Consider the following 55440-nt stretch of genomic DNA (forward strand, 5'->3'; position numbering starts at 1 on the left):
AGGATCAGCAGCAGATTGAGCGGCGCGACGATGATCGCGATGACCGCGGTGGCGCGGAAGTTCTCGTAGCCCTTGGCGATGCCGATGTTGAGCATGTACGACGCGCGCAGCGCGGTCGTCACCAGCAGGATCAGCAACAACAGCCCGTGGTTGAAACCGGGCATCAGCCGTTGCCCCTGCAGCAGGAACAGCGCGGTGCCGCCCAGCAGCACGACCGCGAGGAAGCCGGCCTGCACGCGCCACGCCCATCCCAGCAGCGAGCGGATCTGCGCATCGCGATCGGAACCACGAAGCTCGGCCACGAACTTGATGACCGCGCTGGCGACGCCGGAGTTGGTGATCACCACCCCGGTGGCCACCAGCCAGATCACCAGGCTGTAGGCGCCGAAGTCCGCCGGACCCAGGTGCCGCGCGATGATGATCGACGTCAGCATCCCGAGGAAGTACTCGGTGTAGATGCCGACCGACGAGAACAGCGTGTTGCGGATGACCCGGCCGCGCGTGCTCATGACGCCGCCATCACGAACAGCACCTTGACCACCAGCCACAGCGCGATCGCGCTGCCCAGCGAAGCCACGCACCACTTGAACCAGTCGCGTCGCACGCTGAAGACCGGAAGGCCCGCCCAGCGCTCCTGCGCGCCGCCGTACCAGCCGGTCACCAGTCCCAGCAGGATGTAGAGCAGGATCACGTAGCTGCGGCTGAGGAAGAACGCGCATGCGAAGAAGCCGACCATCGCGATCAGCAGGGTCATCGCCATGCGGCGCTCCTCCTCCCACGCCTGCTGGTGGTCGGGGTCCTCCATGACCGCCGGCAGGCGCAGCACCATCACCGGCATGAGCACGCAGTAGCCGACCATCGCCAGCCAGACCGTGTAGCCGATCAGGCCGGTCTCGGCCAGCACCAGCACGAACGAGTTGTGCGCGGTGAGGAAGGTGTGCTCGGTGAAGTTGCCGACGCCGACCCCGAACACCGGGTTGGCCAGGAACATCTGGATGCCGTCGTACCAGGTCTCGATGCGGCCGTAGGCGGACGACTCGCCGGCGTCGAGTTCCTGCATGCGCGTGGGCAGGGCCATCAGCACTGCCATGCCCGCGGCACCGAGCGTGCCGGCGACCACCAGCCCGCGCCGCAGCCACAGCCACACGCCCGCCATCGCCATCACCGCGAGGAACGAGCCGCGCGAATCGGTGAGGTACACGCCGTAGAGCAGGGCGACCGCCACCGACCACCAGAACAGGCGCCGCAGCCCCATCGCTCCGCCGCGCCCACCCATCAGCAGGGCCATCGGGATCGCGATGATGAACAGCATCGCCAGGTCGTTGGGATCGCTGAAGATGCCCACGTACTGGATGCGACCGTCCTGCACGGTCGGCATGCCGGTCCAGCCCTGGCCGAGCTTGACCTGCTCGATGCCGTGGATGGTCAGCACCAGCGCGCACAGCGCGATGACCCACATCATCCGCAGCATGTTCCTGGGCGAGTGGCCGGCCTGGGCGATCAGCACCAGCGCGATCAGCGCGGGCAGGAAGTGCAAGAAACGCGAGATCGCGCCGCCGGCCCAGCCGTTCACGACCATCGAGAACATGCCGATGACGATGAACACGACCAGCAACAGGTAGGTCGGCTGCCGGAACGGCCGGCGTTCCGAGCTGAGGGCCCAGCCGCCGAGCGCGCCGAGCATCGCGATCGGCAGGATCGGGATCCCCATGTCGACCAGTGCGGGGTATTCCTGAGGGCGGATCAGCACCAGCGCCAGCCAGACGAGCAGGAACAGCATCACGATGGGTACACCCGCAGCTTGGTGGCGTGCGAGAACAGTTCCGGCGCGGCGAGGATGCCCTGGAACCAGCTCTGGTCGACGTCCGCTTCCACCGCTACGCGCAGCAGGCCGTAGCGGTTCGCGTCATCCGGCACGCTGACCCCGTTGATGTAGCTGAAGCCGATCCGGAATCCCTGCGCACGGACCGCGTCGATCACCCGGGCGTCGTATGCGTCGGGACCGCCCACCGGATAGGACACCGCGATCGCCGGCGCCCCGAGCTCGGCCGTCAGGCGCGCCTGGCACTCGGAGACTTCGGCCAGCAACGCCTCGTCCGGCAGCTTGGCCAGCATCCGGTGGTGCACGCCGTGCCCGCCGATCTCCATGCCGCCGTCGCGCATTTCGCGCAGCTGGTCCCAGGTCATCGGCCGGCAGTCGACGTGCCCCGCCGCCCGCGGACGGCCGCAGCGGGCCTGCAGCTCGTCGATCACGCCCTGCTGGCCGGCGTCGTCGAGGTACTTGAGCCGGTCGAGCACGGTACCGGTGAGTGCGTGCCGTGCGTCGCGGTCCGCCGGCAGCGGAACGTCGATCGCCAGTTCCGGCAGGCGCAGGCGCGCGTCGCTCATGGTCACCACCAGGTGCGCCACCCAGTCGTAGGCATAGGGCATGCCGCTGTCGATGTGGCCGGTGGCCACGAAGAACGTCGCCGGCACGCCGAGCTCGCGCAGGATCGGGAAGGCCACCGCGTGGTTGTCGTCGTAGCCGTCGTCGAACGTGACCAGCACGGCATCGCGCGGCAGGGCCGGGCCGCCGTCGAGCGCGGCCACCACCTCGCGGCAGGAGACCGGGTGGAAGCGGTCGCGCAGGTGCCGCATCTGGCTGTGGAAGCGGGCGGGCGACGCGCTGACCAGGGCGCGATCGAACGCGAACTCCCGCGCGACGTCGCGTACCCGGTGATAGGCCAGTACCCGCAGATCCCGCCGGAACAGCCCGCGGACCGTCCGCAGGAGCGGCAGCATGCCCCAGGCGGACGCATATTCGGCCAGGCGCTGGCGCCGGCTGACGACGGCCGGTCGCGGCCCGTACGCTGCAACGATGGCGGGATCAAGCGACATGGATCGGCGGGCGGCCGCCCGTGTGCACGGACGATGGTCCGCGCCGCGAGCGGTGCGCCTGGTTCCCCCTGGTGGCAAATACGACAGACACTTTCCCGGTCATCGCGTGCGCGACGGCTTCCCCACCGGCAGTGCCCGACCCCTGCATGCAAGCATAGGCGTTCGCGGAGGGGGTTGTCATCGCGTCGCGATGCATGCGCAGCTGCTGGCCGGCGTGGGCCCGGTTTCGCGTACGCTGTCTCGAATCGATCGCCTGTTGAACCGCCGGATGTCCGACCAGACCGACTTCATCGCCCTGTACAGCGAACTGGGTATCGAGCCGGACTGCTCGCTGGACGGCCTGCGGATGGCCTATCGGCGTCGCGTCGCCGATCTGCATCCGGACCGCGGCGGCGGTTCGGGCGAGGACGAACTCAAGACCCTGAACCTGCAGTACGCCGCCGCGCTCGAATTCCACCGCCACTACGGCCGCCTGCCCGGTGCGCCCGCGGCGCCCGCGCGCCGCCAGCCGGGCGCACCGCAGCGCGCCGGGGAACCCATCGCCGAGGTGGAGGAGGGGGAGCAGGCGCCGCAGGCGCGCCGTTCCTCGCGGATCGTCGTGTATGGCATCTTGTTGCTGTCGGCGCTGCTGGTGTGGTGGCTTTCGCGCACCGACGGTCCGTCGCCCGGATCCAGTGGTGGTGTTGCCGGAAACGAACGTGGAACGGCGCGATCCGCGGCCATTGCGCTGCGCCAGGGCATGCATGCGCAGGACGTGGTCGCGATGCTCGGCGAACCGGTCAGCCGCGAGCTCGGCGGCACGCACTGGGTGTACGGCTCGTCGTGGGTGCGCTTCGAATGCTCGCAGGTGATCGACTGGTACAGTTCGCCGCTGCAGCCCTTGCGCGCCTCGCGCTCGCGTCCCGGCGAGGAGGGGGCCGCGGTGCTGGCCCGCGCCGATGCCCGCCGCTGCCCTCCGGTGGCGGCGTCGTCCGGGCGAACCTGGTAGGCCATGGACCGCCTCAACGCGAAACTCAGGAAAGCCGTCCGCCGCACGTGGATGAAGTACGCCATGCGCGGCGTGGGCGGCGCCGACGACTACGGGCGGCTGGACCTGGCCTACCGGCTGGGCGATCCCTGGAACATGGAGTCTGGACTCGAGCAGGCGCGCTTCGCCGCCACCAACGCGCTGGTGGCGCGCACCTTCGGTCGGGTGGGCAGCCTGCTGGAAGTCGGCTGCGGCGAGGGCCACCAGACGCTGTCCCTGCAGCAGCTCGCCGACGAGGTGTACGGCATCGACGTCAGCCCCACGGCGATCGAGCGCGCCCGCCAGCGCGTGCCCGGGGCGCAGTTCGCCGCCACCGACATCGGGCACCAGCCCTGGGGCGACCAGCGGGCGCGTTTCGACCTGGTGGTGGCCTGCGAGGTGCTGTACTACATCAAGGACATCCCGGCGACGCTGTCGCGCATGAGCCACCTCGGCAGTGCCTGCCTGGTCACCTTCTTCGTGCCCGCCCTGGTGCGCGTGGGGCCGCACCTGGAGGGCATCCCGGGGCTGCAGAAGGACTGGCTGCACCACGCGGGCGAGACCTGGCTGGCGTGCTGGTGGCGCAATCCATGAGTCATCGGCCGGAGCGCGCGCCCGTCGCGCGCAGGGGGAACTGAAGAATGTGCGGGCTGGCGGGATATCTGGGCCACCCGGCCGCGGATGGCGGCGGGCTCGACGTGCTGCAGCGGATGATCCACACCCTCGCGCACCGCGGGCCGGACGGCTACGGCTTCCATGTCGAGCCGGGCGTGGGCCTGGCGCACGCGCGCCTGTCGATCATCGACCTGGCCACCGGCGACCAGCCGATCCACAACCCCGCGCGCACCGTGTGGACGGTCTTCAACGGCGAGATCTTCAACTTCGTGGAGTTGCGCGCCCGGCTCGAGGCGCAGGGGCACGTGTTCTACACCCGCTCGGACACCGAAGTCATCGTCCACCTCTACGACCGCTACGGCGACCGCTTCGTCGAACACCTCAACGGGCAGTTCGCGATCGCGCTGTGGGACGGCGCGCGCCGACGGCTGGTGCTGGCGCGCGATCGCGCCGGGATCCGCCCGCTGTACTGGACCCGCGCGCGTGGGGCGCTGTGGTTCGCCTCGGAAACCAAGGCGCTGTTCGCGGCCCTGCCCGAGCGCGCGCGGCTGTCGGTGACCGGCGTGATGCAGGCCTTCACCTACTGGGCGCCGCTCGATCCCGACACGGCATGGGAGGACGTGCACAGCCTGCCCCCCGGACATGTGCTGGCCGTCGAGGACGACGGCAGGCAGACGCTGACGCGCTACTGGGACTGGACGTTCCCGGTCGCGTCGCAGTCGCGTTCCACGCGTTTCGCCAGCATCGAGCAGGCGGCCGGCGAACTGCGCGAACGGCTGGTGGACGCGGTGCGCCTGCAACTGCGTGCCGACGTGCCGGTGGGCGCCTACCTCAGCGGCGGACTGGACTCCTCGGGCATCGTCGCCCTGATCCGGGGCTTCACCGACACCCCGGTGCGGACGTTCTCGGTCGCCTTCGACCAGCCCGAGTTCGACGAAAGCGAACACCAGATGGCGATGGTGCGGCACCTGGGTACGGACCATTCCACCCTGCGCATCTCGCCGCGCGAGATCGGCCGCGCGTTCCCGCGCCTGGTCGCCCACGCCGAAACCCCGGTGCTGCGCACCGCCGCGGTGCCGCTGATGCTGCTGGCCGATTCGGTGCGCGCGCACGGCTACACCGTGGTGCTGACCGGGGAGGGCGCCGACGAGGTGTTCGGCGGCTACGACCTGTTCAAGGAAGCCAAGGTCCGGCGCTTCTGGGCGCGGCAGCCGGGTTCGGCCTGGCGACCGACGCTGCTGTCCAGGCTCTACGGCTACCTGGAGAACTCGCCGGCGGCCAACCCGGCGTTCGCCGCCTCGTTCTTCGGACAGGGCAGGGAACACATCGACCGTGCGGTATTCGCCCACGTACCTCGCTGGACCACCTCGCAGCGCGCGCTCGCCTTCCTCGCGCCGGAGCTGCGCGTGCAGGCCGCGCAGTGGGATGCGCTCGCGTTCGCCGAATCGCGTCTGCCTGCGGACATCCTCGACTGGGCGCCGCTGGCGCGCGACCAGTACGTGGAGGCCAAGACCCTGCTGGCGGGCTACCTGCTGGCCACCCAGGGCGACCGGGTGGCCATGGCCGGTTCGATCGAGGGCCGCTACCCCTATCTCGACCACACGCTGATCGAATGGGCCAACACCCTGCCGCCATCGTGGAAGATCCGCGGCCTGACCGAGAAACACATCCTCCGCCTCGCGCTGCGCGACCTGCTGCCGGCCGACATCGCGCAGCGCACCAAGCAACCCTACCGTGCGCCCGACAGCGCCAGCTTCTTCGAAGGCGGGCAGCCGCTTGATTACGTGGGCGACCTGTTCGCGGCCGACAACCTGCGCGCTTGCGGGATGTTCGATGTCGACGCGACGACGCGGCTGTTCGCCAAGGCGCGTGCCGGCCGGGCGATCGGGTTCGCCGACAACCAGGCTTTCGTGGGCGTGCTGTCGACGCTGTTGCTGTTGCGCAACCGCGCCTGCGCCACGCCCGCGCCGGTCGCAAGTCCAATTGCCACGGGCGCGACTTGAGTCGCGACCGCCCGTCTTCGTAGGAGCGGCTTCAGCCGCGACCGGCTCGCCGCAGCGGGGACAAGCGCCTGCCCGGTCGCGCCTGAAGGCGCTCCTACAAGAGGCATGGGCGTGCCGGCTGTCCGGTTCCCGCCTTCGTAGGAGCGGCTTCAGCCGCGACCGGTTCGCCGCAACCCAGACTACCGTGCCGCGATCGTCACCCCGATGGTGTCCACCGCCGGGCGAGTCGCACACCACGGCGCGCCCACGGGTTCACGCCTACGGTACGGGTTTGAAGCCGGGACCTGCGACAGGCTCGAGTCGCAGGAGTCTGCCGTCGGTGCTGTCGGTGAGCAGATACACGAGGCCATCGGGTCCGACGCGCACGTCGCGGATCCGATCGCGACCCTGCAGCAGGCGTTCCTCGTGGACGACGCGATCGTCGTCGAGTTCCAGCCGGATCAGCGCCTGTCCCGCCAGCGCACCGACCAGCAGGTGGCCGCGCCATGCGGGGAACGCGTCTCCGGCGTAGAACGCCATGCCGCTGACCGCCGGCGACCTCGGCCAGTAGTGCAGCGGCGCTTGCGTGCCTTCGGCCTCGCTGCCGAGCGCGCCGGGCACCGGCTGCCCCGAGTAGTCCAGCCCGTGGGTGGCCAGCGGCCAGCCGTAGTTGCGCCCGGCCTGCGGCAGGTTGATCTCGTCGCCGCCCATCGGGCCGTGCTCGTGGCTCCACAGCACACCCGTGTCCGGATGCAGGGCCAGCCCCTGGATGTTGCGGTGGCCGTAGCTCCAGATCTCCGGCCGCGCGCCGTCGCGGCCGGTGAAAGGATTGTCCGCGGGGATGCTGCCGTCGGGATGCAGCCGCACCAGCTTGCCCTGCAGGTGGTCGAGCAACTGCGCCTTGTCTGCGGCGCGGTTGTCGCCCGCGCTGGCGAACAGCATTCCCTGCGCGTCGAACGCGATCCGCGAGCCGACGTGCGTGCCGTGCGACAGCTTCGGCTCCTGGCGGAACACCACTTCCACGTCCTCCAGCCCGCGCTCGCCCAGCCGCCCGCGCGCCACCGCGGTGCCGGCCTTGTTGCCGCGCCAGTTCGGTTCGCCGTAGGACAGGTAGACCAGCCGGTCGTCGCCGAAGGTGGGCGAGGTCACCACGTCGAGCAACCCGCTCTGGCCCTGCGCGAAGACCAGCGGCACACCGTCCAGCGCGGCCGAGATCGTGCCATCGGTGTCGATCCGGCGCAGTCGCCCGGGACGTTCGGTCACCAGCATCGAGCCGTCCGGCAGGAACGCCAGCGACCAGGGATGGACGAAACCCTCGGCCAGCACGCGTACCGCGTACGCGCCGTGCTCGCCCTGCAGGACCTCGACCGGCGCGTCCGTCACGCTGCGCGGAATGGAGACGATGTCCGCCCCGCTGTCCGGATCACGTTCTATTCCACAGGCCGACAGCGCGATCGCGACGCACACGCATCCAGCCAGCATGGCATTCTGGACGCCCGCGAAAACGAAAAGGCGCGAAGCGCGCGAGTCGGTGGTCACCATCATCTTCCTACCCTGGGGCATCGGAGCGACATGAGCCGGCGACAGCAGATCAGGCAGTTCATCCTCGGCAATTTCCTGTTTACCGACGACGAGTCCGCCATTGCCGATGATACGTCGCTGATCCGGCAGGGAATCGTCGATTCCACCGGAATCCTCGAACTGATCGGCTTCATCGAGGAGACCTGGCCGGTCAACGTGCCGGCCGAGGACATGACCCCGGCCAATTTCGACAGCCTCGCATCGATCGACCGCTATCTCGACGGCCGGCTGGCGGCCTGACCGGGCCGGCACGATGGAGACCCTGGTCGCGCGGCTGGAACGCACCGCCGCGGCGATGCCGGACCGCACCGCGCTGCAGCAGGGCGCAGACCGCCTCGACTACCGCGGCCTGCGCGATGCGGCGCTGGACTTCGCGCGCATGCTGCGCGCGCGCGGCATCGTGCCGGGCGACCGGGTCGCGGTGACGTTGCCCAACTGCATCGAGGCGGTGGTGGCCTGGTACGGCTGCTGGCGGGCCGGCGCGATCGTGGTGCCGCTCAACGCGCAGGTGCGCGAACGCGACTACTATCCATGGCTGCTGCACAGCGGTGCGCGGCTGCTGGTGCAGGATGCGGCGCATGAAGACGGCGTGCGCGCCGCTGCCGCCGCCGGGGTTCCGGTGCTGTCCGCCGACCGTTGCCTTGCCGGTGCCGGCGGCGCGCACGAGCTGCCGCGCGAGACGGCCGCGACCGCCGCGGCCCTGCCGCTGCCCGACCCCGACGCGCTGGCGGCGATCCTCTACACCTCCGGGACCACCGGCGCGCCCAAGGGCGTGGCTCTGAGCCACCGCAACCTGGCCGCCAACACTGGGTCCATCCTCGATTATCTCGGGCTGGGCGCCGACGACAGCACCGTCAGCACCCTGCCGTTCTACTACGCCTACGGCGCCTCAGTGCTTCACACCCACCTGGCGGTCGGCGCGCGGATCGTGCTCGAGGACAACCTGGTGTTCCCGCACCTGGTCACCGAGGCGCTGGCGCGCGAGCGGGCGACCGGCTTCTCCGGCGTGCCGTCGACGTTCGCGCTGCTGCTCGACCGCGGCCAGCTCGACCGCCACGACCTGTCGTCGCTGCGCTATCTCACCCAGGCCGGCGGCGCGATGGCGCCGGCGCTGACCCGTCGCGTACGCGCCGCGTTCCCGCAGGCGCGGCTGTTCGTGATGTACGGCCAGACCGAAGCCAGTGCGCGGCTGACCTGCCTTCCGCCCGAACGGCTCGACGACAAGCTCGGCTCGGTCGGCATGCCGATCGCCGGCGTCGAGATCCAGGTCCGGCGCGAGGACGGCAGCGCCGCGCCCGCCGGCGAACCGGGCGAGGTCTGGGCCCGCGGCGACAACGTCATGAGCGGTTACTGGAACGCGCCGGAGGCCAGCGCCGCCACTGTGGTGGACGGCTGGCTGCGCACCGGCGATCTCGGCCATCGCGATGCGGACGGATACCTGTGGCTCGCGGGCCGTCGCAGCGACATGATCAAGACCGGCGCCCACCGCGTGCACCCGGCGGACGTGGAGGAGGTGATCGCCGAGCTTCCCGGCGTGCGCGAGGTGGCGGTGGCCGGGGCCGACGATCCGCTGCTTGGCCAGGTGGTGGCCGCGTTCCTCGTGACCGAAGGCGATGCCCCGACCGAGATGGCGGTCAAGGCCCATTGCCGGCAACGGCTGCCAGGCTACAAGATTCCGAAGCAGGTCGCCTTCGTAGCGGAGCTGCCGAAAACCGCGTCGGGCAAGATCCGCCGCGCCGCATTGACCAGGGGAACCGATGACCACGCTTGATCCCTCCGTGCTGGACCTCGACTACGCCGCCGAAGCCGACCGCATCGCGAAGCGGCTTCGCGAGATCGTCGCGCGCGACCTGCACCGGCGCGGCCTCGTCGTCGCGATCTCCGGCGGCATCGACTCCACCACCTGCGCCGCGCTGGCGGTGCGCGCGCTGGGGCCCGAACGCGTGTTCTGCCTGATCCTGCCCGAGCGCGACTCCAGCGACGACAGCGCGGCGCGCGCCAACATCCTCGCGCAGCACCTGGGCGTGCGCGTGCACACCCACGACATCGCCCCGGCGCTGGCGGCGATCGGCTGCTACGAGGCGCGCGACAACGCCGTGCGCGCCGTGCTGCCCGGCTACGGCGAGGGCTGGAAATTCAAGATCGTCATCGCCGGCGGCGCGCAGGGCCTGATCAACCGCTTCCGCATCGTCGCCGAGGATCCGGCCGGCGCGTGCCACGAGCAGGACCTGCCGCTGCAGGCCTACCTCACCATCGTCGCGGCCACCAACTTCAAGCAGCGCATCCGCAAGACGCTCGAATACTTCCATGCCGACCGGCTCAACTACGCCGTGACCGGAACGCCCAACCGGCTGGAGTACGACCAGGGCTTCTTCGTCAAGAACGGCGACGGCGCGGCCGACGTCAAGCCGATCGCGCACCTGTACAAGAGCCAGGTCTACGCCATGGCCAGGCACCTGGGCGTGCCCGAGCGCGTGACCTCGGCCACGCCGACCACCGACACCTATTCGCTGGCGCAGGGCCAGGACGAGTTCTACTTCGCCCTGCCGTACGCGCAGATGGACCTGGCGCTGTGGGCGCTCAACCACCACCGACCCGCGAGCGAACTGGCCGAAGCGCTGGGCGTCACCGAGGCGCAGGCGCAGGCGGTCTACGACGATATCGCTGCCAAGCGCCGCACCACCGCCTACCTGCACCGCCCGCCGGTGCTGGTCGAGCCGGTGCCCGAACCGCACGGGCACTGAACGATGGGCGCCAACCCGGCCTACACCGTCCACGAAGCCGACGTGGAGCGAGACCGCGAGCTGATCCTCGGCCTGTGGCGCGGCAACCTCGGCGACGAGGCGCGGATGGCGCGCAAGTACGACTGGTTCTACCGCGAGTGTCCGTACGGCGCGCCGCTGACCCTGCTGCTGCGCCACGAGGAAAGCGGCGCATGGGTGGGCGTGGCCAGCGCCGGTCCCCGGCGGATGATGCTGGGCGGGCGCCTGGTGCAGGCGGGCGTGCTGGTGGACCTGGCGGTGCTGCCCGCGCACCGCTCGCTGTTCCCGGCCTTGTCGCTGCAGATGGCGCTGATGGACGCGGGCGCGAAGCGCTTCGAACTGCTGTACGGATTTCCCAATCCCAAGGCCGCGGCCGTGTTCAAGCGCGTCGGCTACATCCCGTTGTGCAAGCTTGTGCGCCATGCGCGCGTGCTGCGCCACGGCGGCTACGTGCGGCGTCGGCTGCCTGCGCTGCTGGCCGGTCCGGCCGGTTGGGCGCTGGATGCGTTCGACCGGCTGCGCCTGCGCCTGCGCGGCGTGGGCACCCGCGGGCAGTGGCAGGACCGGGCGGATTCGACGCTGTCCGATCTCTGGTCGCCTGCGTCGGCCGGCGCGGGGCCGGTGTCGATCCGCGACCTGACCTTCCTGCAGTGGCGCTTCGACCAGTCGCCGCTGGTGGACGTGCGCTACCTGCTGGTGCGCGGCGGCGGCGGTACGCCGCTGGCCTGGTTCGCCTGCGAGTCGCGGGAGAACGTGCTGTACGTGCACGACTTCTGGTCGCGGCGTGGGGTGGAGGGACCGTCCCGCGCGGAAGTGGCGACGCTGTTGCGCTGCGCCCGCGCAGGGGGGCACACCGCGATGTCGATCGAGCTCGGCGCCGCCGCAGCAGGAAGCGGCTGGCTCGACAACGGATTCGTCGCACGCGAGCCGCGCCCGGTGTTCTGGCGCCCGTGCGGCGCCACCCTGGAAGCGGTGGCCCCAGCCGACCTGTGGCTGACCGCCGCCGACGAGGACGAATGACCACGCGCGCATCACGCGCGCGGGCAACGCGGAGGCGGCTCCCCGCAAGGGCGCCTGGAGGATCCATGGACACGAAGCTGGCGGCCGTACTCCTGTTCTGCGCGCTGTTGCCCGGCTGCGCCGAATCGGCCTCGCCACCCGGGACGGATCCAGCGGCTCGAGCGCTTGGCGGCATCCAGGTCGAGCAGGTGCTCGCGCAGGGCCTTACCGCCCCGACCGCCATCGCCAGCCCCCGCGACGGCAGTGGCCGCATGTTCGTGCTCGAACGCGAAGGCCGCATCCGCGTGCTCGATCGCGACGGCAAGCTCCTGCCCGAGCCCTACTACACGCGCGAGGTCGCGACCGGCGACGTGGAGCAGGGCCTGCTGGGCCTGGCCTTCGACCCCGCCTTCCGCGACAACGGCCGGCTCTACATCGCCTACAGCGGCGCCGCGCAGGGCGAACGCCACGGCCTGGTGCTGCGTCGCCTGTGGGCCGGCGACCCGGCCGCCAACCGCTTCGACGGCAAGGACGAGCAGGTGATGCGCGTGGAAGGCCTGGTCGCCAACCACAACGGCGGCCACATCGCCTTCGGCCCCGACGGCATGCTGTACTGGAGCGTCGGCGCCGGCACCGGCGAGCCTCGCGACCACGCCCATGCCCCGGCCACCGACAACCTGCTCGGCAAGATCCTGCGCATCGACGTGCGTGACGGCGCCAGCGGTGCGAAGAACACATGTGCGCAAAAGGGCCGTGCCGCCTACGCCATCCCCGCCGACAACCCCTACGCCGGCCAGCGCGGCGGGTGCGGCGAGATCTGGCTGCATGGTCTGCGCAACCCCTGGCGCTTCGGCATCGACCACGCCGATGGCGCGGTATGGATCGGCGATGTCGGCAAGGACCGCGAGGAAGTCAGCGTGTGGCGCACCGGCGCTCCGCGCGACCTCGGCTTCCCGGGCTGCCAGGGCAGCCACGACTATCCGTCCACCGGCGCCACCGATTGCCCTGCCCGGACCGGTACCACCGGTCCGGTGTTCGAGTACGCGGGTCGCGAACGCGGCCGCTGCGCCGTCACCGGCGGTATCGTCTATCGCGGCGCCAACGTCGCGCTGAGGGGTGCCTACGTCTTCTCCGATTCCTGCTCCAGCGAACTGCTGGTCGGCCGCCTGTCCAGCACCGGCACACTCGAAGTCGCCTCACTCCCCAGCGGCGTCGCGCCTGGCTACGGCACCATCGCCTCGTTCGGCGAGGACGAGGACAACGAGCTGTGGTTCGTCAACCATCTGAATGGTGGGGTTTATCGGGTGAGGTGACGGGCTGCTCGGGATCGGCACGGGAACAGTCAGTCCTGCAGGCCGGGCGTCGGCTCCGCGACAGTGTCGTCCGATGGCATCGCTCCTGGTTGCCCGCTCCGGGCCATCGCGTCGAATACGCCATCGCGACGCACCCAGGCGTGGTACTGCGCCGCAGCCAGGTGCGTCAGTACCAGGGCGAACAACGCATAGCCGAGTACGCCGTGCGCGCCGCGCAACCAGGCGTAAAGCGTGGGGTCGTGCGGGACGAGTGCGGGCAGCCGCAGTGCGCCGACCATCTGCACCGGATAACCGCCTGCCGACAGCATCGACCAGCCGAGCAGCGGCATCGCGAACATCAGCGCGTACAGCAGCCAGTGCGAGGTTTTCGCGGCGAGGACCTGCGGGCGCGGCAGGTCCGCAGGCAGGGGCGGGGGTGGGCTTCGCCAGCGATGGTACAGCCGCACCAGCGCCAACAGCAGGATGGCGATGCCGAGTGGCCGGTGCAGATCGATCAGCATCGGCCGCAGCGCCAGCGATGCGACCATGCCCACGCCGATGAAGAGCATGGTCACGATCAGCGCGGCCATGCCCCAGTGCAACAACCGCGCAAGCGTATCGAAATGGCCGTGGCGATTCATCGGGCAACCTCCTGCGCGGTGACGTCGCTCGCCGGCGGCGCCTGGTCGCGGGCGGTCTCGCGTTCGCGACGGTTGAAGGAAACCGAGTATGTCGCCGCGCGCGCCGCCAGGATCGGATCGCTGGACAGGGCGATGCCGTCAGGCACCACGGTCGGGTCGTAGTTCACGTCCCGGCATCGACCGGTGGCCTGCGGCTGGCTGCTTTCCAGCACGAGCACGCCGGCAATGTGGCGCCGACGGTTCCCGGGCCAGGCCTGCGCGGGATCATCGATCGGATCGCCGGGCGCAGCTTCGACGATGACCAGGTTCCAGCGGAGCGGACCCTGCCGCAGCCGTGCCTGCAGATCCTCACGCAGGTAGTCGGGATCGGCCTGCCGGCGTTCGGCTTCGCTGAGCGGTTCGAACGGGGCCTGCGGCTCCATCGACCATCGTACGAAGCGTTCGCGACCCGCGGCGTCGACGAAACGGAATGCGTTGACGCCGTTGTATGCCGTATTGGCCCAACTGCTGGACGACGGCGCGGACTTCGCCCAGGCCTGGAACCGTTCCACTTCCGGATGTTCGGCAAGGAACGCCGCCATCTTCGCCGGATCCGGCTTGCCCGTCGCCGGATCCGGACGCGGCGCAACCAGTTGCTTGTGGAATCCGGCCGGCGTGGACACGGGGAAGAAGGGGAAGCTGTTCATCGCCATCCGCCACTCCTGTCCGTTTTCGGTCTTCAGCAGCAGCGCCAGGCTGCGCACGCGCGCCTGCGCGTCCGGCGCGTAAGGATCGGCGCCGCCGATCGACAGTCGGCCCTGCACCGCCGTGCGCGGCTGGCTGAAAACCTGCGCGCGCGAAAGCGCCGCAGCCTGCGTGGAAGGATCGAAATAGCCCGCCACGCAGACGCCCTTGCTGTGCGCCCGGCGGAAGCCCGCGTACGGCTTGCCGCCCTCGATGGCGTCCACCAGCCGTGGTGCCGTCAGGCGATCCCTTCCGATCCAGCCGGCCGCCCAGGCGAAGGCCGTGGCCAGCAGCAGGACGATGAGCGCGATGGCGGCCAACGCGGGCCACGGCGTCGGTGGCTTCGGGGGCATCAGCGGATCGGGAGGAAGGACGGGCACGGGCAGCTCCGGCATCGTTGGGATGGCGTAGGACGCACGGCGGCGGCATTTATTCCACGTCTCGGCGATATCTGCCCGTTGCAGCGACGGCAATGCGGAATAATCCGCCCTGCCCATGCGTCCCATGCACGACACCGACCCTGCGCTCCCCGATGCCTGCCCCGTCGCCCGCTCTGGATGATGAAACCCTGCGTGAGCTGATCCCGCGGCTGCGCAGGTTCGCGCGGTCCCTGGCCGCGGATGCTGCCGTGGCCGACGACCTGGTCCAGGCCACGCTGGAGCGCGCACTGACCCGGGGCGCGAGCCGTCGCGACGAGGACGCCGTGCAACCCTGGTTGTTTTCGGTGCTGTACCGCCAGTTCATCGACGACCATCGGCGTGCGGCGCGCTGGAAGCGCATCGCATCGCTGTTCGCGACCGAAGACGAGCCGCGGCCGCCGACGCCGGACCAGGTCTTCGATGCACGCACGTCGCTGGCGGCATTCTCCCGACTGCCGACGCAACAGCGTGCATTGCTGATGCTGGTCAGCGTGGAAGGCCTGGGTTACCGCGAAGCGGCCGATGTGCTGGGCATCCCGATCGGCACGGTGATGTCGCGCCTGTCGCGCGCCCGACAGGCGTTGCGTGCGATGGACGAGGAAGAAATGCCTGCCGCCCCGGTATTGAGGGTCCTGCGATGAACATCGATGCGATGCACCACCGGCCAGACGACAGTGAACTGCATGCCTATGTGGACGGCCGGCTGGATCCTGCCCGGCATGCCGATGTCGAAGCCTGGCTCGCCGCGCACCCGCAGCATGCCGCCCGGGTGGCGGACTGGAAACGCGATGCCGAGCGCCTACGCGCGCTCCATGCACATCCGGAACACTGGGCTTCCAACATCGCACTGGACCCCGCGCACGTGCGCAATCGTCTGCGCTCGCGGCGACGTGCGCGCTTGGGCATCGCCGCAGCGCTGCTGCTGGCTTTCGGCATGGGCAGTGGTGCGGGATGGCAGGCGCGCGAATCGCGGCCGGTACAGGCTTCATTACCGATGGCCGACGCCCTGGCCGCGTACCGCCAGTTCGTGAATGCCGATGCGCCACCCATGGAGTTCGATGCCAGCCGCAGCGACGACCTGCAGCGCTGGCTGCGGCGCCATTTCGGCGAAGCGGGGCGGGTCCCCGACCTGAGCGCGGCGGGTTACCGGCTGATGGGGGGGCGCCTGCTCTCCACCGAACAGGGGGTGGCGGCGATGCTGGTCTACCAGGAAGGCTCGGGCGCGCGCGTGGGTTTCTACCTGCGTCCGCGCGGCTTGTTGCGCGGCGATGGCCAGCGCCGCGACGGCGATCTGCTGGCGCGATACTGGTCGAAACGGGATACCAGCTTCGCACTGGTCAGCGCTACGGAAGACGCGGCAGCGTTGAAGCTGCCAGGCCTTTTTCTGGACGGCCGGTAGGAATCACGGGACCGCATGTGACGAGGCGGCCAACGATCCAAAGGGGACATTGCAAGAGAGTATCGTGGTGCGAACGGCTTAGCGTGTCGTGCTCCGCCCGGGAGCAATTCCATGGTCGAGATCGCGATCGAGCAGGCAATCGATGAAGGCGCGTAGCGCCGGCAGCATGTATCGGCGGCTGGAGTAGTAGAGGTACAGGCCAGGCACGGTCGGTGACCACTCGGCGAGGACGCGCTCGAGTCGTCCGTCCTGCAGCGCCTCGGCGATGCCGTCGTCATTGTAGGCGTACAGGATGCCCAGTCCCTGGAGCGCGGCAGGCACGACGATGTCCTGATGATTGGAGATCACGGTGCCGTCACCGAAGAACTCGACCCCATTCCCCTTCTTCCTGAACTCCCACCCCGCGACCTTCCCACTCCCGGGGAAGCGCCAGTTGATGCAGGCGTGATGGCTGAGTTCGGCAGGGGTCCTGGGCTCGCCGTGTTCGGCCAGATACTCGGGTGAGGCCACGGCCAACAGTTCGATGTCCGGCGTCAACCGTACCGCGACCATGTCCTTCTGCAAACGGCCCCCCACCCGGATGCCGGCATCGAACCCTTCGCCCGCGATGTCGCTCAGCCCGTCATCGATCACGATGTCGAGAACGACATCGGGATGCGCCCTGGCGAAACGCCCCAATCTCGGTGCGATCACTTTCTTCGCCGCCATGCTGAGCGTGTTGATCCGCAGGGTTCCCGCCGCACGTGCGCTTGTCCCGACGGCCTGTGCAACGGCTTCGTCCATGTCGCGGAGCATCGGCGCCATGCGCTCGTGCAGCCGCCGTCCCGGTTCGGTCGGCGAAACGCTACGCGTCGTGCGGTTCAACAGGCGAACGCCGAGCCGGGATTCCAGCTGGCGAATGATCTGGCTGAGCGCGGACCGGGAGAGTCCCAGGTGATCGGCAGCCCTGGAGAAGCTGGCCCGGTCGACGACGGCCACGAAGGCCTTGAGTTCGGCGAATTCAGTACCGCGCATTGTGCACTGATCTCTACATAGCCTGATCGGATAATAGGTCATTCTCTTATCTGTGAGAACGGCTCACCCTTGCTCTGCGGACCCAACCGGAGCATTGCCATGAAAGACCTCAATCTGCCCGAGCCGATCGCGGCCTATTTCGCTGCGGACAGCCAGGACGCCCAGGCCGTCGCCCGCTGCTTCACACGGGACGCGCGCGTCCTGGACGAAGGCAAGACCCATTCGGGCCTCGCCGCGATCGAAGCGTGGAAGACCGACTCATCCGCCCGGTACACCTATACCGCCAAGCCGCACACGCTTGAAAAGCAGGGTCGTACGTACGTCGTGACGGCCTGCGTCGCCGGCAATTTTCCCGGCAGCCCGGTGGACCTGCGATACGGCTTCACCCTGGAGCGCGGCAAGATCGCCACGCTGGAGATCGCGTCATGAGCTTCGACCTGCAACTGACGGGCAAGCGCGTCGTGGTGACCGGCGGCACGCGCGGCGTGGGCGCAGCCGTCGTCGAACTGCTGTCCCGGCTCGATGCACGTATCGTGGCGACAGCACGCTCACGGCCGGATCGACCCGTTGCCGATGTGCGCTACCTGGCCGCTGACCTACTGGCACCAGGCCTGCACGGCGAAGATGGGACGGGACGAAATGTCCGTCGTGAACGCAGACCTGCAGGTCTACGGCATCGACAGGCTGCGGATTGCCGATGCGTCGATCATGCCCGACGTCCCGAGCGGGAATACGATGGCGCCCTGTGTCGTCATCGGGGAGCGGGCGACGGAGATTATCAGGAAGGCGCACGGAATCTGACTGGGCATTCCGAAGCGTCCGCACCTGGCCGCCATGCGTCCCTTCTCAACGATCGGATACGCGGTCGACGAGCCACTCGACGATCGCATCGAATCTCTCTTGATCGAGGGCATGTCCGCGGTCGACGCGGAGCTCGGTGATGAAGTCGCCGGCGACCTTGGCCACGACCTGGTCCGCATCCCTCGAGTACTTGTCCTGGGCACCCGATACGACCATCGTCGGCCGAGGTCCTATGGCCGACAGCACATCGTGCGTGTCGATCCGGCGAGCGAGTCCGGGGACGGTCTCGAAGAGGGTGATCCCCGTGCGCTCCCGTCTGCGTGTCTCGAAGCTGCACACGGCACCGCTCACGCATGCGAACCTGCATCGGGCATCGAGCGCGGCGTGATAGAGCGTGGTGTAGCCGCCGTACGAGTGACCCGCCACGCCTGCGCGCCGCTCGTCTATGCCCGTGGCCTGGAGGAGAACGCTCAGGGCTCGCTGGGCGTCGTCGAGGCACTTCCTCATCAGCAGATCACCATCCAGCAACCGGTAGCTCATGGCGTTGTAATGCTGAAGCCAATCGTAGTAATCCGGCTCTACGCCCTGAACCGCGCCCCGTCGATCCTCGAACGTGATGGAGTCCGGGGCCAGGACCGACAGGCCCCTACGGGCGAGCGCCGGCCCGAAGGCCTGGAACGGGTCGCCCACATCGCCGGCGACCTCGCTCTTGCCGAAGTGGAACTCGCCATTGTGCTGGTGGAAGACGACCACTCCGCCGAGCGGATCGCGCGCCCTCGGCGTGAACAGGAAAGCCGGTATGAGATCGCCTTCGAGTCCCCGGTATTCGATCCTTTCGCGGACGTATCCGTCGGCTTCTCCGGCGTCGCCTCGCTCGAACGCCACCGGCACGGGGTCCGCAAGACCAAGGCGCTCGCGAAGCGTCTCAATGAGGTCGGTCATCATCGGCGGATGATAGCTCCCCGTCCGGGCGGCTCGTTGGCGGCCTGATGGAAAGCCCAGGGACTCTCGACTCGGCCGGTTCCGTTTCGCTGCGAGTCGCGTCGTGCATCGGGACGTCTGGTTCGGGAGCGGACTTCGGGTGTCAGGCGCTCAATCGCTTCGCCGGCGCCCGGAACAGGTACAAGCCTAGCCAATCGGGCCGGAAGCGTCCTTTGCCGTCTACGATCCCGTCCTGTTCGAACCCCAGGCGTCCCAGCAGCCAGGAAGGCCGCGCTGCCACGGGATTCATCACCGGGTTGCTGGTGAAGGCGAGTTCGTAGCCGGCGGCCCGGGTGCGTTCCAGCACCTTCTCGTCGTAGCGGCCGTGGGGGTACGACATGGTCGGCGGCGGCGCTGCGTCGAGATGGCCGCCGACAATGGCGCGGGCCGTGGCCAGTTCGGCCTCGAGGTCCTCGGCACAGGTCATCGGCGTATGGGTCTTGCCGTGGACGCCGATCGAGATGCCGCCTTCGGCCAATTCGCGAAGTTCGCCGCGGGTGACCATCTGGCGCACGCCGTCGTCCATGGCGGCGGCCAGGGGGGCAAGCACCGCGCTGCGCTGGGCGGTGTCGAGCGCCTCGAGCGCAGCGATGATCTTGCGCAGGCCGGCGAGCGTGTCGGGTGGTGCCGGCTCGAGCGGATGCCCGGCCTCGGCCAGTACCTGGGCAAGCGCCGGCACGCGCAGGGCGTTGCGGCGGTAGGCGGCGATCAGCCGTTCCTGGAAGAAGGGCTCGTCGCGGTCCACCACGTCGGCGACGGTGAACAGCAGTGCCGGCAGGCCGGCGGCGCGCAGGCGGGGCAGGGCGTGGGCGTGATTGTCGGCCCAGCCGTCGTCGAAAGTGATCAGCAGCGGGCGGTCGGGCAGTGGCGCGCCGTGGCGGCGGGCGGCCAGCACCTGGTCCACGGACACCACGTTGTAGTGGCGGCGGAAAAAGTCCAGGCAGCGTTCGAACAGGCCGGCTTCCAGGGTGTAGTCCGGGTCGCAGGCGGCCCAGCGCGGGTCGTCCTGCGTGAGTACGCGGTGGAACATGATCACCGTGAGCGCGCGGCGGTTGCGCAGGCGGTGGTACAGACCCAGCAGTCCGCTGCGATAGAGTGCGCGCTTGACCAGATCCCCTGCCATGCCCGACATGCGTCCTGAAACCTCCGTCATCATACCCACGTGGAACCGGCGCGACCTGGTCGTGCGGGCGATCGATTCGGTGTTGGCGCAGACGCGCGAGGTACAGGAGATCATCGTCGTCGACGACGGCTCCACCGACGACACAGGCGAGGTGCTTGCCCAACGCTACGGTAAACGCATCACGTACGCGGCGCAGGCCAACGCCGGGGTGTCGGCGGCGCGCAACCGCGGGCTGGCGATGGCGAGCGGTCGCTACCTGGCGCTGCTGGACAGCGACGACGTGTGGCTGCCGGAGAAGACCGCGCGGCAGGTCGGGTTCCTCGAAGCGCACCCGGACATCGGCCTGGTGTTGTGCGACGTGATGCGGATGGCACCGGACGGTTCGCTGATCGACGTGTTCGACCGGCGCCGGCAGATTCCCGAAGACGGCCCGGCGTTGCGCTGGGTGTTGCGCGATCCGGCGCTGGCGCCGCTGTCGGTGCTGATGCGGCGCGAGGTGTACGAGGATGTGGGCGGCTTCGACGAATCGCTGCGCACGGCCGAAGACCTGGATTTCCACCTGCGGGTGGCGGCTCGCTGGGGGATCGGCGTGGTGTCCGGCCCGCTGGCGCGGGCGCTGCGCGGGCACGACGGGCTGTCGGCGCTGGCCTCGACCGAGGACGACTACCTCGCGGTGATGGAGCGCGCGGCCGAGGCGGCGAAAGGCACTGTGCCGGAGGATGCGCGGCGGCAGGCGCTGGCCACGGCATACGTCAAGAATGCCGAGAGCTGTGTGTGGCGCGGACGGTATGGGCAGGCCTGGGAGCTGGGGCGGAAGGCCTGGGCGCTGGAGCCGGAGGGGGAACTGCGGCGACGGTTGCTGCGGTTGCCGATGATGGCGGGGAAGCGGGCGGTGCGGGCGATGTTGCCGCGGGCCGGTGAGGGGCGGTAGGCGGGGCGCATCGGGTTTTCCGGCTCGTCATGGGAGATTTCTCGCTGCGCTCGAAATGACAGGAGGCGACCCGCGTCAGGCGTCCTCACCGGGCAGTTCGCGGCCTTCGGCTTCGGCCTGCAGGGCGGCGCGGCGGATCTTGCCGGTGTTGGTCTTGGGCAGGGCGGCGCGGAACTCGATCAGGCGCGGGACCATGAAGTCCTCCAGCCGCGCGGCGCAGTGGGCGATGACGTCGCGCGGCGCGATCTGCATGCCGTCCGCGACCACCAGCAGCGCCTTGAGCGCGCGGCCCAGCACCTCGTCCGGCACGCCCACCACGGCCGCCTCGCGCACGCCGGGCAGGGCGTAGAGCACGTTCTCCACTTCCTTGGGGCTGACCTTCTCCCCGCGCGACTTGATGATGTCGTCCTTGCGGCCGACGAAGTACAGGAAGCCCTCGGCGTCCATGCGGAACAGGTCGCCGGTGTGCAGTACCTTTTCCCACGGGTAGCGGCCGGGCTTGAGCGCCTTGTCGGTGGCTTCGGGATTGCGCCAGTAGCCCTGCATCACATGGCCGCCGCGCACGACCAGTTCGCCCACCGTGTCCGGCGGCAGCGGCTGTCCGTCGTCGCCGGCCACCCAGACCTCGGTGTCGGGGATGGCGATGCCGACGCTGTCGGGGCGACGGTCGAGCTGCTCCGGCGGCAACCAGGTGCAGCGCTTGGACTCGGTCATGCCGTACATCGAATACACCCGCGCCCGCGGGAAGAGCTCGCGCAGCCGCGCGATGTGCGCCGGCGGCAGCGCCGCGGCGGTGTTGGTGAGGAAGCGCACCGAGGCCGCCCATTCGGGTTTGACGTTGCGCAGCTGCACGATCAGCGCGGCCATCGTCGGCACCAGCGGGAAGCCGGTGACGCGCTCGCTTTCCAGCAGCGGCAGGATCTTCTGCGGAAACGCGAAGGATTTCTCCAGCACCAGGGTCGCGCCCAGCTTCACGCACATCAGCAGCTGGTACAGGCCGTAGTCGAAGGCCAGGGGCAGCACGCTCAGCACCACGTCGTCCTGGGCCATGCGCAGGTAGGTGGTGATCGAGCCCGCGGCGTGCTCGATGTTCCGGTGCGTCATCATGACGCCCTTGGGCTCGCCAGTGGAGCCCGAGGTGTACACCAGCATCGCCAGGTCGATGTCGATGCCGCGCGGTGCTTCGGACAACGACGAGGGCAGGGCGATGAACGCGTCCCAGCCCGCCTCGTTGGCGGCCGCGTCGTCGGCGGCATCGACCACCACCACGCGCCGCACCGAGGGCGACCGCGCCAGCGCCGCGCGCGCCACCGGCAGCAGGCTGGCCTGGGTGATCAGCACCGCGGCCTCGCAGTCGCCGAGCACGTAGGCCAGCTTGTCGGTCTTGGTGGTGGGATTGATCACGCTGAAGACGCCGCCGGCGCGCAGCGTGCCGAAGATCCCGGCGGCGGTCTCGACGCGGTTGTCGAGGAACAGCACGCAGCGCTCGCCGTTGCCGAAACCGCCGGCGACCAGCGCCGAGGCGAAACGTTCGGCGGCGTCGGCCAGTTGCGCGTAGGAGACGCGGCGGCCGGCGCAGACCAGGGCGGTGTGCTGCGGGCGCTCGCCGGCGCGGGCGCGCAGGTGTGTCTCGTAACGCATCAGCCCGCCGCGGCGGCGGCGTCGAGCTTGGCGCCGACGTAGGCGACCAGGTTGGCGACGCTGTCGAGGTTCTCGGGCAATACCTCGTCGTCCTCGACCAGGAAGCCGAACTCCTGCTCCAGCCAGGTCACCAGCGTCAGCACGCCGATCGAATCGATGACGCCGCTCTCCAGCAGGCTCTCCGCGGCAGGCAACTGCTCGGGAACCTGGAAGGTGTCGTGGATGAACGCGCGGATGCGGGACTCGATGTGGTCCATGCTGGTCGGGATGCTCCGGGTGGGCGCGCGTTGCGTTTCCCTGCGCGTTCGGGTGCCCGGCGGCGCGCGGGCGGGATATCTTGCCAGACGAGCCCCCGGCCATGCAGGGCGCGAGGCCGCCGCGGCGTGGTAGAAGGCCGCGGGATCAGGCGACCTGGACGGCGTGCAGGGCGGCGAGGGGCGCGTCGACAGGCAGCGGCGCCGGCCGCGCGGCCGGTGACGGGCCCAGGTCCTCGCGTCCGGGAACCGGTGTGAGCGTGCCGATGCGACGCGCCGGGTTGCCGGCCACGATCGTGTACGGCGCTACGCGGCCGGATACGACCGAATGGGCGGCGACGATGCTGCCCTCGCCGATCTCCGTTCCCGGCAGCACCAGCACCTGGGTGCCGATCCAGACGTTGTCGTGGACGATGATCGGCTTGACGTCCGCCGGATCCGGCGGCGCGCCGGCCCGGCGCAGGGCGGGATCGGAGTGGTGGCCGCCGGCATCGCGGAACGACACCGAGCGGGCCACCTGCACGTGCGAGCCGAGCCGGATCTCGCGGCCGACGACGAAACTGACGTCGTGGGCGATGTCGCTGTGGTCGCCGATCGCCAGCCGCGGCCGTTCGACGAAGCGCGCGGCGAAGGTGATGTTGAGTTTGCCGCTGATGTGCACGTAATCGCCCAGCACCAGTTCGCCGCGACCGTGCACCCAGGGCACGTAGATGCCGGTGGTCACGCCGCGGCCGAAGCGGGTGCAGTACGCCTTGAGGAAGGGTTCGGCGACCAGAATCCGGCGCAGGAAGAACACCGCCGCGCGCAGCGCCAGGAAGATCGCCAGGTAGGGCCGGACGACGAGCCTCGGTGCCGGCAGGGTGAAGTGCCGCAACCGGGTGCGGATGCCGCGGAGGGTCCTGGCGGCCGGATGCGACGAACTGGCGGCCCAGTGCCTGATGGCAGCGGACCTGAGATTGGACAGTTGCATTTGGTGTATCCCCCTGAGGCTCCGAGAATAACCGGTATCCTCTCGCCGGGGAACATGCCAGCGTTCAGCGCACCCCGCGTCCGAACACCACGACCTCGAAGGTCTGGATCAGGATCAGCAGGTCGAACAGCAGGTTGTGGTTCTTCACGTAGAACAGGTCGTACTTGAGCTTCTCTTCGGCGTCCTGCTTAGAGGCGCCGTACGCGTAGCGCAGCTGTGCCCAGCCCGCGAGGCCGGGGCGCACGCAGTGGCGCAGGTTGTAGTAGCGCAGGTCCGCGTCGAGCTCGGAGACGAACTCGGGCCGCTCCGGGCGTGGGCCGACGATGCTCATGTCGCCACGTAGGATGTTCCACAGTTGCGGCAGTTCGTCCAGGCGGGTGCGGCGGATGATCCGGCCGACCCGGGTGATGCGGTCGTCGTTCTTGCCGGCCCAGCGCGCCTTGCCGTCCTGCTCCGCGTCCGTGCGCATGCTGCGGAACTTGATCAGCGAGAACACCGAGCCGAGCAGGCCCACGCGCTCCTGCCGGTACAGGATCGGCTGTCCTTTGCCCGATTCGATGCGGATCGCGAGCGCGACCAGCAGCAGCAACGGCCAGGTCAGCGCCAGCACCGCGAGCGAGGCGATGACGTCCATCGCCCGCTTGCTGAGCACGCGGCCGAGCGAGCTGTCGAAGCCGCCGGAAAACACCAGCCACGACGGATCGGTGAGCGAGAGCTTGATCTTCCCCGACTCGCGTTCGAAGAACGAGGCGAGATCCGTGACTTGGATGCCGATCTGCTTGCATTGCAGCAGATCGTGCATCGGCGGTCCGCCGCGGCGGTCGTCGGGTCCGAACACGATCTCGTCGATGCGGTTGAACAGCGCCCACTCCGCCAGCGGGGCGTCGATCGACAGCAGCTTGTCGGCGCCGACCCGGGAGGTCTCGTTGCCGCAGGGGACGTAGCCGACCACGCGGAACCTGCGCCGGTCGGAGTTGCGGCGCAGGCGCTGTTCGATCAGCGAGGCGCGCTCGCCGGAACCGAGCACGAGAACCCGCTGCTTCAGCGCTTCCACGTCGATCAGGCGCTGCGATGCGACGCGCAGGCCGGCGACGAAGACGAAGCCGAACGCCAGCGCCAGCGCCAGGATGCCGCGACCGAACTCCAGCGGGGGAAACAGGTAGAACACCGTGAGCAGCCCGAGCGAGCCGAGCATGAAGCCCACCGCCTGTCGCGACAGCGCCCCAGCCCACGTCTCGCGCAGGTGGGTCTGGTACAGCCCCATGGTGGTCATGCCCAGCACCATCATGGTGGCGAACAGCAGCGCGCGCACGCCCTGCAGCCACAGCGAGGTATAGGCGCTCAGCGGCTCGGGATCGCTGATGAAGCGTACGTAGACCGCCAGGAACGCGGCGCCCATCAGCAGCAGCACCTCCAGCAGGATCACGGCGGCGCGCCATCGCGAGGCGGTGCGCCGCATGAAGCGCGGCATCAGGCTGCTGCCCCTGCTGGCAGCCGTTGTCGGCACGGCATCGTCGAATTCAGCCTTGTTCATGCGCTTCGCCCCCTGGCAGCGCCCGCGTAAGGGTGCCTGCGCCTTGCGCGGCGCGGCACCCGCCAGCGACCTGTGTGGTTCCGTCTGCGGTGGCCGGGGTCCCGGCGGGCTGCGCAGGGGTCGCCTTCGCAGTCCGGAGTCCCTTCGGCTTGTCCTGACCTATGAGTACGCAATCGCGGCCGCGATGTGGACATCGCATGGCGGATCCGGTGCCTCCCGGACCCTGGGCAGTGGCCCGCATCCGTCGGATCGCGCACGCTGCGGCGGGCCGGCACGCCCCGCGGGCCGATCGCGGGCGAAGCGGACGCGCGGACCCGGCCCACATCGGCCTTCGGTCCCTTGCGGACGGCCCGCGCGCCGCGAGGTCCCGACCGACCGGCGCGCGGTCAGCCGTTCGGCGGCAGCAGGGGCGCCGAGCCGTTGCGGCGTCGGCCGACCTCTCCGCCGTAGGTCTGTTTCCAGTGGCGCATCAGCTCGCGCAGCGCCTGCGGCTGGTTGGTCGGGGTGGCTTCGCCGGCCTGGTTGCGGCTGTTCTCGCCATGGCAGCCGGCGCAGGTCCTGATCTCGCCGGCCTGCAGCGTGACCCAGACCCGCTCGCGCACGATCGGCTCGCCGGCCGGATCCAGCGTCTGCCAGCTGAGCGCGCGGTTCGCCGGCACGAACGCCGCGGTCGAGCCGTCGGCGGCGATCCTGACGCTGCCGGCCGGTCCATTGGCGTTGGGCAGGTTGCTCGGCACGTTCATCGGCTGCGCCACCGGGCGTCGGCCGCGGATGTTGTTGCCGTAGGCGCGCACCAGGTTGGCCTGCACGATCTGGTAGTGCGCGATGTCGTAGACCCGACCGCTGCCGCGGGTCTTGCGCACCCCGCCGGGCACCTGCAGGTTGAACGGCTGCTGGGTGTCGCCACGGTCGCGGCTGGTCTGGTTGCGGGTGACGATCAACGCCAGTCCGTTGGCCTGCAGCCAGCTGCGCAATGCGCCTTCACTGACGCCCTCCGCGGTGAGGACGGCGCGCTCCGGCGCCCCGACCGCCGGATGCGAGGTCGCCGGCGGCGGCGTCCGCGCCACGACTTCGACCGGCTCGAGTTCCCACAGGTAGCCACTGTAGCTGCGCGGCGACGGGTCGTCGGTCCACCACGACACCGTCTTCTGGATGCCGGGCGTCAACGCGTTGCCGGCGACGAACATGCCGGAGGCATCGACGTTCAATTGGTGCAGCCGCAGCCGGGACGAGGCGCCGAACGTGGCGTCGGGCGTGTAGCTGGCCACCATGTCACCCGAGCTCAGCGGCAGCGGATTGCGGAAACGGCCGCCCGGCAGGCCGCCGCTGCCGGGAGCGGGACTGGCATCGGTGATCACCATCTGCTCCGCGTTGAGCGTCGGTGCGCCGGTGATCCGGACGATCTGGTTGGTCGAGCCTTCGGCGAACTCGCGGGCCGATATCCCGTAGTAGGTGCCGCGCGCCACCGGATTCTCGCGGATATGGAAGATGCCGCCGTCCATCCGGATGTGCTTGCGGTTGGCGAAGTTCGACTGGTTGACGTTGTCCGACAGCGCGTTGTCGTCCATGAACGCGCGCGGCAGGTAGCCGTAGTCGCCGACCAGCTCCTGGCGGCCGATGTGGTTGAGGGTGAGTTCGTCGGTCCCATCCTGGTTCATCTGCCAGGGCGTGAACAGGTTGTAGGTGTGCGCGCCGACCCGCCCATAGGATGTCGTGGTCTCCTGCCTGCGCTCGGGGAAGGTGTCGCGGACCAGGCCCACGCGGGTCGCGTTGGCCGCTTCGCTGGAGTAGTTGAACGGGTCGAAGGTGTATCCGAGATAGATCGACCCGTCCTGCTGCTGGTCGTGCTGCAGGTGATCCCATCGGGTGAAGATGACCCGGCCGTAGCTGTCGACGGTCGGGCTGAACGCGCCGCTCGGGGAATGGTTGAGGAGGGCGACGCTGCCGGTGGCCACGTTGAGCCGGAAGATGCCGGTCACCGTCGGCGTGCTCTCGTATTCGTCCAGGTTCGGGTAGAGGTGCGCCTCGCCGCGGCGCGGGCTGTCGGACGTGAACAGGATGTCGCCGTTGCTCGTGTAGAGCGGCGAGACGTTGTTGTAGTTCGCCGGCTGGCCGGGCACCCGGGTGATGCGCGCGGTCTCGCCGCGGGCGAGGCCGGTCACCTCGTACAGCTGCCACTTGGCGTTGGTCGACCCGTAGCGCTGCAGCGGCGCGCCGACGACCATGCTGAAGATCGCCCGGGTGCCGTTCCAGTGCACGGTCGGCTCGCGCACGGCGATGGCGTTCGCACCCTGCAGGCCGTCCATGCCGTAGCCGGCTTCGCGGGTCAGGTTGCGCAGGGTGCCGTCGGCGTAGCGGATCATCAGGTCGCCGCCGCGCAGCGAGGCGCCCATGCCCGGCTGGTGGTTGGCGAACGTGGACAGCCGGGAAGCGAACGGGTCGCCCCCGGGCGTGGGCACCTGGGTGACGAACAGGATGGGGTTGGTGATGGCCTTGGCGATTCCCTGCGCCGCGCTGGCCTGGCGCCCGGGTGGGGCCTGGAGCGTGATGTCCTGGACATCCGCATCCGCGGTCTTGTCGTCGGACGGGACCACCACGGCCTGCTCTAGCGAACAGCCGGCCAGGGCCGTCGAAAGGCCGGCCAGCACCGGCAGGAGGGAAGCCCGGAAAACGTGTCTCATGGGGAAGGTGACCTGCCGGTAAGGGTGTGGAGTCGCTCGAACGGTGGGTCCTTCGGCGGCTTCCCTGTCCGCCAGGCCGCAGGCAACCCCGCCCCGCCCCCCGTCAACGGGCGTGGCCGTGGTTCCCGATCGATCTTGTCTTCCCCCCTGAGAAGACGAGCGATCATAGGCGCCCGGTCCGCCGTTCAGCGAAATAAACGCTGAACGCGGAGCAGGGTCAAGGAATCGGCAAGAAACCGACGGCGCGGCGGAAAAGCCGACGGATCCCGTCGGATGGGTCACATTTCGCGTGCGACGCGGTTCCGCGTCGTGCGCCGGCTACCGGTTGCGGTAGGTCACGGTGAGGTACCAGACGTTCTGGCGGCTGTCGCCGAACAGGCCCTCGTCGTCGCGCCGGTAGTGGACGTAGTCCAGGGCGCTGCTCCAGTGGCGGGACCAGGTCTTGGACAGTCCAAGGCCGAAGCGCTTGTCCTCGGTGCGCGTGCCGAGGTCGGTGAAGCTCGAACGCGCCACGTCGGCGAACGTGTGCAGGTCCCAGGTCTGGGACAGGCGGTAGGACAACTGCATCACCACCCCGCGTCGGGTCTCGTCGAACGCCGCCGAGTCGATGAAGTCGACCCGCTCGTAGTAGGGACCGACGGTGAACCCGAGCCGCTCGTGGCGGTAGGCGTAGGTGAGTTCGACCCGGTCCTCCTCGTAGACCGACGCATCGACCACCGAGGACACCGAGGACAGGCTGGCGGGGACCTCGGTCACCGCGCCGATGCCCGCGAGCGCGGAGTCGGACGAGTCCGTCAACTGGTGGGCGAGCGCGAGCGATAGCGCGTTGCGCGGGCTGAGAGTCCACTCGACCTGGCCGCGGAGCATCGGCTGGGAGGCGGAGGTGCCGTCGGCATAGTCCACCCAGGTGTAGCCGGCGTCGAAACCGAAGCCGAGACGGACGAGCTGCTTCTGGTAGCGCACGTAGCCGTCGTATCGGCGATAGTCGCGGGCGGTCAGGTCGTTGTCGAAATCCACGTCCTGGCCGCGCAGGCTCAGCGTCACGCTGCTGGTCTGGTCGAGGGTGCGGATGGCGTGCACCGCCGCGCTGACCCGCTGCGACTCGAACTCGTCCGCTTCCTCGGCGCTGCTGTCGATCCAGCGCAGCTCGGCCCGGCCGCGCACGCCCTGGCTCCAGTTGAAATGCAGGTTCGGCCCCAGCGACAGCACGTTCACCCGCTGGCGGTTGTCGACCGAGTCGGGTGCGAACCGGTCGATCGGCCGCATTTCCAGGCTGTCCTCGATCGTGAAGCTCAGCGTCTCGGGGACGATGAACCAGTTCAGCCTGCCCGACAGGCTGGTCTCCAACGCGTTGGATTGCGGGCCGTCCACGTAGTTCCAGTAGTCGAAGCGGCCGCCGACGTTGGCCTGCACCGTCGAGGTCTCTTCGGCCACCACGAAGCCGAACCCGGCCCGCAGCGCGCTGGAATCGGTGGGGTCGGTGGACGACATCAGCACGTTGTCGTTGCGCTCGACGCCGACGTCCACCGCATAGTCGATGCGGACCGCATGCGCGTGCATCGGCGCCACGGCCAGGACCGCGACGTACACGGCCGGGAGGCCCTTCCTGCGGTTTCTCATGGTGGTGCCCTCAGTCGTCCGCGGCCGGTCAGTAGATGTTGTTGAACACGACGCCGGCGAGCTTGTCCGGGTCGAAGCTCGCGGCAGCCTCGTCGATGCGGTCGACCGTGGCCTGTCCGTAGCCGGCGACGACCACGATCAGGTCCGCCAGGTCGGACAGGATCCTCGCGTCGGGGGAATTGAGCACCGGCGGACTGTCGAGGATCAGGTAGCGATTGGCGTGGGTGCCGCGCAGCGAATCGATCATCATGCGCATGCGGCTGGAGCTGAAGTACTCGCCCGTGGTCTCGCGCGAGGTGCCGCTCGGGATCAGCTTCAGCCGCGGCAGCCCGGTGTCGTACTGGATCGCGGACAGGTCGGTGACGCTGCCATCGAGGTAGTCCATGATCCCGCCGTCGGCGACGTCGACGGCGAGCGCCGCGTCCTGCGCGGGATGCAGGGCGTCGCAGTCCACCAGCAGCGCGGTCTTGGTCTCGTCGAACGCGAATGCGGCGGCGAGGTTGCGGGCGACGAAGCTGCCGCCGCATCCCTGCTGCACGGGTGCGACCAGGGTGATGAAGTTGCGTTCCTGCCCGAGCGCCAGCAGCCTGGTCCGCAGCCCGCGGAAGGCATCGGCCTGCGCGCGCACCGAATCGTTGCGATGGATCAGCTTGCGCTCTTCGAGTGCGCGCGGCGTCAACGGATGCAGGACTCCGTCGGCGCGGGTGATCGAACGGGACCCCGCGCCGTCCCCGGTCGGAGGGTTCAGCGCATCACGACGTACATTCACGATCTGCTCCATGGCATCAGTCTTGTTGGCCGGCTTCGGACTCAGCCGTTGGACAGGTTGTAGGCGTACGTGCCGGCGTACAGCAGCAATACGGCGAGCACCAGCGCGGTGCCGATGGCCATGTTGACGAACTGCCTGCGGCGCTCGCGTGGCGACGGGTAGGCGGGGATCGTGGCCAGCAGCGGATAGCGGCTCTTGACCTCGATCAGTTGTGGGCTGCGCACGCGCGGGTCGAAGCGGACCAGCAACCAGAGCAGGCCGAGCGGGATCCCGATCGCCGCCAGCAGGCCGACGGCCGCGATGTGCATGAAACGCAGGCCGGTGGGACGCAGCGGCATCGTCGCCGGATCCTGCACGCGCAGGGTCAGGCCGCGGTTCTCCTGGTCGAGCCCCATCGACACGCGGGCGTTCTCGCGCCGGCGCAGCAGGTCCTGGTAGATCTCGCGGTTGACCTCGTAGTCGCGGGTCAGCTCGGCGAGCACGCTTTCCGACGCGGCGATCCGGCGGCTGCGGTCGAGTTCGCCGTTGAGCAGGCTTTCGGCGACGCCCATCCGCGAACTCGTCGCCGCGACCTCGCGCCGGGCCTGCGCCAGCTGGCTGCGCAGTTCCTGGTACAGCGGGTTGAGCCGCGAGTCCTCGGAACCGGTGTCCGACTGGCCGGACGCGGCGCGGTTGCGTTCCTGTTCCAGCTGGCGCTGGATGTCCTCCATCTGGTGTCGTACGCGGACGACGTCGGGATGCCGGTCGGTGAAGGTCAGCAGCAGCCGGTCGAGCTCGGCCTGCAGTTCGATCAGCTGGGTCCGGTACATCGTCTCGCGGGTCTGCACCGAGGTCACCGCGGACTCGCCGGACAGCTGCGACGCGATCGAGCTTTCGCGCGACTGCTGTTCGAGCAGAGACATGCGCGTCTGCTCCACCTGCGAGCGCAGCGCCGAGATCCGCGAGTGCACGTCGGTCGCGCTGCCGGGCTGGGCATCGGCGTTGCGCGAGCGGTACGCCTGCAGGTTGTTCTCGGCATCGATGAGCTTGCGGTGGTACGCCTGCACCTGCTTGTCGATGAACTCGTAGGCTTCCCGGCTCTCGCGGCTCTTGGTCGCCAGCGTCTCGCTGATGAACAGCGCGCCCATCGTGTCGGTGATGCGGTAGGCGCGTTCGGGATCGCTGTCGCGATAGGTGATCTGGACGATGTCCGCGCGCGGGCTGGTGACCAGGGTGCGCCCCTGGATCTCCTCCATCAGGCGGTCCTTCTGCAGGGGGCTGAGGTTGTCCGCGTCCCAGCCGCCGGTATCGACGATTTCCGTCAGGACCTTGCGGCCGTAGACGATCTGACGGGCCATGCCGGCGCGATCGGTCACGCCGGTGGGTACGGCGCGGCCCTCGAGCAGCGGCTGGATGATGTCGCTTTCCTGCGCGAGGATGGTGACCGAAACCTCGTAGCTCCTGCCGACCACGAACATGCCGATCACGAAGGTGAGCGCCGCGACCGCCGCGAAGAGGGTGGTCAGGACCACGATCCGCCGCCGGCCTTCCTTGAGGACCAGCTTGGCGTATTCGATCGGGGAGGTCTCGGGCTTCGCGGCCGCGCTCGCGGCCGAACGCTGGGGTACGGGTAGCGTGTTCGACTGCATCAGAACGCCCGCTCCGGCACGGTGATGACGTCGCCCGGTGCGACCGTGAAATTGGTCGACAGGTCGCCGCGGTTGATGATCTTGTCCAGGCGGATGGCGTAGCTGGCGGTCTCGCTCTCGGTCTTGCGGTACAGGCTGGAGCGGTCCGGCGCGGCGAATTCGTTGACGCCGCCGGCGGCGAGCACGGCGTCGAGCACGGTCATGCCCTGGCGGTAGGGGATCGAGATCGGCTGCCGCACGGCGCCGGTCACGCGCACGCGGGAGAGATACTCGTGGCTGCGCAGGTCGGTCAGGATCACCGCGACCTGCGGGTCGCGCACATAGGTGGAGAGTTTTTCCTGGATGTCGGCCGCGACCTCGCTCGGCGTGCGCCCACCGGCCATCACGTCGCCGATCAGCGGCACCGAGATCTTGCCGTCGGGGCGCACGGGCACGTTGATGCCGAGCTCCGGGTTGCGCCAGACGGTGACCTGGACGACGTCGTCGACGCCGATGGCGTAGTCCTCCACCGGCCCCTGTTGCGGGGTGGGTGGCGCCTCGGCCAGTCCGCCGCCGCTGGCGCATGCCGCCAGCGTGACGACCAGCAACACCGCGATCAATTGCCTGAACATGCGCATCTTGGGATCCCCGTCCGTTTTCCGATGCCATGAATAACGCGGAAAGGCCGCAACATCGGTCACGGCGCGGACGGCGCGTTTCAGACCCCGTAGTAGGCCCGGTACCACTCGACGAATCGGGTCACGCCGGTCTCGATCGGGGTCGAGGGCGAATAGCCGGTGTCGCGCTGCAGGTCGGAGACGTCGGCGCAGGTGTCGGCCACGTCCCCGGGCTGCATCGGCAGCAGGTTGCGCTCGGCCTTGCGGCCCAGGCACTCCTCGAGCACCTCGATGTAGCGCAGCAGCTGCACCGGGCTGTGGTTGCCGATGTTGTAGACCCGGTACGGCGCACTGGACGATCCGGGGTTCGGCAGCAGCGGATCGTAGTCCGGGTCCGGGCCCGGCACGCGGTCGAGGGTGCGGATCACGCCCTCGACGATGTCGTCGACATAAGTGAAGTCGCGGGTGTGGCGGCCGTGGTTGAAGACGTCGATCGGCCTGCCTTCGAGGATGTTCTTCGTGAACAGGAACAGCGCCATGTCCGGCCGGCCCCAGGGGCCGTAGACGGTGAAGAAGCGCAGGCCGGTGGTCGGCAGGTCGAACAGGTGGCTGTAGGTATGCGCCATCAGCTCGTTGGCTTTCTTGGTCGCCGCGTACAGGCTCACCGGATGGTCGACGCTGTCGGCGACCGCGAACGGCAGCTTGCGGTTGGCGCCGTAGACCGAGCTCGACGAGGCGTATACCAGGTGTCCGACGCCGCCGTGGCGGCAGGCCTCGAGGACGTTGGTGAAGCCGACGATGTTGCTGTCGATGTAGGCCTGCGGGTTCTCCAGCGAATAGCGCACCCCGGCCTGAGCGGCGAGGTTGACCACGCGCTGCGGCCGGAAGTTGGCGAACGCGCGATCCAGCGTGCCGCGTTCCTCCAGCCCGCCCTTGACGAAGGAGAAGCCCGGCAACGGCAGCAGGCGCTCGAGGCGCGCCTGCTTCAGGGTCGGGTCGTAATAGGGATTGAGGTCGTCGTAGCCCAGGACCTCGTCGCCGCGCTCGACCAGGCGGTGGCTGAGGTGGGAGCCGATGAAGCCGGCAGCGCCGGTGACGAGGATGCGCATTCCGATGTCCGGCCCGGGCTCAGAGGCAACCGTCGACGCGGTCGCGCGGCAGTGCGCGCTTGACGTCGAACAGCACCGCGTCGGGCTTGCCGAAGGCGCGTACGCCGTCGGCGCCGAGGGCGGCGAACTCGCGATGCGCGACCGCGAGGATCACCGCGTCGTAGTGCCCGGCCTGCGGCTCGGCGACCATCGCGATGCCGTATTCGTGCTGGGCCTGGGGCGCCGAGACCCAGGGATCGTGCACGTCGATGTCGACGTTGTAGGTGCGCAGTTCGTCGATGATGTCGGTGACGCGGGTGTTGCGCAGGTCCGGGCAGTTCTCCTTGAACGCCAGCCCCAGGATCAGCACCTTCGCGTTCGCGGTCCGCAGGCCGCGCTGCTGCATCAGCTTGACCAGGCGCTGGGCGACGTGGCTGCCCATGCTGTCGTTGATCCGGCGTCCGGCGAGGATCACCTCGGGGTGGTAGCCGATCTGCTGCGCCTTGTGGGTCAGGTAGTAAGGATCCACGCCGATGCAGTGGCCGCCGACCAGCCCGGGGCGGAACGGCAGGAAGTTCCATTTGGTGCCGGCGGCCTCGAGCACCTCGTGGGTGTCGATGCCCATCCGGCCGAAGATCAGCGCCAGTTCGTTGATCAGGGCGATGTTGACGTCGCGCTGGGTATTCTCGATCACCTTCGCCGCCTCGGCGACGCGGATGCTCGAGGCCTTGTGGGTGCCGGCGGTGATGATGCTGGCGTACAGCGCGTCGACGAAGTCGGCCGCCTTGGGCGTGGAGCCGGAGGTCACCTTCAGGATCGTCTCCAGCCGGTGCTCCTTGTCGCCCGGGTTGATGCGCTCGGGGCTGTAGCCGGCATGGAAGTCCTGGTTGAACACGAGGCCCGACTCGCGCTCGATGATCGGCACGCAGACCTCCTCGGTCGCGCCGGGATAGACCGTGGATTCGAAGATCGCCACGCCGCCGCGCGAGATCGCCCGGCCCACCGTCCGGCTGGCCGATTCCAGCGGGCGCAGGTCGGGGCGCTTGTACTCGTCGATCGGGGTGGGCACGGTGACGATGAAGACGTTGCAGCCCGCCAGCTCGGCCGGATCGGACGAGAAGCTCAGCCGGAGCGAGGCCTTCAGTTCCTCTTCCGTCATCTCCAGGGTGTGGTCGCGGTGCTGGCGCAGTTCATCGATGCGGGCGGTGTCGATGTCGAAGCCCAGCGTCGGGTAGCTGCGGCCGAACGCGGCCGCCAGCGGAAGTCCCACGTAGCCGAGCCCGATGATGGCGATGCGGATGTCGTTGCGGTCGGGCAGGGGAGCGGTCATCCGGGCCATGGTCGGTTGGGTGGTCGGGTTGGATTCTAGCGGACCGCGCGCGGGCGATCGTCCTGACGGGCGACGGATCGTGCGCGTGCGACATGGCAGAACGCGGGATGCGGCCGGGACAGGCCACGCGCGCCTCGCGCCACCGTGTTGGATAATCGGCGCCACCGGCCTTCGGATCCTTCGGCATGCGCATCCTCGTTTTCGGCGGCACCGGGTACATCGGCAGCCATACCTGCGTGGAGCTGGTCGCGCGTGGTCACGACCTGGTGGTCGCCGACAATCTGAGCAACAGTTCGCCGCGCGTGCTGGAACGCCTGCAGGCCATCACCGGCGCGCCGGTCGCGTTCCGCAACGTCGACCTGCGCGATCGCGCGGCGACGCAAGGGCTGCTGTCGACCGGCGGTTTCGACGCGGTGGTGCACTTCGCCGCGCTCAAGTCGGTCGGCGAGTCCTGCCAGCGGCCGCTCGACTACTTCGACAACAACATCAGCGGCACCCTGAACCTGCTGCAGGCGATGCAAGGCGCCGGCGTGCGGCGCCTGGTGTTCAGTTCGTCGGCCACGGTCTACGGCGATCCCGACCGGGTGCCGGTCAACGAGGACGCGGCGCTGCGCGTGACCAATCCCTATGGCCGCACCAAGCTGGTGATGGAGCAGCTGATCGGGGATCTGTGCACCGCCGATCCCGGCTTCCAGGCGGGGGTCCTGCGCTACTTCAACCCCGCCGGCGCGCATGCCTCGGGCCTGATCGGCGAGGATCCGTCCGGCGTGCCCAACAACCTGATGCCCTACATCTGCCAGGTGGCGGTGGGCCGGCGCGAGAAGCTGAGCGTGTTCGGTGGCGACTGGCCGACGGTCGACGGCACCGGCGTGCGCGACTACATCCACGTGGTCGACCTGGCGCGCGCGCACGCCGACGCGCTGGACACGCTCGAACGCACCGGCACGGGCTTCACCGTCAACCTCGGCACCGGTACCGGGGTGAGCGTGCTGCAACTGGTGCAGGCCTTCGAGCGCGCCTCGGGGCGGCCGGTGCCCTACGAGATCGTCGACCGCCGCGCCGGCGACGTCGCCGAGGTCTACGCCGACCCGACATTGGCGCAGGCGCTGCTGGGCTGGCGCGCGCAGCTCGACGTCGATGCGATGTGCCGCGATGCCTGGCGCTGGCAGTCGATGAATCCCGGCGGCTACGCCGACCCGTCCTGAGCGAGCAGCCAGTCGGCGACCGCGTCGGGCGCCTTCATCCAGGCGTAGTGGTCGGCGCGGGTCCGCGCGGCGCGTTCGTCGAAACACACGGCCTGCACGTCGGTGGCGGGGAGCTTGCCGAGCAGGAAGTCGAGCGAGGAAGGCGGCGCCATCCAGTCCTGCGACAGCACCAGCGCGCGCACCGGCTGGGTCAGCCGGGCCATGCCGGCTTCGGGATCCTGCGCCAGGCCATCGACCGTGTAGCGGCCGCTCAGCGCGGTGCGTGCCCAGTCGTGGATCAGGCGGGCGGCCTCGTTGCCGCCGAAGCCGATCCGGCGTCCCGGCAGGAAGCCGCGCACGCCGGCCAGCCACGGCAGGAACCGGTAGGCGAGCGGCAGTCCCGCCTTGATCGGCATGGGGTATGCGCGCCAGTAGGGCGCGCCGCTGGCCACCAGCCACAGCGCGTCGGCACACGTGGGCGCCAGCGCGAGCCGGCAGCAGGCGAGCTGTCCGCCGAGGCTGTGGCCGCCCAGGACGCGCGGCAAGCCGCGGGGCAACACGCGATCGACAGCCGCCTGGCTGGCCGGAATGTCCTGCTCCAGCAATTCGCGGTAGCCCCAGTCCCGGCCGCGGCCTGCGCGCAGGTCGCTGGAGCCGTTGCCGCGCCATTCGTGCAGGAAAACCGCCACGCCGCGTCGCGCCAGTGCGTCGGCGAAGGCAACGTAGTGGCGCGCGGCCACGCCCAGCGCGGGCAGCCACAGCAAGGTCCGCGTCGGCGCCGCCGGCAGGCGCGCGAGCAGGCGCCAGGCGTGGCCATCGGCGGCGGTCGCTTCGTGTTCGGTTTCCGCGATGGCCGGCCTCATGCCGCCGGCGCCGCGCCGAAATGGTCGAGCACGTGCGCCTTGCCGCGACCCGGGCGATACCCCTGGCGCAGCGCACGCCCGACGTACGCCACGGCCGCCGCCGCGGCCTGCGCCATCGGCAGGCCCAGGCACAGCTGCGCGGCCACCGCCGAGGCGAGCGTGCAGCCGGTGCCGTGGCCCTCGAACGGCAGGCGTTCGTGGATGAAGGTGGCAGCGCCGGCGGCGTCGCGGTAGCGGTCGACCACTTGCGCCCCTTCGTCGAGGTGTCCGCCCTTGAGCAGCACCGCCCTGGCACCCATCGCCAGTAGCGCATCGAGCGCGCGTTCGGCGGCGGCCGCATCGGCGATCCGCAGGCCGGTCAGCAGTTCGGCTTCGGGCGTGTTCGGCGTCAGCAGGTCCGCGCGTGGGACCAGCCGCGTGCGCAGCGCGTCCAGCGCGTCCGTTTCGAGCAGCCGGGCGCCGGAGGTCGCGACCATGACCGGATCGAGCACGAGCAGTGTCGGCGGATGCGCCTCCAGCGCGTCGGCCACGGCGTGGATCACCGCGGCGTTGGCGAGCATGCCGAGCTTGACCGCGCCGATGTCGAAATCCTCGAAACAGGCGTCGACCTGCGCGCGCATGAACTCGACCGGCGGCACGTGCACCGCGGTCACGCCCCGCGTGTGCTGCGCGGTCAGCGCGGCGAGCGCCGACAGGCCGTGCACGCGGTGGGCGGCGAAGGTCCTGAGGTCGGCCTGGATGCCGGCGCCGCCGCCGGAATCGGAGCCGGCGATGGTCAGGGCGGACACGCGGGTCGCGGTGGAATCGGATGCCATTCGGGCATTGTGCCGTGGCTGTCGCGCCAGCGGGTGGATCACGGGCGTCGCTGCGGCGGAACCGGACGGCGAGCGCGCTCCGGTTTCACTTCGGGGTTGGTTCACGCGCCGCGATCATGCAGGATGTTGCAGGAAAGCACGCTCGGCCGGTGACGGGTCGCGCCGCGTGTGACGATTCCTCGGCGCGCCTGCTGCCGATCACTCGCTGCGTCCGGGCGCGGGCGGCCCCGCCTCCCGCTCCACGATCGACGCCGCGAGTTTCACCGCGCGGGCGAAGTCCGAAGCGAAATGCAGTTCGCCCGGCCCCTGCTCCAGGCGCATCTTCGCGATCACGCGGTTCGGCTGGTCCTGCAGGCCGGAAACGATCAGCGCGATGCCCTTGCGGTGGCAGCGCCCCGTCAGCGCCCTGAGCGCGTGCACCCCGCTGGCGTCGATCACCGGCACCAGCCGCATGCGCAGGATCAGCACCTTCGGCGGTTCGAAGAACTGGTCGAGCAGGGTGTCGAGCCGGTTGGCCGCGCCGAAGAACAGCGGTCCGCCGATCTGATAGGCCTCCACGCCATCGGGCAACTGCGCGCGTTGCCCGAGGTCGGTCTCGCCGGCGTGCGGTTTTTCGTCGCCGCTTTCGTCCAGGGAGGTGCGCACGCCCGAACTGGCCTCCACCGACTCGGCCATGCGGAACATGAAGACGAACGCGGCGAGGACGACGCCGGCCTGGATGGCGATGGTCAGGTCGAGCAGCACGGTCAGGAAAAAGGTCAGCAGCAGCACGAGGCGGTCGCCCCATGGCGCGGACAGGGTGGTGCGGAAGTTCTCCACCTCGCTCATGTTCCAGGCCACCACCAGCAGCACCGCCGCGAGCGCGGCCAGGGGCACGTAGCGCATCAGCGGCGCCAGCAGCAGCATGAACAGCAGCAGGAAGACGGCGTGCAGCATGCCGGCGACCGGCGTGCGCCCGCCGGCGCGGACGTTGGTGGCGGTGCGCGCGAGCGCGCCGGTCGCCGGCAGCCCGCCGAACAGCGCCGAGCCCACGTTTGCCACGCCCTGCGCGACCAGCTCGCCGTTGGAGCGGTGGCGGCCGCCGGTCATGCCGTCGGCGACCACCGCCGAGAGCAGCGATTCGACGCCGGCGAGGAAGGCGATGGTGAGCGCGCTGGGCAGCAACTCGAGGGTGCGATCGAACGGAATGCGGGGAAACTCGAAGCGTGGCAGCGTGGCCGGCAACTCGCCGAAGCGCGTGCCGATGGTGTCGGCCGGCAGCGCCAGCAGCGTGGTGGCCAGGGTGCTGGCCGCCAGTGCGATCAGGAAACCCGGCCATTTCGGCCGCCAGCGCCGCAGGCCGACGATCACCGCCAGTCCGAGCACGGTCATCGCCAGCGCTGCCGGCTGCAGCGTGCCCAGGCGCTCGCCGTAGGCGCTCCAGCGTTCGAGGAACTCCGCGGGCACCTGGTCCATCTCCAGACCGAGCGCGTCCTTGACCTGGCTGGAGAAGATGCTCACCGCGATCCCCGCGGTGAAACCGGTGATCACCGGTTGCGGCATGTACCGCATCAGCGTGCCGAGGCGCAGCAGCCCGGCCGCGATCAGGATCAGCCCGGCCAGCAGCGTGCACAGGATGAGCCCGCCGGCACCGTGCTGCTGGAGCACGACGAACACCACAGGAATGAACGCGGCGGTCGGCCCGCCGATCTGGACCCGCGAACCGCCGAGCGCGGAGATCAGGAAGCCGGCGACGATCGCCGTGTGCAGTCCTGTCTCGGGCGTGCTGCCGGATGCGATCGCCAGCGCCATCGCCAGCGGCAGCGCCACGATCGCCACGGTGAGCCCGGCGATCGCGTCGGCCCTGAGCGCCTGCAGGCCATAGCCCTCGCGAAGCACGCTGACCAGCTTCGGTTCGAACAGGCGCAGGAACTCGCGGTGGTCGAAGCGCGCCATCGGCTCAGTCTTCCGGGGGTTCCTTCAGGCGCACGCCGCGGCCGCGGCCACGGCTGGGCTGATCGTTGCCGATCAGCTCGATCCCCGCCGCGTCCAGCGCCTCGACCACCTTCATCAGCGTGCCGACCACGCCGCGCACGGTGCCGTCGCTGGCCTCCATGCGCTGGATCGTGGGCAGGGACACGCCGGCCAGTCCGGCCAGCTTGCGCTGGTCGATGCCGAGCAGGGCGCGGGCCGCGCGCATCTGTGGGGCTGTGATCATGGTGGGATCCGACGAAGGGTTTCATGATGCACGGTTACGGCCTCCATATGCAAGCATAAACTCCCAATGATGATGTTTAAAACATCATCATTGTTGCCGCGACCCAAGCCGTCCCAGGCGTCCCAGGGCGCCCAAGGCGTCCGCGGGGCGTCAGAAGTCGATCCGCATCACGTAGCGGCGTGGCGTCGGGTGCGAGACTTCGCGGAATCCCGCGCGCTGGAACGCGCCGTGTGCACCGACGTGCAGTTCCCCCCAGGCGATGTCGCCGCCACCGGTGGCCATCGGATAGCCCTCGAACGCGCGTGCGCCGCGCTCCCGCGCGTAGTCGACCGCCGCAGCCGTCAGTGCCCCGCTCACGCCCTGTCGGCGATGGCCCGCACGCACCGCGAAGCACACCACCGCCCAGATGCCCGGGTCGTCCCTGTCCTCGTCGCGGCCCGACCACGGCACCGGCGAATTGCGCAATGGGGCGAAGGCGCTGCGGGGCGCTAGCCGGCACCATCCCATCGGCCGGTCGTCGAGGTAGCCGATCAGCCCCGGCGCCGCGGCCTGCCGCCGGCCGACCTCCTTGCGCAGGAACGCCTCGCGCATTTCCGGGGGCATGTACCAGTATTCGCGCAGCGGCAGGATGGCGCGCTGGCACTGGCACTTCGCGGCTGCGCCGCGGCCGCCGAGGACCGCCTGCAGGTCGGCCCAGCGCGAGACGGTGGCGGGTTCGACGACGAGTGCGGGCATGGCGGCGCGGAACGCACGGGGACCGTCATCATGCCTGCGAAAACGCCGCCGGTGGCCGCAGGCCACGGCGCCACTGCGCAGTCCACCACGGCGTCGAGACTGCGGCGGCTATTCCAGCACCAGCTCGGCGCTGCCCGAGAACGTCTCCATCCGGATCTCGCCCGAGCCGCTGCCGAAGGTGTGCTCGAAGCTCGAGCCGGGACCGTACTTGGGTTTGTCGACCTGCACACCAGGCCCGCGCAGGTCGCCGCTGAAGCTCTCGGCGCGCACGCGCGCGGAGAGCGACTTCGGCAGCGCGATGCGGATGTCGCCGCTGACCGATTCGGCGCTGATCCGGCCGCCTTCGGCCAGGCCGCCGGTATAGCTGGCATCGCCCGAGACGCTGCTGGTGCTGAGCCGGCGGGTGGCTTCGCCGCGGGTGTCGATCTGGATGTCGCCCGACACCGTTTCGGCCGAGATCTCGCCGTCGATGCGGCCGCGCAGCGCGATGTTGCCGCTCACGCTCTCCAGGTCCAGCTTGCGGCTGTTGAGGTTGAGCCGCTGGTTGCCGCTGACGCTGTCGATGTTGACCTCGCGTGGAGCGCCGACCGCGACCACGTCGCCGCTGACGCTGTTGATCCCGAGCTCGCCGCCGGCGACGCCGGACACGTCGATGTCCACCGCGACGCCGTGGATCTCCAGGTCGACCTGGCGCGGCACGCTGAGCAGCAACGTGGTCGGCTCGGCGTTGCGTCCGTTGCGCGGGTAGCGCACCTTGACCTCGAGGCTCCTGCGGTCGCCCTCGATCTGCAGGCGTTCGACACCATCGCCGAGGCTGCCGGCGATGTGGACCTCGGGCCGGTCCCAGGCGCGCACTTCGATCCGGCCCTTCACGTTCGACACTTCCAGGCTGCCGCGCGGGTCGAGCGGCCGGGTCTCGTCGATCGGGGTGGCGGCGAATGCCGGGGCGATGGCCATGGCGCCCAGCAGGGCGGCGGTCAGGATCGGGAATTTCATCGGATGGCTCCTCGGGAACGTGGGGCGACGGGACCGGTGCTCAGGCCCGGCCAAGGCGTTGGGTCAGCGACAGGCGCTGGGCATAGATGCGTTGCAGCCGCTGCAGCAGGAAGACGGCATCGGGATCCTGCGCCAGCGCGTCGCGCACCGCCTCGGCGCTGGCGTCGAGGTGGAGCAGGGCGGCGGGTTCGGCCCTGGGTGGTCGCGCGGCGGACAATTCCAGCAGCGCGCCCTGGTATTCGCGGGCCATGGCGTCGGCTTCGAGCACCAGCGGCGCGGGCGTGGTGGCCGCTGGCACGTCCACCGCTGCCGGGACGACTTCGGGCGTATCGGGCCGCAACTGCCAGCCCAGGCCGATCGCCATCGCCAGCACCGCTGCCGTGGCCAGGGCGGACAGTGCCCGGGGCCGCATGCGCGCTGTCGGCGATCCGAGGCGATGCTGGGGTGCTTCGGCCAGGCGTTCGGCAATCCCGGGCCAGAGCTCGCGCGCTGGCGGCATGTCCGTCCGCAGGCCGCGCAGTTGCAGGCGCAGCGCGGCGGGCAGGTCGGAACCGGAGGGGTCGTGGTTCATGCGGGGTCTCCCAGCTTCGCGCGCAGCAGCCTGCGCGCACGGTGCAGTTGTGCCTTGGAACTGCCGACCGCCATCTCCAGCGTGTCGGCGATTTCCTCGTGTTTCCAGCCCTCGACGTCGTACAGCACCAGCACCGCGCGGGCGCGCGGCGGCAGGCTGGCCACCGCCTGCTCCAGGTCCATCGACAGCGCGGTGCCATGCCCGGCGGAATCGGCCGTGCCGATGCCGTCGATCGCGTCCTCGTCGTGGTCCATGGCGGGCGCGGCACGGCGGCTGCGCAGTTCCATCAGTGCGGTATTGGCCGCCAGCCGGTGCAGCCAGGTGCCGAAGGCGCTTTCGAAGCGGAACGTCGGCAACGCCTGCCAGGCACGGACGAAGGCCTCCTGGGTCAGGTCCTCGGCGCGACTGTGCTGGTGGCCCACCAGCCGCAGGATCACGCCGTGGACGCGGCCGGCATGCCGCCGGTACAGCGTCTCGAACGCGGCCACGTCGCCGCTGGCGGATGCCCGCGCCAGCGCGTGGTCCAGGTCGGTCGCGGAGCCCGCCACTTCCGGGGATGCACTCATCGTCGCCATCAGCATATCCACTCCGATGCGCGCGCGCGGGCCAGGGTTTAAAGCCGGTCTGGTCCGCACCGGACGGCGGCAAGCGCCGTGCCGCTCCCCGATCGGCCTGCCGGACCCGGACCTTTCGGGAGTCGATGGCGCGGGTCATCCACGCCGCTTGCTTCAATGCCGGATACGCCGGCTGGCGGGGCTGCGGATCCATCCGGGGACCTTGCAATCGGGCGCGCTGTTGTTATCGTGCAATCGATTGCATCCGTCCGGATCCACGTGTCTGTACCGGTTGGGAGGCCGGTGGAGAATGGGAATCTCGTCGAGCAGGCCGCATGCGGCCGGCGCGCGCACAGCGCGTCCCCAGGTCACCGCGATTCATGAACCTGTCCGTCCGCGGGTTGCTCCGGCTGCCGCGCGACGTATGTTCCATCCTTCGCCGACAGCGTCCCCAAGTAGCCGCGCATTTGTCGAGGCCGGACACTTTCGCGAACCGCCGCATGGGCGAACCGTGGGAGGCCTGACTTGAAGCACACATTCACCCGGCGCGACGCGCTGCGCGCCACGATGGTGGGCGGGCTGGGGCTGGCGGCGTCGGGCCTCGTCCCGGCGGCCGCTACCGCCGTCCGGCCGCTGAAGGGCAATCTGAAGCATTCCGTCGCGCGCTGGACGTTCGGGCAAACGCCGATCGCCGAGCTGTGCCGGACCGTGAAGCAGATCGGCTTTTCCGCCATCGACCTCGTCGGCCCGGACGACTGGCCCATCCTGAAGGCGCATGACGTGCACAGCTCGATGTGCAACGGCGCCGAACTCGGGCTGGAACGTGGATTTGCCGACACCCGCTTCCACGACGAGCTGGTGGCGCGCTACACCCGCCATATCGATCTGGTGGCCGATGCCGGGTACCGCAACCTGATCTGCTTTTCCGGCAACCGCAACGGGATGGACCCGGCCGAAGGCCTGGCCAATTCGGCGGCCGGCCTCAAGCGCATCCTCGGGCATGCGGAGAAGCGTGGCGTCGTACTGGTGATGGAACTGCTGAACTCGCGCGTCGACCACCCCGACTACCTGTGCGACCGCTCCGCCTGGGGCGTCGAACTGTGCGAGACGCTGGGCTCGGACCACTTCGGCCTGCTCTACGACATCTACCACATGCAGATCATGGAGGGCGACATCATCGCCACCATCCGTCGCCACCACCGGCACTTCCTGCATTACCACACCGCAGGGGTGCCCGGTCGGCACGAGATCGGCGAGGACCAGGAGCTGAACTACCCGGCCATCTGCCGCGCGATCCGCGACACCGGATTCGACGGGTACATCGCCCAGGAATTCATGCCGTCGGCGCCGGACCCGGTCGCCTCGCTGCGCGAGGCCATCCGCCTGTGCGACGTGTAACCCCCCGCCTCAACCAGGAACGCAGTCTCAATGGCGAACAATGATTACGACGCGATCGTCGTCGGCTCGGGCATCAGCGGCGGCTGGGCCGCCAAGGAACTGGCCGAGAAGGGACTCAAGGTGCTGATGCTCGAGCGCGGCCGCAACATCGAGCACATCAAGGACTACGTCAACGCGCACAACGAGGCCTGGGACTACCCGCATCGCAACGTGCCCACCCAGGCGATGAAGCAGGCGCACCCGGTCCTGCGCCGCGACTACCCGCTGTCCGAGAGTACCTACGGGATGTGGGCCGACGAGTCGGAATGCCCGTACACCGAAACCAAGCGCTTCGACTGGTTCCGCGGCTACCACGTCGGCGGCCGCTCGCTGATGTGGGGCCGGCAGAGCTACCGCTTCTCGCAGATGGATTTCGAGGCCAACGCGCGCGAGGGCATCGCCATCGACTGGCCGATCCGCTACGAGGACCTCGCGCCCTGGTACGACCACGTCGAGACGTTCGCCGGCATCGCCGGCACGGTCGAGGGCCTGGACGTGCTGCCCGATGGCAAGTTCCTGCCCCCGATCCCGCTGAACGTGGTCGAGAAGGACGTGGCCGCGCGCATCCGCAAGGCCTTCGGCGGCAGCCGCCACATGATCCACTCGCGCACCGCCAACATCACCGAACCGCGACCCGAACAGGGGCGGGCCAACTGCCAGTACCGCAACAAATGCATCCTGGGCTGCCCCTACGGCGCCTACTTCTCGACCCAGTCGGCCACCCTGCCGGCGGCGATGCAGACCGGCAACCTCACCCTGCGCCCGTTCTCGATCGTCCGGCAGGTGCTGTACGACAAGGATCGCAAGCGCGCGCGGGGCGTCGAGATCGTGGACGCCGAGACCGGCCAGACCTACGAGTACACGGCCAAGGTGATCTTCCTCAACGCCTCGGCGTTCAATTCGACCTGGGTGCTGATGAACTCGGCCACCGACGTGTGGGAAGGCGGGCTGGGTTCCTCATCCGGCGAGCTGGGCCACAACGTCATGGACCACCATTTCGAGGCCGGCGCCCAGGGCGTCGTCGACGGTTTCGAAGACAGGTACTACTCCGGACGCCGCCCCTGCGGCTTCTACATCCCCCGCTTCCGCAACGTCGGCGACGACCGCCGCGACTACCTGCGCGGGTTCGGCTACCAGGGGGGCGCGAGCCGCCAGGACTGGTCGCGCAGCGTCGCCGAAATGGGCATCGGCGCGGGCCTGAAACAGGCCGCGAGCGTGCCGGGCGACTGGAGCATCGGCATGACCGCATTCGGCGAGATGCTGCCTTACCACGACAACACCATCCGCCTCGACCACGGCACCAAGGACAAGTGGGGCCTGCCGGTGCTGGCGATGGACGTGTCGATCCGCGACAACGAGCGGGCCATGCGCAAGGACATGGCCGCCGATGCCGCCGAGATGCTGGAAGCGGCGGGCGTTCGCGACGTGCGGACCTACGAAGCCGAACCCGCGCCCGGCCGGGCGATCCACGAGATGGGCACCGCGCGCATGGGCCGCGACCCGAAGAGCTCGGTACTCAACGGACACAACCAGGTCTGGGACGCGCCCAACGTGTACGTGACCGACGGCGCCTGCATGACCTCGGCCAGCTGCGTCAATCCGTCGCTGACCTACATGGCACTGACCGCGCGCGCCGCCGACCATGCGGTGCGCGAACTCAAGGCGGGGAACCTGTGATGGATCGTCGCGAACTGCTGAAGATGATCGCGTCCGCCACCGGCGTGGCGATGGTCGGCGTGCCGGCCTTCGTCCTCGGGCAGGCGCCGGTTCCGCAGGCGGGCGCGGACTTCACCGCCGAAGACATCGCGTTGCTGGACGAGATCGCCGAGGCCATCATCCCGCGCACCGACACGCCCGGGGCGAAGGATGCGGAGGTGGGCGCGTTCATGGCGCGCTTCGTCACCGACTGCTACACCCCCGAGGACCAGGCCGCCTTCCGCGCTGGGCTGGCCGACCTGGACCGTCGTGCCGACGGAAGCTTCATGGCCTTGCCGCCCGCGGCCCGCCTGCAGATGCTCACCGCCCTGGACCGTGAGGCGGTGGAACAGGCGCGTCGGGCATGGGTGGCCGCCGACGGATCGGGCAGCGGGAGCGGGGTGCACCCCTTCACGATGATCAAGCAGCTGGTACTCTTCAGCTTCTTCACCTCCAAGGTGGGCGCCACCGAAGTGCTGCGCTACGACCCGGTGCCTGGGGGCTACGACGGCGACCTGCCCTACGAGCCGGGCACGCCGGCATGGGCGACACGATGATGCCCGGCCGCTGCCACCGCTCGCGGCGCGACCGCATGGCCGCACGCGCGCTCCTGCTGGCCGGCGGCGTGCTTGGCTGCGCCAACGCGCCGGCCCACGATCCCTCGGCCGATCCGGAGAAGACCGAAGCCTGGACCCCGGTGCCGGCGGTCGTGGCCACGCCCGTGGGCGCGGCGCCATCGGATGCGGTGGTGCTGTTCGACGGCAGCGGCCTGGGTGCGTGGGAGTCGGAGCAGGGCGGCGATGCGCCGTGGAAGGTGGCCGATGGCGTGCTCACCGTGGTACCCGGCAGCAAGGGCATCCGCACCCGCCAGCGCTTCTGCGACATCCAGCTGCACATCGAGTGGCGCAGCCCCGCGAAGACCAGCGGGTTCGACGGCCAGAACCGCGGCAACAGCGGCATCTTCCTGCAGGAGCGCTACGAACTGCAGGTGCTCGACAGCCACGACAACCCCACCTATCCCAACGGCCAGGCGGCCTCGATCTACAAGCAGGCCATCCCGCTGGTGAACGCCTCGCGCCCGCCGGGCGAGTGGCAGTCCTACGACGTGATCTGGAAGGCGCCGCGCTTTTCCGAAGGCGGTGGCCTGCTGTCGCCCGCGCGCATCACCGTGCTGCACAACGGCGTGCTGGTGCAGGACGACACGGTGATCGCCGGCACCACCGAATACCGCGGCCCACCGACCTACGCCCCGCACGGCTGTGCTCCGATCTATCTTCAGGACCACGACTCCGAGGTCAGCTTCCGCAACATCTGGGTGCGGGAACTCTAACTACGCGCGGGCGCCGGGTGCGATCCGGGCAGCATGCGGCGACCCGGGCACGGTCGCGCGCTGCCCGGGTGCCGGGCACGACGGTCAGCCCACGGGATACGCGAACTCGCTCAGCCCGAGGTCCGCCAGCACCGTCTCCAGATGACGGTAGGCCTCCGGCGTCGGCCCGGGGTAGTCCCCGGCGATCGCCACGTTGCCCATGTAGCCGATGTCTTCCATGCCGTCCGGCGTGCAGAAATAGGCGGCCAGGACCAGGTTGCGCAGCCGGACGAAGGCCTCGGCCATGCGCTGGAACTGCCGCGGGGTCTGGTCGTTGCGGTAGGCGATGTCGTCGATGATCGCCAGCTGCTGCGCCGTGGCCAGCGCCGTGAACGGCTGCGAGAAGCGCAAGGCGGCTTCGTCCTCGAGCCAGGCGAGGGCCGACAGCACGGTCAGCCGGTCCTGCTGCTGGTCGGGGTAGGGCGCACTCACCCATTCGTCGATCACCGTCGGCACCTGCACGGCGGACGCCGACGGCGACTTGCCTTCCGCCGGGACGATGATGTCCGACAGCAATGCCAGCAGCGACAGCTGGGCCGACGTCAACGTCAGCGGCCAGGGCGCTTCAGGCGGCGTGATCAGGTCCGGATCCTTGCCGTAACCGCTGGCCGTCACCGGCTGCAGGTCCAGCTCGGGCCAGTGTCCCGCATCCGCGAGGCCGTCGGTGGCATCTCCCGTCGATGGCGACCCGCAGGCGGACAGTGCAGGCAGCATGGCGCTTGCCGCCAGTGCGGCCAGCAGCTTGAGCGAATCGCGCCGGCTCAGCTTGTTCGCGTACGCAGGTGCGTCGCTGTCGGTTCGGGCGGCAATGCCCTGGTCGTCTGGGTTCCGCATCACAGCGCCCCCGCCTTGAGTTGGTCAGCCAGCCAGGCGCTGTTGCGCATCGCCAGCGTCATGATGGTCAGCGTGCAGTTCTTGTGCGGGTTGGAGGCGAACACGCCGCCGTCCATCACGAACAGGTTCGGGCAGTCCCAGGCCTGGCCCCACTGGTTGGTCACCGAGTCCTCGGGTGAGTCGCCCATCCGCGTGGTGCCCACCTCGTGGATGATCTCGCCGCCCTTCTTGATCGCCTCTTCCGCGGCAGGCAAGTCGCCGACGGTCGCGCCCATGGTTTCCAGGACGGCCTTCGCGGTCTTGAGGCCGTGCTCGACCTGCTTGAGTTCGTGCTCGGACCATTTCCAGTGGAAACGCGGCACCGGAATGCCCCACTTGTCCGTGACGCTCGGGTCGATGTCCATGTAGCAATCGTCGTTCGGCAGCATCTCGCCGCGGAGCGCAAAGTGCACGTAGGCGCCGTAATGCGCGCGCACCTGCTGCTTCAGTTCCGGTCCATAACCCTGCAGGTCGCCACTGACATAGGCGCCCGGTTCGCCAAAGCGCCCGCCCAGTTCGAAGTGGTACCCGCGCGGAAAATCCAGGTCACCGTTGGCCTGGGCCTCGTGCCCCCACCAGGGAATGAACAGGTGGTTGGCGGTGTGGCCATCCTCGTTGTAGCGCGGACGGTCCATCAGGGCCGGGACCAGCGCCGACAGGCCCGCGCCGGTCGAATCCATCAGGTTGCGGCCGACCTGGCCGCTGGAGTTGGCCAGTCCACCGGGGTGCCGGGCGCTTTTCGAGTTGAGCAGGATGCGCGCGGTCTCGCAGGCACTGGCGGCCAGCACCACCACCTTCGCGCCCACCTGCTGCTCGGTACCGGTGGTCTTGTCGATGTAGCTGACGCCCGTGACCCGCCCATCGGCATCGGTGGTCACGGTCTTGACCATCGCGTCGGTGACGACCCGCAGGTGGCCCGTGGCCTGCGCCATCGGCAGCAGCGAGGTGGTGGTTTGGAACGCGGCGCCGATCGAGCAGCCGTAACCGCAGGGCGTGGCCCAGAAGCAGGGCGCGCGCTGATCCAGCGCCCGGGTCAGCACGGCCCGGTGCATCGGCACTGCGCTGATGCCGTGCTTCTTCGCGGCGGCGGCGATCAGCAGCTCCGGGATCCGGGGCATGGGTGGCGGCTGCAGCACGCCGTCCGACGACGGCGGCATGTCGTCCAGGCCGGTATTGGTGCCGCACACGCCCACCAGGGCTTCGGTCTTGTCGTACCAGGGAGCGAGCTCGTCGTACTCGAACGGCCAGTCAGCGCCGAGGCCATCCCGGCTCTTGCCCTTGAAATCATGTTCGCTGAAACGCAGCGAATAGCGACCCCAGTGATTGGTGCGTCCGCCCAGCATGCGCGCGCGCCACCACAGGAACTCGGTGCCCTCGGCGGTGGTGTAGGGTTCGCCCGGCACCTGCCAGCCACCGTCCACGGTGGAATCGTAGAAACCGAAATCCTTGTCCGGCGTGGACGCACCCATCAGCGGCGCGTCGCCGTTGAGCCGGAACATCGGGGTTTCCGTGGTCGGGTCGTACTTGCGGCCGGCTTCCAGCAGCAGCACCTTGTGGCCCTGGCGGGTCAGCTCGTACGCGGCCATGGCGCCACCGGCGCCCGAGCCCACGACCAGCACGTGATGGGCGAAATCGTTCATCGCTTCAGTTCTTTGATCTTGAGGTTCTTGAACCACACCACGTCGCCGTGGTCCTGCAGGCCGATATGGCCGCTGCGGTTGGCGGCGAATCCCGCCCAGTCGGCGAACTTGCTGGCCGCCACCAGCCGCTTCCACTCCGCGCTGCCGATCTCCACCGATGCGGTCCGCACGCCGTTCTGCCAGATGGTCAGCTGTCCCTGGTCGAGCAGGATGCGCACCCGGTTCCACTCGCCGGCGATCCTGTGCGAGGCTTTGGGCGAGGCGATCATGTCGTACAGGGAGCCGGACAGATGCGTGTCCAGCTTGTTGTCGGGATGGCGCTCGTTGTCGAGGATCTGGATTTCCGGCGCGTGCGAGTAGATGTGCTCGCCGGTTTCATCCGCCAGGATGAAGATGCCGCTGTTGCCGACTTCCGAGATCTTCCAGTCCAGCCTGAGGTCGAAATCCTGGTGCCGGGCCCGGGTCACGATGTCGCCGCCGCCGGCAGCCGTCAGCTTGATGGCGCCATCCTCGATCACCCACTTCTCGCTCAGCCCCTCCTGCTTGAAGGTGCGCCACTGCGACAGGTCCTTGCCGTCGAACAGGAGTTGCCACCCCTCGGCCTGTTCCTGCCTGCTCAGCTGGTTGTCGGCGGGAAGGTGCTCGGCGAGGAAGGCCGCGCCCGTCCGCACGACGGCGGCAGCGTCGCGCGGAAGGTCGTGCTCGATGATGTACCACTGCACGCCGGCGTCCGCCGCGGCGGGAAGGATCGCATTCCAGTCGAGCACGCCCTGGCCCAAGGCGGTGAAGCCCTGTTCCTCCGTCGCCTCGCCCTCCGGCGCGTTGTCCTTGGCGTGGACCGCGTACACGCGCCCCGGGAACCTGCCGAGGAACGCCGCCGGATCGTGGCCGGCGCGCGCCACCCAGGCCAGGTCCAGCTCGACGGCAAGCGCCGGCCCCGCGGCTTCGAACAGCAGCTCGAGCCCCGTCCTGCCGTCGAAGTCGACCAGCTCGAACTCGTGGTTGTGGTATGCCAGCCGCATGCCCATCGGCTGCAGGCGTGCGGCCAAGGCGCCCAGTTCGCGGCCCAGCGCGCGCCAGCCTTCGGCGTCGGTCGGGCGCTGGTCTTCCTGCAGCCAGGGCACCACCAGCATGGTGTTGCCGATGGCGCGGTGGGACGCCGCCATCTCGTCCAGGTCGCGTTGCAGGTCGGACAGCGCCACGTGGGCCGCGATCGGCTCGATCCCGTACTTGTCCAGGAGCCGTTTCAGCTCCGCGGCGGGGACATTCTGCGTGCCGACCGTCTCCACCGCGCGGACGCCGGCGTCGTGGACGATCTTCAGCTGGTCTTCGAGCGAGCCGGCGTTGCGCAGCGTGTACATCTGCACGGCGACGGGCTTGGCGGCGGCATCGCCCGGTTGCGCCCAGGCGGGCAGGGCGGTGCAGAGCGCGAGTGCCGCGGTCGCGATCGTGCGCAGGGTAAGGATCGTCATGGTGTCCTCCGGAGATTGTGGTAACGGCGAATGGAATCCGCCCCGCGCTTAAGGCAATACTGAAAAATTGTCATTTCGAGCGTAGCGAGAAATCTATGCCGTTCATTTCCCGAGATTGACCGGCTTCGCCGTTGTGAAGCTCTTCTCACTGCGTTCGGAACGACAAACCGGACTTTTTCAGCATTGCCTTGACGCGCTGCAGGCAAACGATACCGGCGCGGCCAGCGAGGGGTCCCGGCGCGCCGCGGGAACTCAGGCGATCGGCGTCCATGCGCGCGACCTGGCAGAAGCGATGACGCGATCGACGATGAGCGCCGAGCGCAGGCCGTCCTCGAACGTCGGCAGGCCCTCCGGGCGTTCGTCCGCGATCGCCCGGTAGGTGTCGGCCACGAACGCCTCGAAACAGTTGGCGTAGCCCTGCGCATGACCGGCTGGCAGCACCGACAGTCGCCGTTGCTCGGCGCTGCCGGCACCCGGGCCGCGCACGAAGACTTCCTCGCGCTGGTCCGGATAGCCCATCCACAGCCGCTCGCAGTCCTCCTGGTCGAACGCCACGCTGGCCTTCGCCCCGTCGATCTCGAACCACAGGCGGTTGCGGCGCCCGGCCGAGACCTGGCTGACGGTGACGGTCGCCAGCGTGCCGTCGCCGGTCCTGAACATGGCCGCGGCCACGTCCTCGCTGGACACCGCCTGGGTGTCGCCGCCGGCCGCGGGCGTGGTGAAGCTCTTGCCGGTGGCCACGCCGCGCTCGCCGATCACCGTCTCGAAAACGGCGCTGACTTCGGCGAAACGCTCGCCGCCGACCCATTCCACCAGGTCGCACCAGTGCGAGCCGATGTCGGCGAACACGCGCGATGCGCCGCCGAGCGCCGGGTCCACGCGCCAGTTGTTGCTGGCCGGATCCAGCAGCCAGTCCTGCAGGTAGCTGCCGTGGATCAGGCGCAGCGGGCCCAGTTCGCCCTGGGCGATGCGCGCACGCGCCTCGCGCACCACCGGGTGGTAGCGGTAGACGAAGGGCACCGTGGCCACCTGCCCGGTGGACGCGGCCAGCGCCGCCAGCGCACGCGCGTCTTCCAGGGTGGTGGCCAGCGGCTTCTCGCAGACCACGTGTTTGCCCGCTTCCAGCGCCGCCTGCGCCATCGATCGGTGCAGGTGGTTGGGCGTGCACACATGCACGACCTGCACCTGCGGATCGGCGATCACGTCCTCGATTCCGCCATAGCCCCGGGCCACGCCCCAGGCCTGCGCCACGTCCTGCGCACGCGCGGGCGAGGACGCGGCCACGCCGCGCACCGTGGCGCCGGCCAGCACCGCCGCGCGGCGATGCACCGCGCCGATCATCCCGGTGCCGACGATGGCAACTCCCAGCGTACCCATGGCGCGGCCCTCAGTGAGTGGGCGAAGCGGCAGGCGTCGCCGCCCGCCCTTCGCGGAACAGGAACAGGAAGGCCACCAGCACCACGAACGCGACCCCGGCCGGGAACAGCCAGATCCGCTCCCAGTCCGGGCCGGCCTCGGTGGTGTAGTACTCCACGACCGCGCCCGACAGGAAGGTGCCGATGAGCATGCCCACGCCGTAGGTGGCCAGGGTGATGAAGCCCTGCGCGCTGCTGCGGAATTTCTGCCCGGCGTGCGCGTCGGTGTAGATCTGGCCGGTGACGAAGAAGAAGTCGTAGCAGATGCCGTGCAGCACGATGCCGATCACCAGCAGCGCGAAGCCCGCGTCCGCGTCGCCGAAGGCGAACATCACGTAGCGCAGCACCCACGCGCCCATGCCCACCGCCAGCATCACCTTCACCCCCAGGCGCACGAACAGGAACGGCATGGCCAGCATCAGCAGCACTTCGGACACCTGGCCCAGCGACTGCAGCCCGGCCGCGCCGCGCACGCCCACGTCGTTGAGGAAGGGGTTGGTGAAGTTGTAGTAGAACGACAGCGGGATGCAGATCGCGATCGAGGCCAGGAAGAACACCAGGTAGGCGCGCGACTTGAGCAGGTGCAGCGCCGCATCCAGCCCGAGGATCTCGCCCAGCTTCGCACCCCGCTCGCGCGCCAGTGGCGGCGTGTGCGGCAGGGTCAGCGCGTATAGGCCCAGCACCGCGGACGCGATCGCGGCCATCTTGAAGGTCAGGTCCAGGCGCTGGGTCTGCTCCCAGCCCAGCCAGCCGATCAGCACGCCGGCGACGATCCAGCCGACGCTGCCGGCCACGCGCACCGGCGGGAACTGCTTCTCCGGCGACTGCATGTGCCGCATCGCGATGCTGGTGGCCAGCGCCAGGGTCGGCATGAACAGCAGCATGTAGCCGAAGACGAAGCCGGAGAACGCGTTGAAGCTGGTGGCCGTCGACGCCCCCCACATCAGCGCCGCGCCGGTCAGGTGCAGCAGGGCGAGGATGCGCTGCGCGGCGAAGTAGCGGTCGGCGATCAGCCCGACCAGGAACGGCGCGACGATCGCGCCGACGGACTGGCTGAGGAACGCGGTCGCCACCTGGCTGGCGCTGGCCTGCAGGGGGCCATTGACCAGGTACGTGCCCAGGGTCACGAACCAGGCGCCCCAGATGAAGAACTGCAGGAACATCATCACGCCAAGGCGCGACATCGTGGCCGTCATTGCATCCCCTCCCAGGGTGGTGCCCGCATCAAGCGGTATGGATTCAAAGCCCCAGCATGCCGCGCAGCGCCTTCGGGTCGGCGCCGCCATCGGCAAAGTCGTCGAACGCGCGTCCGGTCACGCGGATCAGGTGCTCGCGGATGAAGGCCGCGCCCTCGCGCGCGCCGTCCTCCGGGTGCTTCAGGCAGCACTCCCACTCCACGACCGCCCAGCCGGGGAAATCGTACTGGGCCAGCTTCGAGAAGATCGCCTTGAAGTCGACCTGCCCGTCTCCGAGCGAGCGGAACCGGCCCGGGCGGTCGATCCAGCCCTGGTAACCGCCATACACGCCGCTGCGCGCGTCGGCGCGGTACTCGGCGTCCTTGGCGTGGAACATGCCGATGCGCGCGTGGTAGCGGTCGATGAAGCCCAGGTAGTCCATCTGCTGCAGCAGCAGGTGGCTGGGGTCGTAGAGGATCTTCGCGCGCGGATGGTGGTCGACCGCGTCGAGGAAGCGCTCGAAGGTCGCGCCGTCGTGCAGGTCCTCGCCCGGATGGATCTCGTAGCACAGGTCCACGCCGCACTCGTCGAAGGCGTCGAGGATCGGGCGCCAGCGGCGGCCGAGTTCGGCGAAGGCCTCGTCCACCAGGCCGGGCGGGCGCTGTGGCCAGGGATAGAGGTACGGCCAGGCAAGTGCGCCGGAGAAGGTGGCGTGCGCGGTGAGCCCCAGGCGCTGGCTGGCCTGAGCCGCCAGGTTCAGCTGTTCCACCGCCCAGGCCTGCCGCGCGGCCGGGTTGCCGCGCCGGTCTTCCGGGGCGAACCCGTCGAAGAGGGCGTCGTAGGCCGGGTGCACGGCCACCAGCTGGCCCTGCAGGTGGGTGGACAGCTCGGTGATCCGGATGCCGTGGCCGGCCAGCATGCCGGCGAGGTCGTCGCAATAGGCCTGGCTCTCCGCGGCCTGGGCGAGATCGAAGATGTGCGGCGCGCTGGTCGGCACCTGCACGCCGCGATAGCCGAATCCGGCGGCCCACTGGGCCAGGGTGTCCAGGCGGTCGAACGGAGGCTCGTCGCCGATGAACTGGGCCAGGAACAGCGCCGGGCCCTGCAGTGTCCGCATGCCGAACCACCTGATGCAATCGATTGCATCCGATCCTAGCATGCGATGATCGGAGCACGCGTTGTGCACTGCATC

General features: G+C 69.5%; 52 protein-coding genes and 1 pseudogene (1 of these 53 only partly in view). 18 read left to right on the forward strand and 35 right to left on the reverse strand.

Annotated features, from left to right (window positions below; translation table 11 throughout):
* The 3 genes in view from JMO03_RS03560 to JMO03_RS03570 are tightly spaced (each overlapping or abutting the next) and all read right to left on the reverse strand, a layout consistent with a single transcriptional unit that may run on beyond the window.
* Window positions 1-509, reverse strand: partial view of an oligosaccharide flippase family protein gene (locus JMO03_RS03560; protein WP_202840274.1) — the beginning only. It extends 1042 nt beyond the left edge of the window; 509 of the gene's 1551 nt are visible here — the first part of the coding sequence; it begins with the start codon at window positions 507-509; the stop codon falls past the left edge of the window.
* Entirely contained in the window at window positions 506-1780 is a 1275-nt protein-coding gene (locus JMO03_RS03565; protein ID WP_238345868.1) for an O-antigen ligase family protein, read from the reverse strand. The genes JMO03_RS03560 and JMO03_RS03565 overlap by 4 nt, the downstream gene beginning before the upstream one ends.
* Window positions 1780-2781 (reverse strand): polysaccharide deacetylase family protein, encoded by a 1002-nt coding sequence (locus JMO03_RS03570; protein WP_202840278.1) that lies wholly within the window; start codon window positions 2779-2781, stop codon window positions 1780-1782. The genes JMO03_RS03565 and JMO03_RS03570 overlap by 1 nt, the downstream gene beginning before the upstream one ends.
* Before the next feature lie 364 nt (window positions 2782-3145).
* On the opposite strand from JMO03_RS03570, the gene JMO03_RS03575 reads away from it, so the two are divergent.
* Genes JMO03_RS03575 through asnB form a run of 3 tightly spaced genes read left to right on the forward strand, consistent with a single transcriptional unit; the run spans window position 3146 to window position 6501 of the window.
* Window positions 3146-3865, forward strand: a complete 720-nt coding sequence (locus JMO03_RS03575; protein WP_202840280.1) for a J domain-containing protein — start codon at window positions 3146-3148, stop codon at window positions 3863-3865.
* Window positions 3866-3868: 3 nt separating this feature from the next.
* Window positions 3869-4477, forward strand: coding sequence for a class I SAM-dependent methyltransferase (locus JMO03_RS03580; RefSeq protein WP_202840282.1), 609 nt, complete (start codon window positions 3869-3871; stop codon window positions 4475-4477).
* Window positions 4478-4524: 47 nt separating this feature from the next.
* Window positions 4525-6501, forward strand: a complete 1977-nt coding sequence (asnB, locus tag JMO03_RS03585; RefSeq protein WP_202840284.1) for an asparagine synthase (glutamine-hydrolyzing) — start codon at window positions 4525-4527, stop codon at window positions 6499-6501.
* A 258-nt stretch (window positions 6502-6759) separates the two neighbouring features.
* On the opposite strand, the gene JMO03_RS03590 is transcribed toward asnB, so the two are convergent.
* Entirely contained in the window at window positions 6760-7962 is a 1203-nt protein-coding gene (locus JMO03_RS03590) for a PQQ-dependent sugar dehydrogenase (protein WP_202840292.1), read from the reverse strand.
* A gap of 90 nt (window positions 7963-8052) precedes the next feature.
* Between JMO03_RS03590 and JMO03_RS03595 the strand changes: the two genes are divergently transcribed.
* The 5 genes from JMO03_RS03595 to JMO03_RS03615 all read left to right on the forward strand — a co-directional run bounded on the left by JMO03_RS03595 (window position 8053) and on the right by JMO03_RS03615 (window position 13135).
* Window positions 8053-8301, forward strand: coding sequence for an acyl carrier protein (locus JMO03_RS03595; protein ID WP_202840294.1), 249 nt, complete (start codon window positions 8053-8055; stop codon window positions 8299-8301).
* A 13-nt stretch (window positions 8302-8314) separates the two neighbouring features.
* The gene (locus tag JMO03_RS03600; RefSeq protein WP_202840296.1) at window positions 8315-9832 is read left to right on the forward strand and encodes a class I adenylate-forming enzyme family protein; all 1518 of its coding nucleotides are present in this window, start codon (window positions 8315-8317) and stop codon (window positions 9830-9832) included.
* Window positions 9819-10805, forward strand: a complete 987-nt coding sequence (nadE, locus tag JMO03_RS03605; RefSeq protein WP_202840298.1) for an NAD(+) synthase — start codon at window positions 9819-9821, stop codon at window positions 10803-10805. Before JMO03_RS03600 ends, nadE begins: the two co-directional genes overlap by 14 nt.
* A 3-nt stretch (window positions 10806-10808) precedes the next feature.
* Entirely contained in the window at window positions 10809-11843 is a 1035-nt protein-coding gene (locus tag JMO03_RS03610) for a hypothetical protein (protein WP_202840300.1), read from the forward strand.
* A gap of 65 nt (window positions 11844-11908) precedes the next feature.
* Window positions 11909-13135, forward strand: coding sequence for a PQQ-dependent sugar dehydrogenase (locus JMO03_RS03615; protein WP_202840302.1), 1227 nt, complete (start codon window positions 11909-11911; stop codon window positions 13133-13135).
* Between the two features lie 29 nt (window positions 13136-13164).
* Here the strand turns inward: JMO03_RS03615 and JMO03_RS03620 are convergent, their stop codons facing one another.
* Window positions 13165-13755 (reverse strand): cytochrome b, encoded by a 591-nt coding sequence (locus JMO03_RS03620; RefSeq protein ID WP_202840304.1) that lies wholly within the window; start codon window positions 13753-13755, stop codon window positions 13165-13167.
* Window positions 13752-14831: a catalase family peroxidase gene (locus JMO03_RS03625; protein ID WP_202840306.1), complete on the reverse strand. Its 1080-nt coding sequence runs from the start codon at window positions 14829-14831 to the stop codon at window positions 13752-13754. The genes JMO03_RS03620 and JMO03_RS03625 overlap by 4 nt, the downstream gene beginning before the upstream one ends.
* Window positions 14832-15010: 179 nt before the next feature.
* On the opposite strand from JMO03_RS03625, the gene JMO03_RS03630 reads away from it, so the two are divergent.
* Both JMO03_RS03630 and JMO03_RS03635 read left to right on the forward strand, forming a co-directional pair.
* On the forward strand, window positions 15011-15538 hold the full coding sequence (locus JMO03_RS03630; RefSeq protein ID WP_202840314.1) for a sigma-70 family RNA polymerase sigma factor: 528 nt from the start codon (window positions 15011-15013) through the stop codon (window positions 15536-15538).
* Entirely contained in the window at window positions 15535-16296 is a 762-nt protein-coding gene (locus JMO03_RS03635; RefSeq protein ID WP_238345869.1) for an anti-sigma factor family protein, read from the forward strand. Before JMO03_RS03630 ends, JMO03_RS03635 begins: the two co-directional genes overlap by 4 nt.
* Before the next feature lie 78 nt (window positions 16297-16374).
* Here JMO03_RS03635 and JMO03_RS03640 read toward each other — a convergent pair whose 3' ends face one another.
* Window positions 16375-17352 (reverse strand): LysR family transcriptional regulator, encoded by a 978-nt coding sequence (locus tag JMO03_RS03640; RefSeq protein WP_238345870.1) that lies wholly within the window; start codon window positions 17350-17352, stop codon window positions 16375-16377.
* A 57-nt stretch (window positions 17353-17409) separates the two neighbouring features.
* Here JMO03_RS03640 and JMO03_RS03645 point away from each other — a divergent pair, with 57 nt between their 5' ends.
* Together JMO03_RS03645 and JMO03_RS20985 are read left to right on the forward strand one after the other, a co-directional pair.
* Complete coding sequence (locus JMO03_RS03645; RefSeq protein ID WP_202840316.1) at window positions 17410-17739, forward strand: nuclear transport factor 2 family protein; 330 nt, start codon at window positions 17410-17412, stop codon at window positions 17737-17739.
* Between the two features lie 219 nt (window positions 17740-17958).
* Window positions 17959-18111: a GMC oxidoreductase gene (locus tag JMO03_RS20985; protein WP_337926351.1), complete on the forward strand. Its 153-nt coding sequence runs from the start codon at window positions 17959-17961 to the stop codon at window positions 18109-18111.
* Window positions 18112-18156: 45 nt separating this feature from the next.
* Here JMO03_RS20985 and JMO03_RS03655 read toward each other — a convergent pair whose 3' ends face one another.
* Window positions 18157-19056, reverse strand: coding sequence for a prolyl oligopeptidase family serine peptidase (locus JMO03_RS03655; RefSeq protein ID WP_202840320.1), 900 nt, complete (start codon window positions 19054-19056; stop codon window positions 18157-18159).
* A gap of 139 nt (window positions 19057-19195) precedes the next feature.
* The gene (locus JMO03_RS03660) at window positions 19196-20215 is read right to left on the reverse strand and encodes a polysaccharide deacetylase family protein (RefSeq protein WP_202840326.1); all 1020 of its coding nucleotides are present in this window, start codon (window positions 20213-20215) and stop codon (window positions 19196-19198) included.
* A gap of 7 nt (window positions 20216-20222) precedes the next feature.
* Between JMO03_RS03660 and JMO03_RS03665 the strand changes: the two genes are divergently transcribed.
* Window positions 20223-21146: a glycosyltransferase gene (locus JMO03_RS03665; protein WP_202840328.1), complete on the forward strand. Its 924-nt coding sequence runs from the start codon at window positions 20223-20225 to the stop codon at window positions 21144-21146.
* 75 nt (window positions 21147-21221) lie between these two features.
* On the opposite strand, the gene JMO03_RS03670 is transcribed toward JMO03_RS03665, so the two are convergent.
* The 11 genes from JMO03_RS03670 to JMO03_RS03720 form a co-directional block, all read right to left on the reverse strand.
* The gene (locus JMO03_RS03670; protein ID WP_202840330.1) at window positions 21222-22787 is read right to left on the reverse strand and encodes a class I adenylate-forming enzyme family protein; all 1566 of its coding nucleotides are present in this window, start codon (window positions 22785-22787) and stop codon (window positions 21222-21224) included.
* A complete protein-coding gene (locus JMO03_RS03675; RefSeq protein WP_202840332.1) occupies window positions 22787-23044 on the reverse strand; it encodes an acyl carrier protein in 258 nt (85 codons plus the stop codon). The genes JMO03_RS03670 and JMO03_RS03675 overlap by 1 nt, the downstream gene beginning before the upstream one ends.
* Before the next feature lie 145 nt (window positions 23045-23189).
* Window positions 23190-24011 carry an acyltransferase gene (locus JMO03_RS03680; RefSeq protein WP_202840334.1) on the reverse strand — a complete coding sequence of 274 codons (822 nt, stop codon included), beginning with the start codon at window positions 24009-24011 and terminating at the stop codon, window positions 23190-23192.
* Between the two features lie 64 nt (window positions 24012-24075).
* A complete protein-coding gene (locus tag JMO03_RS03685; protein WP_273544216.1) occupies window positions 24076-25545 on the reverse strand; it encodes a TIGR03013 family XrtA/PEP-CTERM system glycosyltransferase in 1470 nt (489 codons plus the stop codon).
* A 386-nt stretch (window positions 25546-25931) separates the two neighbouring features.
* Window positions 25932-28226, reverse strand: a complete 2295-nt coding sequence (locus JMO03_RS03690; protein WP_202840336.1) for an HzsA-related protein — start codon at window positions 28224-28226, stop codon at window positions 25932-25934.
* A gap of 318 nt (window positions 28227-28544) precedes the next feature.
* Window positions 28545-29846, reverse strand: coding sequence for a porin family protein (locus tag JMO03_RS03695; RefSeq protein ID WP_202840338.1), 1302 nt, complete (start codon window positions 29844-29846; stop codon window positions 28545-28547).
* A gap of 28 nt (window positions 29847-29874) precedes the next feature.
* Window positions 29875-30615 (reverse strand): P-loop NTPase family protein, encoded by a 741-nt coding sequence (locus tag JMO03_RS03700; protein ID WP_202840340.1) that lies wholly within the window; start codon window positions 30613-30615, stop codon window positions 29875-29877.
* Between the two features lie 41 nt (window positions 30616-30656).
* Window positions 30657-32243, reverse strand: coding sequence for an XrtA system polysaccharide chain length determinant (locus JMO03_RS03705; RefSeq protein WP_202840342.1), 1587 nt, complete (start codon window positions 32241-32243; stop codon window positions 30657-30659).
* Window positions 32243-32854: an XrtA/PEP-CTERM system exopolysaccharide export protein gene (locus JMO03_RS03710; protein ID WP_238345872.1), complete on the reverse strand. Its 612-nt coding sequence runs from the start codon at window positions 32852-32854 to the stop codon at window positions 32243-32245. Before JMO03_RS03710 ends, JMO03_RS03705 begins: the two co-directional genes overlap by 1 nt.
* A gap of 86 nt (window positions 32855-32940) precedes the next feature.
* Window positions 32941-33948 carry an NAD-dependent epimerase gene (locus JMO03_RS03715; protein ID WP_202840345.1) on the reverse strand — a complete coding sequence of 336 codons (1008 nt, stop codon included), beginning with the start codon at window positions 33946-33948 and terminating at the stop codon, window positions 32941-32943.
* Window positions 33949-33967: 19 nt separating this feature from the next.
* Window positions 33968-35257, reverse strand: coding sequence for a nucleotide sugar dehydrogenase (locus JMO03_RS03720; protein WP_273544217.1), 1290 nt, complete (start codon window positions 35255-35257; stop codon window positions 33968-33970).
* A gap of 185 nt (window positions 35258-35442) precedes the next feature.
* Here JMO03_RS03720 and galE point away from each other — a divergent pair, with 185 nt between their 5' ends.
* Window positions 35443-36462 carry a UDP-glucose 4-epimerase GalE gene (galE, locus tag JMO03_RS03725; protein WP_202840348.1) on the forward strand — a complete coding sequence of 340 codons (1020 nt, stop codon included), beginning with the start codon at window positions 35443-35445 and terminating at the stop codon, window positions 36460-36462.
* Here the strand turns inward: galE and JMO03_RS03730 are convergent.
* From JMO03_RS03730 to JMO03_RS03765, 8 genes are all read right to left on the reverse strand, one after another.
* Window positions 36444-37304 carry an alpha/beta hydrolase family protein gene (locus JMO03_RS03730; RefSeq protein WP_202840350.1) on the reverse strand — a complete coding sequence of 287 codons (861 nt, stop codon included), beginning with the start codon at window positions 37302-37304 and terminating at the stop codon, window positions 36444-36446. The two genes, galE and JMO03_RS03730, sit on opposite strands and share 19 nt — an antisense overlap.
* On the reverse strand, window positions 37301-38119 hold the full coding sequence (gene thiD / locus JMO03_RS03735) for a bifunctional hydroxymethylpyrimidine kinase/phosphomethylpyrimidine kinase (RefSeq protein WP_202840353.1): 819 nt from the start codon (window positions 38117-38119) through the stop codon (window positions 37301-37303). The genes JMO03_RS03730 and thiD overlap by 4 nt, the downstream gene beginning before the upstream one ends.
* 198 nt (window positions 38120-38317) lie before the next feature.
* A complete protein-coding gene (locus JMO03_RS03740) occupies window positions 38318-40054 on the reverse strand; it encodes a SulP family inorganic anion transporter (protein ID WP_202840355.1) in 1737 nt (578 codons plus the stop codon).
* A 4-nt stretch (window positions 40055-40058) separates the two neighbouring features.
* On the reverse strand, window positions 40059-40316 hold the full coding sequence (locus JMO03_RS03745; RefSeq protein ID WP_202840357.1) for a helix-turn-helix domain-containing protein: 258 nt from the start codon (window positions 40314-40316) through the stop codon (window positions 40059-40061).
* A gap of 150 nt (window positions 40317-40466) precedes the next feature.
* Window positions 40467-41051: a GNAT family N-acetyltransferase gene (locus JMO03_RS03750; RefSeq protein WP_202840359.1), complete on the reverse strand. Its 585-nt coding sequence runs from the start codon at window positions 41049-41051 to the stop codon at window positions 40467-40469.
* Window positions 41052-41159: 108 nt separating this feature from the next.
* Window positions 41160-42047, reverse strand: coding sequence for a DUF4097 family beta strand repeat-containing protein (locus tag JMO03_RS03755; RefSeq protein ID WP_202840361.1), 888 nt, complete (start codon window positions 42045-42047; stop codon window positions 41160-41162).
* 40 nt (window positions 42048-42087) lie between these two features.
* Window positions 42088-42618, reverse strand: coding sequence for a hypothetical protein (locus tag JMO03_RS03760; protein ID WP_202840363.1), 531 nt, complete (start codon window positions 42616-42618; stop codon window positions 42088-42090).
* A complete protein-coding gene (locus tag JMO03_RS03765; RefSeq protein WP_202840620.1) occupies window positions 42615-43199 on the reverse strand; it encodes an RNA polymerase sigma factor in 585 nt (194 codons plus the stop codon). The genes JMO03_RS03760 and JMO03_RS03765 overlap by 4 nt, the downstream gene beginning before the upstream one ends.
* Window positions 43200-43739: 540 nt before the next feature.
* On the opposite strand from JMO03_RS03765, the gene JMO03_RS03770 reads away from it, so the two are divergent.
* Genes JMO03_RS03770 through JMO03_RS03785 form a run of 4 tightly spaced genes read left to right on the forward strand, consistent with a single transcriptional unit; the run spans window position 43740 to window position 47634 of the window.
* Entirely contained in the window at window positions 43740-44570 is an 831-nt protein-coding gene (locus JMO03_RS03770) for a hydroxypyruvate isomerase family protein (protein ID WP_202840622.1), read from the forward strand.
* 30 nt (window positions 44571-44600) lie between these two features.
* On the forward strand, window positions 44601-46286 hold the full coding sequence (locus JMO03_RS03775) for a GMC family oxidoreductase (RefSeq protein ID WP_202840365.1): 1686 nt from the start codon (window positions 44601-44603) through the stop codon (window positions 46284-46286).
* Window positions 46286-46861: a gluconate 2-dehydrogenase subunit 3 family protein gene (locus JMO03_RS03780; protein WP_202840367.1), complete on the forward strand. Its 576-nt coding sequence runs from the start codon at window positions 46286-46288 to the stop codon at window positions 46859-46861. Before JMO03_RS03775 ends, JMO03_RS03780 begins: the two co-directional genes overlap by 1 nt.
* Window positions 46846-47634, forward strand: a complete 789-nt coding sequence (locus JMO03_RS03785; protein ID WP_425491768.1) for a 3-keto-disaccharide hydrolase — start codon at window positions 46846-46848, stop codon at window positions 47632-47634. Before JMO03_RS03780 ends, JMO03_RS03785 begins: the two co-directional genes overlap by 16 nt.
* Window positions 47635-47718: 84 nt before the next feature.
* On the opposite strand, the gene JMO03_RS03790 is transcribed toward JMO03_RS03785, so the two are convergent.
* The 7 genes and pseudogenes from JMO03_RS03790 to JMO03_RS03815 all read right to left on the reverse strand — a co-directional run bounded on the left by JMO03_RS03790 (window position 47719) and on the right by JMO03_RS03815 (window position 55365).
* Window positions 47719-48507 carry a gluconate 2-dehydrogenase subunit 3 family protein gene (locus JMO03_RS03790; RefSeq protein WP_202840369.1) on the reverse strand — a complete coding sequence of 263 codons (789 nt, stop codon included), beginning with the start codon at window positions 48505-48507 and terminating at the stop codon, window positions 47719-47721.
* Window positions 48507-50186 (reverse strand): GMC family oxidoreductase, encoded by a 1680-nt coding sequence (locus tag JMO03_RS03795; protein WP_202840371.1) that lies wholly within the window; start codon window positions 50184-50186, stop codon window positions 48507-48509. Before JMO03_RS03795 ends, JMO03_RS03790 begins: the two co-directional genes overlap by 1 nt.
* Complete coding sequence (locus tag JMO03_RS20990) at window positions 50183-50806, reverse strand: 3-keto-disaccharide hydrolase (RefSeq protein WP_238345885.1); 624 nt, start codon at window positions 50804-50806, stop codon at window positions 50183-50185. Before JMO03_RS20990 ends, JMO03_RS03795 begins: the two co-directional genes overlap by 4 nt.
* Before the next feature lie 15 nt (window positions 50807-50821).
* A pseudogene (locus tag JMO03_RS20995) lies at window positions 50822-51658 on the reverse strand (sugar phosphate isomerase/epimerase family protein); the annotation flags it as partial.
* Between the two features lie 252 nt (window positions 51659-51910).
* Window positions 51911-53035, reverse strand: coding sequence for a Gfo/Idh/MocA family protein (locus JMO03_RS03805; RefSeq protein WP_202840375.1), 1125 nt, complete (start codon window positions 53033-53035; stop codon window positions 51911-51913).
* A 10-nt stretch (window positions 53036-53045) separates the two neighbouring features.
* On the reverse strand, window positions 53046-54269 hold the full coding sequence (locus JMO03_RS03810; RefSeq protein WP_202840377.1) for a nucleoside permease: 1224 nt from the start codon (window positions 54267-54269) through the stop codon (window positions 53046-53048).
* Window positions 54270-54312: 43 nt separating this feature from the next.
* Complete coding sequence (locus JMO03_RS03815) at window positions 54313-55365, reverse strand: sugar phosphate isomerase/epimerase family protein (protein WP_202840379.1); 1053 nt, start codon at window positions 55363-55365, stop codon at window positions 54313-54315.
* Between the last annotated feature and the right edge of the window lie 75 nt (window positions 55366-55440).

The organism is Luteimonas saliphila (assembly GCF_016774335.1).
In the GTDB taxonomy this organism is placed as follows: domain Bacteria; phylum Pseudomonadota; class Gammaproteobacteria; order Xanthomonadales; family Xanthomonadaceae; genus Luteimonas; species Luteimonas saliphila.

Excerpts from the sequence above, each read along its gene's own strand:
- JMO03_RS03565 (WP_238345868.1), bottom strand. The coding sequence starts at position 1,780 with ATGCTGTTCCTGCTCGTCTGGCTGGCGCTGGTGCTGATCCGCCCTCAG.
- JMO03_RS03570 (WP_202840278.1), bottom strand. The coding sequence starts at position 2,781 with ATGCTGCCGCTCCTGCGGACGGTCCGCGGGCTGTTCCGGCGGGATCTG.
- JMO03_RS03575 (WP_202840280.1), top strand. The coding sequence starts at position 3,146 with ATGTCCGACCAGACCGACTTCATCGCCCTGTACAGCGAACTGGGTATC.
- JMO03_RS03580 (WP_202840282.1), top strand. The coding sequence starts at position 3,869 with ATGGACCGCCTCAACGCGAAACTCAGGAAAGCCGTCCGCCGCACGTGG.
- asnB (WP_202840284.1), top strand. The coding sequence starts at position 4,525 with ATGTGCGGGCTGGCGGGATATCTGGGCCACCCGGCCGCGGATGGCGGC.
- JMO03_RS03590 (WP_202840292.1), bottom strand. The coding sequence starts at position 7,962 with ATGCTGGCTGGATGCGTGTGCGTCGCGATCGCGCTGTCGGCCTGTGGA.
- JMO03_RS03595 (WP_202840294.1), top strand. The coding sequence starts at position 8,053 with ATGAGCCGGCGACAGCAGATCAGGCAGTTCATCCTCGGCAATTTCCTG.
- JMO03_RS03600 (WP_202840296.1), top strand. The coding sequence starts at position 8,315 with ATGGAGACCCTGGTCGCGCGGCTGGAACGCACCGCCGCGGCGATGCCG.
- nadE (WP_202840298.1), top strand. The coding sequence starts at position 9,819 with ATGACCACGCTTGATCCCTCCGTGCTGGACCTCGACTACGCCGCCGAA.
- JMO03_RS03610 (WP_202840300.1), top strand. The coding sequence starts at position 10,809 with ATGGGCGCCAACCCGGCCTACACCGTCCACGAAGCCGACGTGGAGCGA.
- JMO03_RS03615 (WP_202840302.1), top strand. The coding sequence starts at position 11,909 with ATGGACACGAAGCTGGCGGCCGTACTCCTGTTCTGCGCGCTGTTGCCC.
- JMO03_RS03620 (WP_202840304.1), bottom strand. The coding sequence starts at position 13,755 with ATGAATCGCCACGGCCATTTCGATACGCTTGCGCGGTTGTTGCACTGG.
- JMO03_RS03625 (WP_202840306.1), bottom strand. The coding sequence starts at position 14,831 with ATGCCCCCGAAGCCACCGACGCCGTGGCCCGCGTTGGCCGCCATCGCG.
- JMO03_RS03630 (WP_202840314.1), top strand. The coding sequence starts at position 15,011 with ATGCCTGCCCCGTCGCCCGCTCTGGATGATGAAACCCTGCGTGAGCTG.
- JMO03_RS03635 (WP_238345869.1), top strand. The coding sequence starts at position 15,535 with ATGAACATCGATGCGATGCACCACCGGCCAGACGACAGTGAACTGCAT.
- JMO03_RS03640 (WP_238345870.1), bottom strand. The coding sequence starts at position 17,352 with ATGACCTATTATCCGATCAGGCTATGTAGAGATCAGTGCACAATGCGC.
- JMO03_RS03645 (WP_202840316.1), top strand. The coding sequence starts at position 17,410 with ATGAAAGACCTCAATCTGCCCGAGCCGATCGCGGCCTATTTCGCTGCG.
- JMO03_RS03655 (WP_202840320.1), bottom strand. The coding sequence starts at position 19,056 with ATGATGACCGACCTCATTGAGACGCTTCGCGAGCGCCTTGGTCTTGCG.
- JMO03_RS03660 (WP_202840326.1), bottom strand. The coding sequence starts at position 20,215 with ATGGCAGGGGATCTGGTCAAGCGCGCACTCTATCGCAGCGGACTGCTG.
- JMO03_RS03665 (WP_202840328.1), top strand. The coding sequence starts at position 20,223 with ATGCGTCCTGAAACCTCCGTCATCATACCCACGTGGAACCGGCGCGAC.
- JMO03_RS03670 (WP_202840330.1), bottom strand. The coding sequence starts at position 22,787 with ATGCGTTACGAGACACACCTGCGCGCCCGCGCCGGCGAGCGCCCGCAG.
- JMO03_RS03675 (WP_202840332.1), bottom strand. The coding sequence starts at position 23,044 with ATGGACCACATCGAGTCCCGCATCCGCGCGTTCATCCACGACACCTTC.
- JMO03_RS03680 (WP_202840334.1), bottom strand. The coding sequence starts at position 24,011 with ATGCAACTGTCCAATCTCAGGTCCGCTGCCATCAGGCACTGGGCCGCC.
- JMO03_RS03685 (WP_273544216.1), bottom strand. The coding sequence starts at position 25,545 with ATGAACAAGGCTGAATTCGACGATGCCGTGCCGACAACGGCTGCCAGC.
- JMO03_RS03690 (WP_202840336.1), bottom strand. The coding sequence starts at position 28,226 with ATGAGACACGTTTTCCGGGCTTCCCTCCTGCCGGTGCTGGCCGGCCTT.
- JMO03_RS03695 (WP_202840338.1), bottom strand. The coding sequence starts at position 29,846 with ATGAGAAACCGCAGGAAGGGCCTCCCGGCCGTGTACGTCGCGGTCCTG.
- JMO03_RS03705 (WP_202840342.1), bottom strand. The coding sequence starts at position 32,243 with ATGCAGTCGAACACGCTACCCGTACCCCAGCGTTCGGCCGCGAGCGCG.
- JMO03_RS03710 (WP_238345872.1), bottom strand. The coding sequence starts at position 32,854 with ATGTTCAGGCAATTGATCGCGGTGTTGCTGGTCGTCACGCTGGCGGCA.
- JMO03_RS03715 (WP_202840345.1), bottom strand. The coding sequence starts at position 33,948 with ATGCGCATCCTCGTCACCGGCGCTGCCGGCTTCATCGGCTCCCACCTC.
- JMO03_RS03720 (WP_273544217.1), bottom strand. The coding sequence starts at position 35,257 with ATGACCGCTCCCCTGCCCGACCGCAACGACATCCGCATCGCCATCATC.
- galE (WP_202840348.1), top strand. The coding sequence starts at position 35,443 with ATGCGCATCCTCGTTTTCGGCGGCACCGGGTACATCGGCAGCCATACC.
- JMO03_RS03730 (WP_202840350.1), bottom strand. The coding sequence starts at position 37,304 with ATGAGGCCGGCCATCGCGGAAACCGAACACGAAGCGACCGCCGCCGAT.
- thiD (WP_202840353.1), bottom strand. The coding sequence starts at position 38,119 with ATGGCATCCGATTCCACCGCGACCCGCGTGTCCGCCCTGACCATCGCC.
- JMO03_RS03740 (WP_202840355.1), bottom strand. The coding sequence starts at position 40,054 with ATGGCGCGCTTCGACCACCGCGAGTTCCTGCGCCTGTTCGAACCGAAG.
- JMO03_RS03745 (WP_202840357.1), bottom strand. The coding sequence starts at position 40,316 with ATGATCACAGCCCCACAGATGCGCGCGGCCCGCGCCCTGCTCGGCATC.
- JMO03_RS03750 (WP_202840359.1), bottom strand. The coding sequence starts at position 41,051 with ATGCCCGCACTCGTCGTCGAACCCGCCACCGTCTCGCGCTGGGCCGAC.
- JMO03_RS03755 (WP_202840361.1), bottom strand. The coding sequence starts at position 42,047 with ATGAAATTCCCGATCCTGACCGCCGCCCTGCTGGGCGCCATGGCCATC.
- JMO03_RS03760 (WP_202840363.1), bottom strand. The coding sequence starts at position 42,618 with ATGAACCACGACCCCTCCGGTTCCGACCTGCCCGCCGCGCTGCGCCTG.
- JMO03_RS03765 (WP_202840620.1), bottom strand. The coding sequence starts at position 43,199 with ATGCTGATGGCGACGATGAGTGCATCCCCGGAAGTGGCGGGCTCCGCG.
- JMO03_RS03770 (WP_202840622.1), top strand. The coding sequence starts at position 43,740 with ATGGTGGGCGGGCTGGGGCTGGCGGCGTCGGGCCTCGTCCCGGCGGCC.
- JMO03_RS03775 (WP_202840365.1), top strand. The coding sequence starts at position 44,601 with ATGGCGAACAATGATTACGACGCGATCGTCGTCGGCTCGGGCATCAGC.
- JMO03_RS03780 (WP_202840367.1), top strand. The coding sequence starts at position 46,286 with ATGGATCGTCGCGAACTGCTGAAGATGATCGCGTCCGCCACCGGCGTG.
- JMO03_RS03785 (WP_425491768.1), top strand. The coding sequence starts at position 46,846 with ATGGGCGACACGATGATGCCCGGCCGCTGCCACCGCTCGCGGCGCGAC.
- JMO03_RS03790 (WP_202840369.1), bottom strand. The coding sequence starts at position 48,507 with ATGCGGAACCCAGACGACCAGGGCATTGCCGCCCGAACCGACAGCGAC.
- JMO03_RS03795 (WP_202840371.1), bottom strand. The coding sequence starts at position 50,186 with ATGAACGATTTCGCCCATCACGTGCTGGTCGTGGGCTCGGGCGCCGGT.
- JMO03_RS03805 (WP_202840375.1), bottom strand. The coding sequence starts at position 53,035 with ATGGGTACGCTGGGAGTTGCCATCGTCGGCACCGGGATGATCGGCGCG.
- JMO03_RS03810 (WP_202840377.1), bottom strand. The coding sequence starts at position 54,269 with ATGACGGCCACGATGTCGCGCCTTGGCGTGATGATGTTCCTGCAGTTC.
- JMO03_RS03815 (WP_202840379.1), bottom strand. The coding sequence starts at position 55,365 with ATGCGGACACTGCAGGGCCCGGCGCTGTTCCTGGCCCAGTTCATCGGC.